Source organism: Nannocystis exedens, assembly GCF_002343915.1.
Lineage (GTDB): Bacteria > Myxococcota_A > Polyangia > Nannocystales > Nannocystaceae > Nannocystis > Nannocystis exedens.
This window is the reverse complement of sequence record NZ_NETK01000001.1, coordinates 3,394,489-3,452,159: the sequence shown is the minus strand read 5'-3', so window position 1 is coordinate 3,452,159 and position 57,671 is coordinate 3,394,489. Positions and strand designations below refer to the sequence as shown.

At 72.9% G+C, this 57,671-nt stretch carries 44 protein-coding genes and 1 tRNA gene (2 of these 45 only partly in view); 25 read left to right on the top strand and 20 right to left on the bottom strand.

Going from position 1 to position 57,671, the window contains the following annotated elements; all coding sequences use genetic code 11:
- Positions 1-338: the 5' end (the start) of a M61 family metallopeptidase gene (locus tag NAEX_RS13535; RefSeq protein WP_143140697.1), read on the bottom strand. 1,432 nt of this gene lie to the left of the window's left edge; the window shows 338 of its 1,770 coding nt (coding positions 1-338); it begins with the start codon at positions 336-338; its stop codon lies off the left edge, out of view.
- Positions 339-844: 506 nt separating this feature from the next.
- Between NAEX_RS13535 and NAEX_RS13530 the strand changes: the two genes are divergently transcribed.
- Positions 845-915 (top strand) — tRNA-Cys (locus NAEX_RS13530).
- A 144-nt stretch (positions 916-1,059) separates the two neighbouring features.
- Here NAEX_RS13530 and NAEX_RS13525 read toward each other — a convergent pair.
- The 4 genes from NAEX_RS13525 to NAEX_RS13510 form a co-directional block, all read right to left on the bottom strand.
- On the bottom strand, positions 1,060-1,371 hold the full coding sequence (locus tag NAEX_RS13525) for a hypothetical protein (protein ID WP_143140696.1): 312 nt from the start codon (positions 1,369-1,371) through the stop codon (positions 1,060-1,062).
- A gap of 383 nt (positions 1,372-1,754) precedes the next feature.
- Positions 1,755-4,778, bottom strand: coding sequence for a serine/threonine-protein kinase (locus NAEX_RS13520; RefSeq protein WP_096327917.1), 3,024 nt, complete (start codon positions 4,776-4,778; stop codon positions 1,755-1,757).
- A 175-nt stretch (positions 4,779-4,953) separates the two neighbouring features.
- On the bottom strand, positions 4,954-6,240 hold the full coding sequence (locus NAEX_RS13515) for a dicarboxylate/amino acid:cation symporter (RefSeq protein ID WP_170135695.1): 1,287 nt from the start codon (positions 6,238-6,240) through the stop codon (positions 4,954-4,956).
- Between the two features lie 124 nt (positions 6,241-6,364).
- Positions 6,365-8,347, bottom strand: a complete 1,983-nt coding sequence (locus NAEX_RS13510) for an IgGFc-binding protein (RefSeq protein ID WP_096327915.1) — start codon at positions 8,345-8,347, stop codon at positions 6,365-6,367.
- A 303-nt stretch (positions 8,348-8,650) separates the two neighbouring features.
- Here NAEX_RS13510 and NAEX_RS13505 point away from each other — a divergent pair, with 303 nt between their 5' ends.
- The 7 genes from NAEX_RS13505 (at position 8,651) to NAEX_RS13475 (ending at position 14,660) form a co-directional block, all read left to right on the top strand.
- The gene (locus NAEX_RS13505) at positions 8,651-9,202 is read left to right on the top strand and encodes a hypothetical protein (protein ID WP_143825574.1); all 552 of its coding nucleotides are present in this window, start codon (positions 8,651-8,653) and stop codon (positions 9,200-9,202) included.
- Positions 9,203-9,258: 56 nt separating this feature from the next.
- Complete coding sequence (locus tag NAEX_RS13500; RefSeq protein WP_096327913.1) at positions 9,259-10,047, top strand: VOC family protein; 789 nt, start codon at positions 9,259-9,261, stop codon at positions 10,045-10,047.
- 45 nt (positions 10,048-10,092) lie between these two features.
- Positions 10,093-10,809 (top strand): ABC transporter ATP-binding protein, encoded by a 717-nt coding sequence (locus NAEX_RS13495; protein ID WP_096327912.1) that lies wholly within the window; start codon positions 10,093-10,095, stop codon positions 10,807-10,809.
- Positions 10,806-12,182: an ABC transporter permease gene (locus tag NAEX_RS13490; RefSeq protein ID WP_096327911.1), complete on the top strand. Its 1,377-nt coding sequence runs from the start codon at positions 10,806-10,808 to the stop codon at positions 12,180-12,182. Before NAEX_RS13495 ends, NAEX_RS13490 begins: the two co-directional genes overlap by 4 nt.
- 128 nt (positions 12,183-12,310) lie before the next feature.
- Complete coding sequence (locus tag NAEX_RS13485; protein ID WP_096327910.1) at positions 12,311-13,321, top strand: hypothetical protein; 1,011 nt, start codon at positions 12,311-12,313, stop codon at positions 13,319-13,321.
- Positions 13,322-13,429: 108 nt separating this feature from the next.
- Positions 13,430-14,413 carry a hypothetical protein gene (locus NAEX_RS13480; protein ID WP_143140693.1) on the top strand — a complete coding sequence of 328 codons (984 nt, stop codon included), beginning with the start codon at positions 13,430-13,432 and terminating at the stop codon, positions 14,411-14,413.
- A gap of 1 nt (position 14,414) precedes the next feature.
- Positions 14,415-14,660 (top strand): hypothetical protein, encoded by a 246-nt coding sequence (locus NAEX_RS13475; RefSeq protein ID WP_096327908.1) that lies wholly within the window; start codon positions 14,415-14,417, stop codon positions 14,658-14,660.
- Positions 14,661-14,776: 116 nt separating this feature from the next.
- On the opposite strand, the gene NAEX_RS13470 is transcribed toward NAEX_RS13475, so the two are convergent.
- Positions 14,777-16,477 carry a glycerol-3-phosphate dehydrogenase/oxidase gene (locus NAEX_RS13470; protein WP_096327907.1) on the bottom strand — a complete coding sequence of 567 codons (1,701 nt, stop codon included), beginning with the start codon at positions 16,475-16,477 and terminating at the stop codon, positions 14,777-14,779.
- 45 nt (positions 16,478-16,522) lie between these two features.
- Here NAEX_RS13470 and NAEX_RS53785 point away from each other — a divergent pair, with 45 nt between their 5' ends.
- From NAEX_RS53785 to NAEX_RS13440, 6 genes are all read left to right on the top strand, one after another.
- Positions 16,523-18,187, top strand: a complete 1,665-nt coding sequence (locus tag NAEX_RS53785; RefSeq protein ID WP_096327906.1) for an FHA domain-containing protein — start codon at positions 16,523-16,525, stop codon at positions 18,185-18,187.
- A 207-nt stretch (positions 18,188-18,394) separates the two neighbouring features.
- Positions 18,395-20,701 carry a transketolase C-terminal domain-containing protein gene (locus tag NAEX_RS13460; RefSeq protein ID WP_170135694.1) on the top strand — a complete coding sequence of 769 codons (2,307 nt, stop codon included), beginning with the start codon at positions 18,395-18,397 and terminating at the stop codon, positions 20,699-20,701.
- Positions 20,701-21,555, top strand: a complete 855-nt coding sequence (locus tag NAEX_RS13455) for an MBL fold metallo-hydrolase (RefSeq protein ID WP_096327904.1) — start codon at positions 20,701-20,703, stop codon at positions 21,553-21,555. Before NAEX_RS13460 ends, NAEX_RS13455 begins: the two co-directional genes overlap by 1 nt.
- A 24-nt stretch (positions 21,556-21,579) precedes the next feature.
- Positions 21,580-22,866 (top strand): NAD(P)/FAD-dependent oxidoreductase, encoded by a 1,287-nt coding sequence (locus tag NAEX_RS13450; protein ID WP_096327903.1) that lies wholly within the window; start codon positions 21,580-21,582, stop codon positions 22,864-22,866.
- 130 nt (positions 22,867-22,996) lie between these two features.
- Positions 22,997-23,779: a hypothetical protein gene (locus tag NAEX_RS13445; RefSeq protein WP_096327902.1), complete on the top strand. Its 783-nt coding sequence runs from the start codon at positions 22,997-22,999 to the stop codon at positions 23,777-23,779.
- A gap of 426 nt (positions 23,780-24,205) precedes the next feature.
- Positions 24,206-25,381: a poly(ethylene terephthalate) hydrolase family protein gene (locus NAEX_RS13440; RefSeq protein WP_143140692.1), complete on the top strand. Its 1,176-nt coding sequence runs from the start codon at positions 24,206-24,208 to the stop codon at positions 25,379-25,381.
- Positions 25,382-25,470: 89 nt separating this feature from the next.
- On the opposite strand, the gene NAEX_RS13435 is transcribed toward NAEX_RS13440, so the two are convergent.
- The 4 genes from NAEX_RS13435 to NAEX_RS13420 form a co-directional block, all read right to left on the bottom strand.
- Positions 25,471-26,784: a TldD/PmbA family protein gene (locus NAEX_RS13435; RefSeq protein WP_096327900.1), complete on the bottom strand. Its 1,314-nt coding sequence runs from the start codon at positions 26,782-26,784 to the stop codon at positions 25,471-25,473.
- On the bottom strand, positions 26,777-28,330 hold the full coding sequence (locus NAEX_RS13430) for a TldD/PmbA family protein (RefSeq protein ID WP_096327899.1): 1,554 nt from the start codon (positions 28,328-28,330) through the stop codon (positions 26,777-26,779). Before NAEX_RS13430 ends, NAEX_RS13435 begins: the two co-directional genes overlap by 8 nt.
- Positions 28,331-28,420: 90 nt before the next feature.
- The gene (locus NAEX_RS13425; RefSeq protein ID WP_096327898.1) at positions 28,421-30,037 is read right to left on the bottom strand and encodes a DNA polymerase; all 1,617 of its coding nucleotides are present in this window, start codon (positions 30,035-30,037) and stop codon (positions 28,421-28,423) included.
- Positions 30,038-30,337: 300 nt separating this feature from the next.
- A complete protein-coding gene (locus NAEX_RS13420; protein ID WP_096327897.1) occupies positions 30,338-31,321 on the bottom strand; it encodes a peptidase associated/transthyretin-like domain-containing protein in 984 nt (327 codons plus the stop codon).
- A 282-nt stretch (positions 31,322-31,603) separates the two neighbouring features.
- Between NAEX_RS13420 and NAEX_RS13415 the strand changes: the two genes are divergently transcribed.
- Positions 31,604-32,071, top strand: coding sequence for an ATP-binding protein (locus NAEX_RS13415; protein WP_245913706.1), 468 nt, complete (start codon positions 31,604-31,606; stop codon positions 32,069-32,071).
- Between the two features lie 196 nt (positions 32,072-32,267).
- Positions 32,268-33,680, top strand: coding sequence for a KamA family radical SAM protein (locus NAEX_RS13410; protein ID WP_245913705.1), 1,413 nt, complete (start codon positions 32,268-32,270; stop codon positions 33,678-33,680).
- Positions 33,681-34,503: 823 nt separating this feature from the next.
- Here NAEX_RS13410 and NAEX_RS47790 read toward each other — a convergent pair.
- On the bottom strand, positions 34,504-34,731 hold the full coding sequence (locus tag NAEX_RS47790; protein WP_143140691.1) for a hypothetical protein: 228 nt from the start codon (positions 34,729-34,731) through the stop codon (positions 34,504-34,506).
- Between the two features lie 257 nt (positions 34,732-34,988).
- Between NAEX_RS47790 and NAEX_RS13400 the strand changes: the two genes are divergently transcribed.
- Positions 34,989-35,624, top strand: a complete 636-nt coding sequence (locus NAEX_RS13400; protein WP_170135693.1) for an RNA polymerase sigma factor — start codon at positions 34,989-34,991, stop codon at positions 35,622-35,624.
- Between the two features lie 37 nt (positions 35,625-35,661).
- Here NAEX_RS13400 and NAEX_RS13395 read toward each other — a convergent pair whose 3' ends face one another.
- Positions 35,662-39,339 carry a serine/threonine-protein kinase gene (locus tag NAEX_RS13395; protein WP_096327893.1) on the bottom strand — a complete coding sequence of 1,226 codons (3,678 nt, stop codon included), beginning with the start codon at positions 39,337-39,339 and terminating at the stop codon, positions 35,662-35,664.
- 95 nt (positions 39,340-39,434) lie between these two features.
- On the opposite strand from NAEX_RS13395, the gene NAEX_RS13390 reads away from it, so the two are divergent.
- From NAEX_RS13390 to NAEX_RS13380, 3 genes are read left to right on the top strand one after another with little or no spacing between them, the layout of a single operon-like run.
- Complete coding sequence (locus NAEX_RS13390) at positions 39,435-39,707, top strand: hypothetical protein (protein WP_211302407.1); 273 nt, start codon at positions 39,435-39,437, stop codon at positions 39,705-39,707.
- Positions 39,708-39,756: 49 nt separating this feature from the next.
- On the top strand, positions 39,757-40,689 hold the full coding sequence (locus tag NAEX_RS13385; protein WP_096327892.1) for an LIC_10091 family protein: 933 nt from the start codon (positions 39,757-39,759) through the stop codon (positions 40,687-40,689).
- 18 nt (positions 40,690-40,707) lie between these two features.
- On the top strand, positions 40,708-41,202 hold the full coding sequence (locus tag NAEX_RS13380) for an endonuclease V (protein WP_245913703.1): 495 nt from the start codon (positions 40,708-40,710) through the stop codon (positions 41,200-41,202).
- Positions 41,203-41,340: 138 nt separating this feature from the next.
- Here NAEX_RS13380 and NAEX_RS13375 read toward each other — a convergent pair whose 3' ends face one another.
- The 3 genes from NAEX_RS13375 to NAEX_RS13365 all read right to left on the bottom strand — a co-directional run bounded on the left by NAEX_RS13375 (position 41,341) and on the right by NAEX_RS13365 (position 43,948).
- Positions 41,341-41,868, bottom strand: a complete 528-nt coding sequence (locus NAEX_RS13375; RefSeq protein WP_096327891.1) for a Csp1 family four helix bundle copper storage protein — start codon at positions 41,866-41,868, stop codon at positions 41,341-41,343.
- Between the two features lie 354 nt (positions 41,869-42,222).
- The gene (locus NAEX_RS13370; protein WP_096327890.1) at positions 42,223-43,005 is read right to left on the bottom strand and encodes a crotonase/enoyl-CoA hydratase family protein; all 783 of its coding nucleotides are present in this window, start codon (positions 43,003-43,005) and stop codon (positions 42,223-42,225) included.
- 163 nt (positions 43,006-43,168) lie between these two features.
- The gene (locus tag NAEX_RS13365; RefSeq protein ID WP_096327889.1) at positions 43,169-43,948 is read right to left on the bottom strand and encodes an SDR family NAD(P)-dependent oxidoreductase; all 780 of its coding nucleotides are present in this window, start codon (positions 43,946-43,948) and stop codon (positions 43,169-43,171) included.
- 97 nt (positions 43,949-44,045) lie between these two features.
- Here NAEX_RS13365 and NAEX_RS53780 point away from each other — a divergent pair, with 97 nt between their 5' ends.
- Positions 44,046-44,177, top strand: coding sequence for a hypothetical protein (locus NAEX_RS53780; RefSeq protein WP_275937637.1), 132 nt, complete (start codon positions 44,046-44,048; stop codon positions 44,175-44,177).
- A gap of 124 nt (positions 44,178-44,301) precedes the next feature.
- On the opposite strand, the gene NAEX_RS13360 is transcribed toward NAEX_RS53780, so the two are convergent.
- The 5 genes from NAEX_RS13360 to NAEX_RS13340 all read right to left on the bottom strand — a co-directional run bounded on the left by NAEX_RS13360 (position 44,302) and on the right by NAEX_RS13340 (position 53,352).
- Complete coding sequence (locus NAEX_RS13360) at positions 44,302-45,282, bottom strand: penicillin-insensitive murein endopeptidase (RefSeq protein WP_170135692.1); 981 nt, start codon at positions 45,280-45,282, stop codon at positions 44,302-44,304.
- 270 nt (positions 45,283-45,552) lie between these two features.
- Entirely contained in the window at positions 45,553-47,169 is a 1,617-nt protein-coding gene (locus NAEX_RS13355) for a SulP family inorganic anion transporter (RefSeq protein ID WP_096327887.1), read from the bottom strand.
- 211 nt (positions 47,170-47,380) lie between these two features.
- Positions 47,381-48,730: an exodeoxyribonuclease VII large subunit gene (gene xseA, locus NAEX_RS13350; RefSeq protein ID WP_096327886.1), complete on the bottom strand. Its 1,350-nt coding sequence runs from the start codon at positions 48,728-48,730 to the stop codon at positions 47,381-47,383.
- Positions 48,731-48,771: 41 nt separating this feature from the next.
- Positions 48,772-50,016, bottom strand: coding sequence for a hypothetical protein (locus NAEX_RS52090; RefSeq protein ID WP_096327885.1), 1,245 nt, complete (start codon positions 50,014-50,016; stop codon positions 48,772-48,774).
- Between the two features lie 762 nt (positions 50,017-50,778).
- Entirely contained in the window at positions 50,779-53,352 is a 2,574-nt protein-coding gene (locus NAEX_RS13340; RefSeq protein WP_096327884.1) for a phospholipid carrier-dependent glycosyltransferase, read from the bottom strand.
- A 94-nt stretch (positions 53,353-53,446) separates the two neighbouring features.
- Between NAEX_RS13340 and NAEX_RS13335 the strand changes: the two genes are divergently transcribed.
- The 4 genes from NAEX_RS13335 to NAEX_RS13320 form a co-directional block, all read left to right on the top strand.
- Positions 53,447-55,474, top strand: coding sequence for a M61 family metallopeptidase (locus NAEX_RS13335; protein WP_096327883.1), 2,028 nt, complete (start codon positions 53,447-53,449; stop codon positions 55,472-55,474).
- Between the two features lie 62 nt (positions 55,475-55,536).
- Positions 55,537-56,202, top strand: a complete 666-nt coding sequence (locus NAEX_RS13330; RefSeq protein WP_096333601.1) for an Isoquinoline 1-oxidoreductase subunit — start codon at positions 55,537-55,539, stop codon at positions 56,200-56,202.
- Complete coding sequence (locus NAEX_RS13325; RefSeq protein ID WP_096327882.1) at positions 56,199-56,666, top strand: (2Fe-2S)-binding protein; 468 nt, start codon at positions 56,199-56,201, stop codon at positions 56,664-56,666. Before NAEX_RS13330 ends, NAEX_RS13325 begins: the two co-directional genes overlap by 4 nt.
- Positions 56,667-56,670: 4 nt before the next feature.
- A protein-coding gene (locus NAEX_RS13320) for a xanthine dehydrogenase family protein molybdopterin-binding subunit (RefSeq protein ID WP_096327881.1) crosses the window boundary here: on the top strand, positions 56,671-57,671 show its 5' portion. It continues 1,273 nt past the right edge of the window; 1,001 of the gene's 2,274 nt are visible here — the first part of the coding sequence; its start codon is at positions 56,671-56,673; the stop codon falls past the right edge of the window.

The window sequence follows — 57,671 nt, the reverse complement described above, 5'->3', positions numbered from 1 at the left end:
CGGCGGATGGAGGGATCGGCGTCGTCGGCGACGGTGGCGCCCTCGACGGTGAAGTCGCGGAGGAGGGTCCACAGCTCGCGCGCGGTGCCCCAGTGGTCGGGCAGCTTGAGGCGCGTGAGGCCGTCGGCGTCGCCGCGCAGGCGCACCTCGACCTGCAGGGCGACGAGGGCGTCCTGCTCGAACACCGGCGAGAGGGCGTAGGCGACGGGCTCGGGCGCAGGCGCAGGGGCGGCTGCAGGCTGCCGGTCGGGGGCGGGGGCAGGAGCCGGGCACGAAGCCGTGCAGGCGGCGGCGAGGGCGAGGAACGAGAGGCGAGCGAGCGAGCGCGGGCGAGGCAAGGCGGGACAGTAACGGGGCCGCGCGGGCGACTCAAGCGGTGAGGGACGCGGGTGGCTGCCGGTGCGGCGGGGGCGACGGGGTCGACATGGTGTTGTGATTGCCGTAGAGCGGGCCGCGCGGGGCTGCGGTGAAAATGCGTCGAGCGGACAATCGTAGGAGTTGACGCGCCGGCGAGTCGGTGGTACCTCATTCGCATCATGCCCGGTCCCGCCAACATCGCACCGTCGCCGCGCGCGCGCTTTCAGCCGCGGCTGGCGACGTCGCCGTGTTGTTGTCGGCCCTGAGGCGGCGGCTCGGTTCGAGCTGCAGGCACAATTCACCCCGCGAGGGGACTTCGGCCCGTGGGCCGGGTGGCGCGCCCCGTGGACGGCATGTCCGCGATTCGCCCCGCCCGTCGACTCGACGCATTCGCAGGTGCGCAGCGTCGATTCATCCATGGTCGCGTGATTCACATCAGCGCGTCTTCGCGGCTGGGTGCATTCGCGTATCGCCGAATCGAGCTTCAGGTCCCGTGTCCGAGTGGTCAGGTGCCCGCCTGCAAAGCGGGTCAGTCGGGTTCGAATCCCGACGGGACCTCTTGCGTGAGTCAGAGAAGTCGGTCCCGTGTCCGAGCGGCTCGTGCTGCCTGGCGTAGCTCGCCAGAATTTTCGAGACCGGCTTGGCGAGCTCGACATGTGGCCTAGGCGCGGCCCTGCGGTCGCCCATCGTTCGCGCGCCGACTCAATCCAGCATGTAGAAGATCAGCCCCAGCGCGACGAGCACCAGCCCGAGCGTAGGCAGGACAAGCAGGGCCCATGCCACGTCGCTCTCGATGAAGGCCGCGATGGCACCGAGGAGTGCCAGCGCGGTGAACAGGATGAACAGGCCGGTGATGAACACGCCGACTGCCGCCAGGCCGCCGTCTCCACCGCTGCTGTCGAGCACGGCCGACAGCGTGATCGAGCCGTGGACGAACACGAGCAAAACAGCCAGTGGAAGCACCTTCCTGGGGTACGGTGGCGGAGGGTCCGGCAGGCCCGAGGGGTTCATCAAGCGACTGAACCATAACACCCTCGCTCGCCGGCGCCACGAACGCGTTCCGCGGCCGCCGGCTCGCTCGATGCCGGCTACGGGAAGCCGGGTACCCCCCTCTCGGAAGCCCCCGCCAGCGTTTGAAAGCTTCCGGCAGAGGACAGCTCCGTCGGTGGCCGCTTGCAGAGCGGATCAGTCGGGTTCGAGCCTCGACGGGAATTGAAGGTTGGGCTGTCCCGCGTCGGAGCGGCGGGCGCAGGGCCTTCAGCCGCTTCATGGGAGTTTCACCGAAACAGCGAGAACGGCCCGGGCCACTTGCGCCGCAGGCGCCTCGTGCTCGGCCGCAAACGACTTCGCCGCCACGCTGACGGCAGCGGGCGGCGAGGTCGAGGCGGGAAAACCGCTCAGAGGGTGATTCCGTTGCCGGCGCAGGCGCTGTAGACGGCGCTGCGGCGAGCGCCGGTGAGCTGGTCGGCTGCGGATTTGGCGTTGTCGGCGTTGCCGGCCTTGCAGGCCGAGACGCCCATGAGCTCGATCGCCTCCTGCGTGCGCGCGAGGGTATTGGCCTGCTTGGCGAGGCTGTAGGCGAGCGGGTGGTTGCCCTGCTGCGCGGCCTGGCGAGCGCGCTCGAGGGCGTCCTTGGCCTTGGTCGCGTTGTCCTCGGCGGCGGGCTTGGGCGCGGGCGCGGGCGTGGGGCTGGTGGCGGCCGGCGTGGGCGCGGGGCCGGGGAGCGAGGTGCCGGCCTCGGCGGCCTTCTTGTAGGCCTCTTCCTGGGCCTTCTTGGCCTCCATGTGCTTGCGGACCTGATCGAACAGATCCTCCTCCTCCTCCTCGGGCTCGGCGGCCTTGGTGCGCTTCTTCTTCTTCTTCTTCGGCTCCTCGGCCTCGACGTCGGGCGGCGGGGGCTCGGGGTCAGGCGGCGGGGCGACGATCGGGACCGGATCGGGCGGCGGAGGCTCGACCTTGGTCGGGGTCGGCGGCGGCTCGGCCTTGACCTGCGGGGCGGGCTTCGGCTCGACCTTGGCCGGGGGCGGCGTGACGGAACGGTTGCCCTGCGGGGCGATCTCGGGCTCGGTCTGGATGTACGCGGCCGCGCCCGCGGCCAGCGCGGCGCCGAGGCCGACGATCGCCACCCACGGGGTCTTGCGCTTCGGCAGCTCGGCGATGATCGACTCGGTCGGCCGCAGCTCGGCGCTCGAGGTCAGGCGCTCGCCCGACTGCGACTGCCGCAGCGCGGCGGCCCGCAGCGCCTCGGGGTGCACGTCCGCGGCCGCGACCCGGCGGGCGCTGACCGAGGCGGTCGGCTGGATCTCCTCTGGCTGAGAGGACAGGGCCGAAGGGACAGCCACGATCTCGGCGGCCGGGGCTCGCGCGCGGGCCGAGTCGGCTGGCGCCGCAGCGCGAGCCGAGTCGGCGGGGGCGGGGGCGCGGAGCGAATCGGCCGGCACCGGGGCGCGCATCGACTCGCTCGCCGCGGCGCGGGCCGAGTCGCCGGGCGCCGGCATCCGCACGATCTCGGCGGGGCGCGGGGCCTCGGCGGGCCTGTCCGAAGGGGCAGGTGGGGGCGGCGCCGCGGCGACCACCGCGGGGGCCGGCTCCGGGGCGGGTGCCGGCGGGGGCGGCGGCTCGGCGGCGACGGGCGCAGGCGTGACGGGAGCGGCGGCGAGGGGCGCGGGAGCGACGGGCGCAGGAGCGACGGGCGCGGGGGCGACGGGCGCGGGGGCGACGGGCGCGGGGGCGACGGGCGCAGGCGTGACGGGCGCGGCAGCCGGGGGCGGTGGCGAGGCGGCGACCGCAGGCGCGGGGGCGACGGGCGCGGGGGCGGCGGGCGCAGGGGCGACGGGCTCGGCAGCGCCAGACGCAGCCGCGACGGACGCAGCCGCGACAGACGCAGCCGCGACCGGCGCAGCAGCGGGCGCGGCGGCGACGGCGGCGACGGCGGCCTGTTCAGCGGCCGCAGGCGCAGCGGCCGGCGGCGGCGGCTCAGCCGCGACGGGCTCGGGCGCGGATGCGGGGGGTGCGGGCGGAGGCGGGGGCGTCTCGGCAGCGGCGGCTTTCTCGGCTGTCCCTTCGGACATGGCCGGAGAGACAGGCGCCGCGGCGACCGGCTCGGACGGCCGGCGCGGCGAGGGGATCAGCGTCGGCACCGCGATCGACGGCGGGCGGCGCGGGCCGACCGGCGGCGGCGGGGCGATCGAGGTCGGCGGGGCTGGAGGCGGCGCCGGGGGGGTGGCGGGGGCGTCGATCAGCCCGCGCATCACCACCGACGGGGCGATCTTCGCCGGCGCGGCGTTGGGGCGCGGCGGCGACTCCTCGACCACGGCCCCTGCGGCGGCCGCCGAGCTGACCGGAGGGACAGGTGCGGACAGGTTGTCCGAAGAGACAGGTAGCGACGAGGCCAGCGGCTTGGCCGGGGCCGGCGGCGGCGGGGGCGGCGAGGGGGCCGGGGCCGGCTCGGCGGGCGCGGCGGCAGCGGTCGTCGCGGCGACGGTGGCCACCGGCGTGCCGGGCTCGTCGGCGGGGATGGCCGACAGCGCGGCGGCGAAGGCCTCCATGCTCGGGTGGCGATCGGCGGGCGACTTGGCCAGCGCCTTGAGCACGACCTCCTCGACCGCGGCCGGGATCTCGGCGTCGGGCGCGGCCTGCCGCAGCGGCGTGGGCGCGGCGTGGAGGTGCTGCGCGACCAGGCGGATCGGGTTGGTGTCGTTGAACGGCAGCTTCCCGGTCAAAAGCTCGTAGGCGATGATGCCGAGCGAGTAGACGTCGGTGCGGATGTCGATCGGCTCGCCGCAGCCCTGCTCGGGCGCGGCGTAGCGGGCCATCTGCGCCCCGACCTCGCCGGCGCCGGGGCCGAGGTTGGCGGCGATGTGCTCGAACACCGCCGTGCTCACGATCTTGATCGCCTCGTTCTTCGGCCGGTTGCGGACCGCGTAGCAGTGCTGCGCCTGCAGCGTGCCGAGGACGATGCCCCGCTCGTGCAGCGCCTGCAGCAGCTGGCTCAGGCGGATGAAGAGGTGGCGGGCGCGTGACCACGGCAGCCGCCCGCCTCGCTCGAGCATCGCCGACAGATGATCACCGTCGAGGAAGTCGGTGACGATGAAGAGCTCGCCCTCGAGGGTCATGCCGACGTCGAAGGCGTCGACGAGGTTGACCAGCGCGTCGGGCTGCTGCTGCTGGATCTTGACGTTGCGGTCGATGCGAGCGCGGATCCGCGAGACCAAGGCAGGGTTCTGCGCGAGGCTCGGGACGAGGATCCGGACCGCCACCGGGCGGTTCATCAAGAGGTCGTCGGCGCGGTAGACCGCGCCGGTCGAACCCTGACCGATGGATTGGGTGATCCGGTAGCGGTTGGCCAGCAGCACGCCGAGAAGCGCAGAACGAGGCTTCCACGCGGCGACATCGCCAGCCTGCTCGAGAAGGGGCGCCATGGAGCACTAACATACCGAGTTCTGTGGGCCCCGACGACTGGGCCTTGCACCCGACCTCGCGGTTTCGATGTGCGATCGAGCGCGCACCCTCCGGGCCGGCGCGGTCCAGGCCGACGCGAGCCGCGCGGGGGGGGGTGGGGGACAAGGGCCGCACCACCCCGGGTGCGAGGCAGGCTCACCTGTCCGTGGGAACAACTTTCGTCAGGTGGTCCGGGCTCCACAGGCCCTCGCTGCGGGCGACGAAGGCGGCGGCGACGTGGTCGCCGAGGACGTTCACGGCGGTGCGCGCCATGTCGAGGATCCGATCGATGCCGATGATGACGGCGATCCCCTCGCCAGGGACGCCGAACATCGTCAGCATGCCGACCAGGAGGGGGATCGATCCGCCCGGGACGGCGGCGGCGCCGACCGAGGTGAGCACCGCCAGGGCGATGACGACGGCCATCTGGCCGAGGCTGAGCGTCACCCCGAACACCTGGCACAGGAAGATCACCGTGATGCCCTCGAACAGGGCGGTGCCGTTCATGCACATGGTGGCGCCGAGCGGATAGACGAAGCCGCAGATCCGCGGCGGTATGCCGAGGTTTTGCTGGCCGACGAGGAGGTTGGTCGGCAGGGTGGCGCTGCTCGAGGAGGTCGAGAACGCGGTGACCAGGGCGGCGCGGATCCTGGAGAAGAAGACCCGCGGGCCGACGCCGACGAGGCCGCGGATCACGAGGCCCATGGTGCCGACGGCGTGCAGCGCGAGGGCGAACAGGACCAGGCCGACGTAGACGCCGAGCGGCGCCAGCAGGGCGAAGCCGAACAGGGCGGTGACGCCGAAGATCAGGCCGGCCACGCCGTACGGCGCGAGCTTCATGGCGATGTCGACGACGGCCGAGATGACGTCGGCGAGCGCCTCGAGGAAGCCGATCATCGTCTTCTGCCGGTCCTCGCGGATCAGGGTGATGCCGGCGCCGAACATCAGGCCGAAGAAGATCACGCCGAGCATGTCGCCGTCGACGGCCGACTTGAGCGGGTTGCGGGTGACGATGCCGACGAAGGTCTCGACGCCGAAGGAGGTCGGGGCGGGCGGCGGGCCGCTGGTGCGCGCGTATTGAGCGACGAGCTCGTCGCGCACCGCCGGCGAGACGTAGGCGCCGGGGTCGACGACGCTGACGAGGAAGAGGCCGAGAGCGGAGGCGAGCGCGGTGGTGGTGAGGAAGAAGGCGAGGGTCTTGATGCCCATGCGCCCGGCGCGGCGGATGTCGCCGACGCCGGCGACGCCGAGGGCGATCGAGGCGAACACCAGCGGCATCACCACCATCGACAACATGCGCAGGAAGACCTGCCCGATCGGTCCGGCGACGTACTTCAGCGCGAGCTGGACGACGGCATGGTCGGCGCCGAGCCCGAGGTTGGCGCCGAGGCCGAGGGCCGCGCCGACCGCGAGGCCGAGCAAGATCCGGGTGTGCAGCGGCATGTGGCGCGCATGGTAGGACATGCGGACCCATCCGCGCGCACACGGGCGCGATTCGTCGACGCGGGCGGCGGGAGAGCCGCCGCGGCGCGGGCGGGCGCGGGCCGGAGGCGGTCCCGCCGCGCGCTCAGCCCGGCGCGATCTCCTTCAGCGCCATGCCGCCCGGGTAGGCGTACGAGGCGCCCTGGGCCTCGCCGACGACGATGACGCCGAAGGTGGTGGTCTTGGCCGAGGCGGTGTTCGTGCCCGGCTTGCAGTCGGCCTCGCCGGGGTTGATGTTGACGACGGCGGTGAGGTACTGCGTGCCGGCGATCTGCTCCCAGTGGTCCTCGGGCACCAGGCCGCCGAGGCAGCCGAGCTCGACGTTGTTGTTCATGGCCTTGCGGACGAGGCGGACGTTGTCGTTGGCGTACGAGCTGTCGACCAGGAACACGTAGTCGCCGAGCCACTGCTCGGTCGGGACCATCAGGACCATCGACGGGTCGCCGGGGTTGCCGTCGGCCGGCACGCCGGGGGCCTCGGAGCCGTACATGTAGCCGGCGACGAGGATCGGGTTGTTGGCCTGGATGCGGAAGTCGCCGCTGGCGTTGAACTCGATGAAGCCGCCGGCGGGGATGGTCTGGGTCGCCTCTTCCAGGCCCTCGGGCTTGGGCGTGAAGGTGACGGTGGCGCCGGTCTCGCGCGCGAGCACCCGCCAGAACATGTCCTCGGTGCCGCGCGGGGGGCTGCGCAGGGCGACGTACTCGATGCCCCACGTGTCGACCGGGAAGATCTGCTCCTCGAGGTGGTCGCAGAAGGTGACCGTCTTGTTCGGCACCTGCCCGCACGAGTGGCCGCCGAACACCGCGACCGGCTTGTCGGCGACGATCTCCGAGCCGGTGGTGTCGCCGGCGATCGTCTGCAGCTGGACGTAGTCGTAGCGGTCGAGCGTGATCTCGGTGGCGACGCCCGCGAGCATCGCCGGCAGGCCGTTTTGACCGCCGGCGACGCTGACGGTCGGCTTGATCGAGATCGTGGTGTCGTCGGCGGTGGCGACCACGACCAGCGAGGAGCCGCTGCCGAGGCCCTCGCCCCACGCGAGGTGGAAGTAGCGGGTGCCGAGCGCGTGGGTCGGGAGCAGCAGCGAGGCGTCGGTGGTGAAGGCGAGCGCGCCGCCGAGCGGGTTGAACTGGGTGGCGACGATCGGCAGGTCGGAGACGACGCGGAAGGCCCGGCCGGGGGCGATGCCGGAGCCGGTGAAGCCGGCGTCGCCGGGGTAGAAGCCGGTCTGGTTGTTGCTGCTGCCCGACAGCAGGAAGGTCCGGACCTGGCGCGGGGCGATCACGCCGGTCAAGAGCTTTTGCTCGGCGCCGTTCTTGTTGCCGTCGAAGATCTCGACGTTGACCGACTCGGTGGCGCTCGGGTTGGAGACCGCGACGGCGTAGACGAAGGCGTCGCGCGGCGGGACGTTGGCCATGTCGACCGCCCAGAACTCGCAGCCCAGGCTCGACTGCCGCTTGGCCACCACGGCGCAGGCCGGCTGGCAGGCGCCCATGTCGGGGTCGCACAGCTCGTCGCCGTCGCACGGCTCGGGGGGGTCGAAGCCGGTGCCGTACTCGTTGCAGGTCTGGCGGGTGTTCTGGTCGGTGCAGGTGTGCTCGCCGGGGGTGCAGATGATGGCGCTGCAGCCCCCGGCCTCCGCGTCACACGCCTGGTCTTCGGGACATGTGATTTGCTTGGGCTCGAGGCAGTCGCAGGTCTCGAGCGTCATCGCGTCGATGCAGGTCGGCGGGGCGACGCAGTCGCACGGCTGGCACGACTTGGCGCCGCTCTCGCAGCCGAAGCCGGCGGGGCAGGGGTCGGGGACCCAGCTGCCGCCGGCGCAGATCTGGTGCTGCTCGCCGTCGCAGCGCTCGTCGGCGCCGTCGCAGCCGGACTCCGTGGTGGTCGGCTCGCTGGTCGGGCCGGCGGTGCTCGTGCTGGTCGAGGGGCCGGTGGTGTCGGTCGGGCTGCTGCCGCTGCTCGCGGTGGTGGCCGTCGTCTCGCTCTCGGTCTCGGCCGGGGTGCTCGGCCCCGGACAGCCGGCGAGGGCGAGGGCCAGGGTCGGACAGGCGAGCCGGCGTAAGATCATGGTCCGATGGTGCCGCGGGTCCCACGGCCCGACAAGATCCAGGCGGACGCCCCAAGGTCCGCGCATGCGCCCGGGATCGGCCCGAGCCCGCGTATGTCCTTGTGGACAGGCCCACCGGGGGCCGGCTAAATTGGCGAAGTGGCGGCCGGCAGGCGAGGACGGCGTTGCGCGGCGGGGGTCTTGCTGGCGGCCTGCGAGGTCGCGACGCCCAGCGACCACGTCTTGCCGCTCGACGAGGCGGGGCCCGAGCTCTCACCTTGTGTGCCGACGGAGGCTGCGTTTTTCCGCGCGGGGCTCGAGCCGATGCCGCGCGAGCCGAGCGCCGAGCTGAGGTGCGAGGTGCAGGCGATGCGCGGTGACCCGGGGTCTCGGGTCCTCGAGCTCGCGTGCGCCGAGGAGCCGGCGCGGCTGTACGTCGAGGCCGACCCGGCGCCGCCGGACGACGGGTTCGCGGCGGGCCAGGAGCTGCGGATCCGCTCGATCGTGGCGCCGGGCGAGGCGGTCAGCGACCCGGACGTGTGGTTGCGGGTCGAGGACGCGGGCGGGGCGCTGCTGCTGGCGGCGGCCGTCGGCGCGCGCGTCGATCCGCCGGAGGGCGGCGGGTGGGCCGCGCCGTTCGCGTGGCGCGAGGCGGCCAGCACCTGCATGGTCGAAGAGACAGCTTGCGGGGAGTCCCGGCGCGGCGCGCTGGACCTGCAGCTCTCGGGCGGCGCGCCGCTCCGCCTGTACGATGGGACATCTTCGGCCGCCGGGGACGAAGGGGCGTTTATGGCCTACGTCGAGGCGGCCCGGGCCGACCTGCCGGGGTCCGGATGTCCCCGGGAGTTCGTGTTCGGACTCATCGCGGCGCGCTGACGTCGCGGGGCGAAAACGCTTGGGCGGATCCGAGCCGGTTTGGTAGGTTGCCTGGGGTGACGGTCGTCGATCGCTACAAGCACGGGAGCTTCTGCTGGGCCGAGCTCGGCAGTCCGGAGCCCGCGGTGACGACGCGGTTCTACAGCGGGCTGTTCGACCTCGGGATCCACCACGGCAAGGGCTACACGATCCTGACCCGGCGCGGGCGCGACGTGGTCGCCATCCACCGCATGCGCGCCGACGAGGTCGAGCGCGGCGAGGTGCCGCAGTGGGTGCCGTTCGTCAACGTCGACGCGATCGACCGCGCGGTCGCGCGGGTCGAGCCGCGCGGCGGGCAGGTGATCGTGCCGCCGCGGGAGGTGTACGACTCGGGCCGCATGGCGGTGCTGACGGACCCGAGCGGGGCGCGGCTGGCGTTGTGGCAGGCGGTCCACCACGCCGGCGCCGGGCTCATCGACGAGCCGTCGACGATGTGCTGGTGGGAGCTCAACACGCGCGACGCGGACGAGGCCGGCGTCTTCTACAGCGACGTCATCGGTTGGCGGCGGGCCGAGCGGGCGGTGGAGTCGACGCGCTACACCGACTTCTTCGTCGGCGAGCGCAAGGTCGGCGGGATGCTGCAGATGACGGAGGCGTGGGGCTCGATGCCGTCGCACTGGATGACGTACTTCCGGGTCGAGGACTGCGACGAGAGCGCGGCACTCGCGGCGCGGCTCGGCGGCGCGATTGTGGTCGCGCCGAGCGACATCCCGCCGGTCGGCCGCTTCGCGGTGGTGAGCGACCCGCACGGGGGCATCTTCTCAATTGTCGCCTACGGCCAGGCGGGTCGCGGCCCCACGCCCTGAGCGGGGGTTGACCGCGATCGCCCGCAGCGAGTAGCGTCCACCGCGATGATCCGCGCCCGCGGCATCCGCAAGAGCTACCGCCTCGCCGGCGCGCGGTCGGGCGAGCTGCCGGTGCTCCGCGGCGTCGACTTCGACGTGGCCGACGGCGAGTTCGCGGCGGTGATCGGGCGCTCGGGCAGCGGCAAGAGCACGCTGCTGGCGCTGCTCGGCGGGCTCGACAGCGACTACTCCGGCGAGCTCCAGGTCGCGGGCAAGGAGCTGCGCACGCTGTCGGACGCCGAGCTCAGCGCCTACCGCAACACCACCATCGGCTTCGTGTTCCAGGCGTTCCACCTGCTCGATCACCTGAGCTGCGAGGACAACGTCGCCCTGCCGGCGCTGTTCCGCGTCAACGGCAAGGAGAGCAAGGACGCGCGGCTGGCCCGCGCGCGCGAGCTGATGGAGACGGTCGGCATCGCCGACAAGATCGGCACGCGGCCGGGCACGCTGTCGGGCGGGCAGAAGCAGCGGCTGGCGATCGCGCGGGCGCTCTACCACAAGCCACAGCTGCTGATCTGCGACGAGCCGACCGGCAACCTCGACAGCGCCTCGGCGGCCGCCATCATCGCGCTGTTCCGCAAGCTGCGCGACGAGTCGGGGGTGACGCTGACGATCGTGACGCACGACCCGACGATCGCGGCGGCCGCCGACCGGGTGATCGAGATCAAGGACGGCGTGGTCGAGCTGGTGCCGGGCCCCGGCGCCGAGGAGGTGCGACCGTGAGCAGCCTCGGTGCGATCGTCCGCGGCAACCTGCGCAACAACGCGGTCCACTTCGCGCTGGCGTCGGTCGGCGTGATCGTCGGCATCGCCGCGTTCGCGTTCTTTTTGGCCCTCGGCGCCGGCGTGCGCCAGGTCGTGCTCGGCAAGATCTTCCCGCTCGACCAGCTCGAGGTGATCGCCAAGTCGATGACGCTCGACGTCGGCCCCGTCAGCCTCGGGCTCGCCAGCGACGTGCTCGACGAGGCGGCGGCGCAGCAGCTGCGCGGGGTCCCGGGGGTGCGCGGGGTCTACCCGAAGATGAAGCTGACGGCCCCGGCGATCGGGCTCGGCGGCAAGGAGATCATCGGCAACGACATCCGCACCGAGCTGATCATCGACGGCGTCGACCCGGCGCTGGTGCAGGGCGAGTTCTCCGGCTCGGAGCAGTTCCGCGCGGTGCCCGAGCCGCCGGCGGCGCCGACGGCCTGCGCCGACGACTCGGCTTGCCCGAAGGACATGTACTGCGGGCGGCCGTACCAGGGCGGGCCGGGCAAGGTGTGCCGCGACTACGTGCCGGTGATCGCGTCGCCGCACATGCTCGAGATCTACAACGGCTCGCTGCGCCGGGCCTACAACCTGCCGCGGCTCAACCCGGACTTCCTGATCGGCGTGTCGCTCGAGATGCGGGTCGGGGCGTCGATGGTGCAGGCGGCCGAGAAGGACCAGCTGCTGTTCGAGCGGCTCAAGCTGGTCGGCTTCTCCGACAAGGCGGTGCCGCTGGGGGTGACGATGCCGCTGTCGCAGGTGGCGCGCTACAACGTCCACTTCGGCACGCCGGAGGCGGCGACCCGCTACCACTCGATCATCATCAAGATCGAGAGCAAGGACCAGGTCGCGGCGGTGGCCAAGGCGATCGAGGAGCTCGGCTTCGAGGTCACCGACGGCGGCGCCGAGCAGGCCGGCTTCCTCATCAGCGTGTTCGTGCTGGTGTTCAGCCTGCTGTCGACGATCATCGTCGGCATCGCCGCGGTCAACATCATGCACGTGTTCTTCATGCTGGTGTACGAGCGCCAGCGGGAGATCGGGATCATGCGCGCGGTCGGGGCCCGCCGCTCCGACATCCAGCGCATCATCCTCGGCGAGGCCGCGTGCGTCGGCCTGCTGGCGGGGGCGATCGGCGTCGGCCTGGCGTACGCGGCCAGCCGCGTGTTCGACTACATCTCGGCGCAGCACCTGCCCGACTTCCCCTACAAGCCCGAGACCTACTTCGCGTTCAGCGTCGACCTCGTGGCGCTGGCGCTCGGCTTCGCCGCCGGCTTCTGTGTCCTCGGCGCCTGGCTGCCGGCCCGCAGGGCCGCGCGCATGGACCCAGCGGCGGTCCTCACCGGCCGATGACGTGGCGCGCCGCGGCGTGGCGTCTCGCCACAGCGCGGCGGCGCGATGGCGCGCCGGGGTGCAAGGGCTTGGGATCGCTGGCGAAACCGGCCCGCGGCGGGTGGAATGTTCTCCGCTAGAGGGGCGGCATGACGCGCTTCGCCCCGCTGTTCGCCCTGTCCGCCGCCCTGGCCACCGGCTGTTTCTTCACCGACGAGGACACGCCCTTCATCGAGGCCGACGACGTCCGGCTCGAGCTGCCGGAGTCGATCGCGGCGCGCGAGGGTGGGCAGGTCCGCGGCGCCCTGCACATCGGCGTCGAGTCCACGGCCGACCATGTCAACCGCTGGGTGACCGTGCTGGTCGAGCACTGCGCGCGCGTGATCGCCTACCTCGACGACGTGCAGCCGAACGAGCGCGACGGCGACACCCGCATCTACGGGCCGTACGCCGACACCGAGGGCCGCGATCTGGCCTGGCTGGTCCGCGTCGAGACGATCGAGGACGGCTCGAACTACGAGATCTACGTCGGCGGCCGCGACGCCGAGACCCAGGCCGAGATGGCGCTGCTGCTGGCGGGCGACCTGCACAAGGACGACACCAAGCGCAGCGGCGGCTTCAAGATGGACTTCGACGTGGTCGAGAAGCACCCCGAGATGAAGGGGCCCGACGCCGACATGAGCGTGCTCGGCGGGCTGGTGGCCGTCTCCTTCGAGCGCGACGTCGAGACCGAGGAGAAGCGCATCGACCTCGACTTCCAGGCCGTCCGCTTCGAGTACCTCGGCTACCTCGACGACGACGTGTTCTACAGCGACGACAAGTACAGCTACACGCGCGACGCCGAGGGCGGGGGCAGCTTCGACCTGACGCTGTACGGCGAGTGGGACGACTACGGCTGGAGCGGGCCGGAGCGCGAGAAGGCCAGCGTGCAGGCGGCCTGGGACGGCGACGGCAACGGCCGGGCGCGCGGCAGCATCCTCGAGGTCGAGGGCGTCGGCGACTTGAAGCACGGCGATTTGTTTCTCGACGAGTGCCAGGGCAGCGACGGCTTCCTCACGTGGCGTTCGCTCAACGAGCCCTATGCGCTCGAAGCGCCCGGCTACGGCTTCGGCGACCCGAAGTCCTGCGTGATCCCGGCGAGCGCGCTCGACGGGCTCTGAGCGAGGGCGCCCGCGACCGGGCCGGAGTCGGCGTGGACGGCGAATTTTAGCCGATCTCGCGGCCCGGCCTGGTCCTTTTAAAAGGCGCAGTATACTGGCTCTACAGTCATGAGTGCGACGCGTCTGAAGAGTCTCGGCAAGCTGGTGGTCCTCATCGGCCTGCCCGTCGCCTTCGTCGTCGGCCTGTTCGGCGCCGGCGTCTACGTCGGGCACGGGCACCGGACGGCGATCCTCTCGTTCGAGCGCGACTGGCTCGGCCTCGACGTGACGGTCCCCGGCGAACCGGCCAAGCCCAGGTCCGAGACGGCCAAGCCGGAGCCGAAGCCCGAGCCGACGCCGACGACCACGCCGGAGCCGCCGAAGCCGGAGCCGCCGAAGCCGGAGCCGCCGAAGCCGGAGCCGACGACGAAGCCGGAGCCGAAGCCGGTCGAGACGCCGACGCCGAAGCCGGTCGAGGCGCCGCCGACGACCGCGGCCGCGCTCCCGGTGGCGGTCGCCGAGCCGGCGCCGCTGCCCCCCGAGCTGCAGGCCCGCCTCGCCGAGCCGCTCAAGATCCGCGTCAAGGTGGTGGTCGACAACGAGGTGTTCGACCGCCGCAGCGACTGGATCGACTACGCCGAGCGCCACGTCCGCTGGGCCTCGCAGGTGCTCCTCCGCGAGCTCGGCGTCGAGCTCGAGCTGCGCGGGGTGGTGGCCTGGCCGACGACCTGGTCTTCCGGACAGGAGGCGTTCGTCGTCCTCGGCGCGGTCGACACCGACGGCGCCGACCTGGTGATCGGCCTCGGCGGCCGCACGATCCGCACGCCGGTGCAGGCCGGCCCGACCACCGACAAGCGCCAGGCCAGCAGCGCGATCGCGTTCAGCTCCGACCCGACGTCGCCCGCGCCGCACCTGCGCAGCCTGCTGCGCGCGGTCACCCAGGCGATGGGCAGCGACCCGATCGCCGCCGACGCCGACCCGATCGCGTTCTCGGCCGAGGAGCGACGGATCCTGCTCGAGCGCAAGCACCTGCCCTTCATCCCCGAAATCGAGGACATGCCCCCGCCCGCGCCGCCGGCCGACGACACCGTCGCGCCCGAAGGAGACAACTGAGATGGCCGCCCCCGCCCGCGCCCCCCAAAACAGCCCCAAGCGGCAGGAACCCCCGGCCGGCCCGCCGGCCAAGCGCGAGGAAGAGGAGGCGCCGCCGTCCCGGCTGGCGTGGTTCATCGGCTGGGTCGGCGTGCCCGGCCTCGTGTTCGGCGGGATCTTCGGCGGCGGCGTGCTGGTCGGCGCCCACTACCCCGACGGCTGGATCGCCTGGGCCGTCACCGGCCTCGCCGGGCTGCTCGGCGGCTGAGCGCCGCTCGCCGGGCCCGTGACGGGCCCTGCGCGAAAGGACATGCTCGATCGAGCATGTCCTTCTGCGCAGGCTCGAAAGGACATGCTCGAACGGGCATGTCCTCAGGAGAAGCCTCAGCAGGGCGCGAGGATCCGGCCGGTCTCGACGCGCATCGCCTCGCGGTAGCGCTGCAGCTCGGCCTCGATGTCGGCGGCGCTGCCGCCCCGGGCGGTGACGAGGCGGGTGGCGACCTCGCGGGCGACGCTGGCGCCGAGGCCCTCGTCGGTGAGGGCGAGGGGGATCCGCCGGCGCATGATGTCCTCGAGGTGCACGGCGCCCTCGTGGGTGATGGCGTGCTCGACCTCCGCCCAGCAGTACGGCAGGTCGTGGATGATGCGGGCGCCGAGCCGCGGGTCGGCGTGGATCTGCGAGTACAGCTGGCGCGCGAGCGGGCCGTGCCGCTGGGCGAGATCGGCCAGGCGGGGGTCGTGCAGCTCCTCGGCCGAGAGCGGCAGGCCGGCCACCAGCGGGTGGCGATGGGTCTGGCAGCGACCGATCCCGGCCGGGAGCTGGCCGCGTTGCCGCAACCGGCGGACCACGCGGTCGACCGTCTCCTCGGCCATCGAGCGGTAGGTCGTCAGCTTGCCGCCGACCACGGCGATCACGCCCTCGGCGGTCTCGAGGATCCGGTGGGTGCGGGAGATCTCGGCCGTCGGGTCGCCGGACGCGGCATGCTCGTCGCGCACCAGCGGCCGCACCCCCGACCAGGCGCTGACGATGCGGTCCTGGCCGAGCACCGCGCGCGGCAAGACCTTGCCGATCAAGGCGAACAGCTCGCCGGTGTCGGCCGGGGTGACGCCGGAGGCGGCCGGGTCGCCGTCGTAGGCGGTGTCGGTGGTGCCGAGGTAGGTCCGCGGGCCCCACGGGACGACGAACAGGATCCGCCGCTCCTTCTGGGCCTGGACCACGAGGGGCTGGCGGACCGGGACGTCGGCGGCGCGCAGGACGAGGTGGATGCCGCGCGAGAGGGCCAGCAGGTGGGCCCCGGCGACCCCGAGCAGCCGCTCCGACGTCCACGGCCCGGCGGCGACGACGACGCTGCGCGCGCGCACGCGGAGGTCGCCGTCAAGTTCGACGACCTGGACTTCGCCCTCGCGGCGGATGGCGACCACGGGCGCGTAGGTGAGGACCTGCGCGCCGTGGCGGCGAGCGTCCTGCAAGGTGGCGAGGGTGAGGCGGGCGTCGTCGGTGACCGCGTCCTCGTAGGTGACCGCGCCACGGAGGCCCTCTTCGCGGAGCAGCGGCTCGAGCGCGCGGGCGGCGGCGGGGCGCAGCACGCGGTGGCCGTGGCTGCGGTAGAGGCTGAGAGCGTCGTAGAGCGACAGCCCGATCCGCAGCTTCCACAGCGGCAGGCGGTCGCCGCGGTAGGCGGGGAACAGGAAGCGCGCCGGCTGAACGATGTGCCCGGCGATCTTGTAGAGCAGCCGCCGCTCGCGCAGCGCCTCGTAGACGAGGCCGAGCTCGCCCTGCTCGAGGTAGCGGACGCCGCCGTGGATCAGTCGGCTCGAGCGCGAGGAGGTCCCGAAGGCCAGGTCGCGCGCTTCGACGACGAGGACTCGCAGGCCGCGGAGGGCGGCGTCGCGGGCGACCCCCGCGCCGGCGATCCCGGCCCCCACGACGACGAGGTCCCATTCGGGCTCGGCTCGGCCGCGCCCCTCGGCGTCGGCTCGCCGCAAGCGTTCCCAAAGCGAGCGGATCTCGGCCGGGCCCCACGGCGGCGGCGACTCTTGTACTGGCAGGACATCGGCGCGATGGTTGCGCCGCACGGCGGGCATTTGTGACACTCTGCCCAAGCCTACCGCGACCCCCCGGAGACCTCGATGGCCTCTTACACGCTCCACATCCAGTACGTCGACCGCCCAGCGGAGACCCGGACGATCACCCAGCCCAAAGTCCTCATCGGCCGAGACGCCGGTGACATCGTCCTCCACGACAGCCAGGTCTCGGGCCGCCACGCGGAGATCCTCTGGGACGGCGCGACCCTCCGCTTTACCGACCTCGGCTCGACCAACGGCAGCTTCCTGCTCCAGGGCCAGCGGGTCGCCAACCTCGAGCTGACCCCGGGCATCGCCCTCCGCGTCGGCAACTCGCTCATCACCGTGCAGAGCATCGACGGCCTCGGGTCGAGCGGCGCCGGCAAGGGCCGCACCGTGATCGCCGCCCCGGGCATGGTCCCCGGCTTCCCGGCGCCGATGAAGCCGGCCCCGGCGCGCCCGCCCGGCCCGGTGATGCCGGCCCCGCCGGCGCCCGCAAGCGGGCCCCAGCCGGGGAATTTTGCCTTTGCGCCGACCGCGCAGCACCCGGGGCCGCTGCTCCGGCCGGCGTCCGCGGGCCTCGCGCCGGGCGCTCCGGGCGGCTTCGCGGCCGCACCGCCGCAGCCGATGCCGGCGCCGATGGCCCCGCCGATGCCGGGAGGCGCCCCCGCGCCGTTCCCCGCGCCGACGCCGCCGGGCGGGTTCCCGGCCCAGGCGCCGACGGGCGGGTTCGGGGCGCCGCCGCAGTCCGGCGGGTTCCCGGCCCAGCCGCAGGCCGGCGGGTTCGGGGCGCCGCCGCAGTCCGGCGGGTTCCCGGCCCAGCCGCAGGCCGGCGGGTTCGGGGCGCCGCCGCAGTCCGGCGGGTTCCCGGCCCAGCCGCAGTCCGCGATCGCCACCCCGCCGCAGGCCGTGCCGACGCCGGTCTCGCAGCCCGTGCCGGCCGCCCCGCCAGGGCCGCCGGTGTTGGTGCCCGAGTCCGCCGTCCCCGACACGCCGCCGGCGGGCGAGCCCGCGGCCGTCGGCCCGGCGGGCGGCGACCTCGTCTCGCAGGTCAAGTTCATCCTCGGCGAGGGCTGGAAGGTGTTCCAGCCGGTCGCCGCGCCCGCGGTCGCGACCGTCGGCGCGGTGCTGATCCCGATCGGTCTGCTCGCGCAGCTCGGCCTGATGATCTTGCCGCTCAGCATCGCCGCGCTGCTGGCGACCTTGCTGTCGCTGGTGCAGCTCGCGGCGATGGTCATCCTCATGCCCGCGCTCGGCCGCTTCATGCTGAGCAGCTACCTGGGTCAGCCGATCTCGATCCAGGCGGCCGTGCAGGAGTCGATCGCCAGGGTCGCCGACGTCGCCGTCAACTGCTTCATCCCCGGCATCGTGTTCGGGGTGTTCGCGGCGCCGATTTATTACGTCGAGGACAAGAAGATCGGCGCGGTGATCGGGCGCAACTTCAACCTGCTCGGCAAGGAGCTGGTGCCGATCCTCGCCTCGGTGTTCGGCGCCGCCCTGGCGGTCGGCATCGGCATGACGATCGTCAGCATCATCTTCGGCTTCTTGCCGCTCGGCGGGATCTTGAGCAGCATCCTCGTCAACGGCGTGACCGCGTTCCTGGTCGCGTTCTTCTCGGCGCTGAGCGTGTGGCTGTACTTCTGGGTCCGGCGCAAGCACGAGGGCGGCGACCCCGAGAGCGAGGCGCGCGCGCGCCTCGGCGGGGCCGCGAGCGCCCTCCCGAGCGCGTGAGCCTGCGCGTCGCCGGCGTGACGGCGAGCTGAAGTGGCACCTGGCCTTTCCGCCAGGTGCCACTTCGTCTTCGCGCCTGCGGGCGGTCGAGTCGCACGACGCATGCGCCACGTCACGCGGTTCGTTCGCGCCCGCTGCGCTGCGACTTGGCGCTCGTCTGCGGTCGGTTTACCCCAGCGCCGTTCTCGCCTAGGCTTTGCCACGCGCATGGACATGCCGACGCTCAGCAAGAACCTCCGCTTCGATCTCCGCGACCTGCCGCGGTTCCCGAGCCTGACCCCGGAGCTGCTGCGGCTGGCCTATCAGGAGATGCTGATCGCCCGCTGCCACGTCGAGCGGGTGGTCCAGGAGTGCGCCAAGGGCACCATCAAGTTCGCGATCTGGGGCTCGGGCGAGGAGCTGCACGGGGCGGCGGAGGCGATCGCGTACGCCGAGGTCGTCAACCCGGAGGCGTTCGGCATCTGCGCCCATTACCGCTCGGCTGGTCTTTTGGCCATGTGGTCGCGGCTGCGCGGCTACCAGGACTTCCACCTCGACCACATGCGGCAGCAGCTGTGCAAGGCGACCGACCCGTGGACGGGCGGGCGGCTGATGACGGCGCACTTCAACGACCTGCGGTTCAACACCTTGCCGGTGCAGAGCGCGCTCGGCATGCAGTTCGGCAAGGCCGTCGGCTACGCCCAGGGGCTGCGGCGCAAGGGCCACGACGACGGGCTGGTGGTCGCGGTGGTCGGCGACGGCACCACCGCCGAGAGCGACATGCACGAGGGCATGACGGGCGCCTCGATCCTGCGCCTGCCGGTGCTGCTGACGATCACCGACAACAACGTCGCCATCAGCGTGCGGCCCGAGGACGGCCGCGGGATCCGCAGCTTCGAGCACTACGCCGCCGCGTTCGGCTTCGCCTACTTCGAGTGCGACGGCAACGACTTCCTCGGCTGCTACGAGACCGCCCGCGCGGCCGCGGAGTACTGCAAGGAGCAGCAGGCGCCGGCGCTGATGTGGGTCAAGAACCTGTCGCGCCTCAACAACCACAGCTCGGCGGCCGACTTCACGTTCGAGTTCGACAGCTACGACCCGCTGATCGACTTCGGCGAGGCGCTGGTGCAGGCGGGCGTGCTGGCGCCGCACGAGATCCTGCGCCGCAACGCGATCACCGAGGGCAAGGACTACTTCCGCCGCCACGACTGGGGCACGCTGGCCAAGGCGGCCGACGACTACGTGGTCGAGACGATGGCGATCTGCGCCACCGAGCCGGAGCCGACCTACGAGTCTGTCCTTTCGGACATCCGCGCGCCGTTCCCGGCGGTCGAGGAGGCGCCGCCGGAGAACCGGCCGACGGCGATCTCGATCAACGGCGCGATCCGCTCGGCGCTGCAGGCGATCCTCAAGGCCAACCCGATGTCGTGGGTGTACGGCCAGGACGTCGGCAAGAAGGGCGGCGTGATGGTCGCGACCAAGGGCCTGTACGAGCGCTTCCCCGACCAGGTCCGCGACGCGCCGATCAACGAGCCGCTGATCCTCGGCACCGCGTTCGGGTTCGCCCTGCACAAGGGCGCGACGGCGATCCCGGAGATCCAGTTCTCCGACTACTCGCTCAACACGCTGCACTGGCTGGTGCTGCTCGGCAACCAGCGCTGGCAGTCGGCGGGCACGGTCGACGTCAACGTCATCTTGCGCCTGCCGGTCGAGCCGCTGCACGGCGGGTCGGTCTACCACTCGATGTGCATGGAGGGCTTCTACGCCTCGATCCCGGGCATCACGATCGTCGCGCCGACGACCTCGCGCGACATGTACGGCCTGCTCCGCAGCGCGGCCGAGTACCCGGGGCCGGTGCTGGTGTTCGAGTCGAAGGGCCTCTACCGCATGACGCTGGGCGACGCGTTCCCCGGCGAGCCGACCGACCCCAAGGAGATCGCGGCGCTCAAGCGCAGCATCGGCTTCGGCGGCCACATCCCCGACCTGCCCGACGACTTCCGCGTGCCGCTCGGCAAGGCCGCGCTGCGCCGCCCGGGCAAGGACATCACGGTCGTCACCTGGGGCCGCTGCACCCTGTTCTGCGGCGAGGCGGTGCAGAAGCTCGCGGCCGAGGGCGTCGACGTCGAGCTCATCGACCTGCGCACGATCGTGCCCTACGACAGCGAGGCCGTGCTGGCCAGCGTGCGCAAGACCGGCCGCCTGCTGGTCGTCCACGAGGACCGCGTGTTCGCCAGCCTGGGCCGCGAGATCCAGGGGGCGGTGCAGGAGGCGATGGCCGGCGAGAACGTGATCACCCGCGTGCTCGGCCAGGACCCCAGCCCCGGCATCCCGTCGCCGATCGAGATCGAGGAGCAGATCGTGGTCAGCCCCGAGAAGGTCCACGCGGCTGTCCTCGAGGTCATGTCGATCCGCCGGGTCGCTCCTGCCCGGCCTGCGGCCGACTCTGCCGCGCCGGCCCGGCCCGCGCGCGGCGGCGCGGACGTGTTCGCGCGCCCGCAGATCTTGTGGACGCCGAGCCGTAACTCGGTCACCTGATGCACGAATTCGCGGTCCTCGACGAGCTCAAGGTCGGCGGCCTCACCTTGCGCGGGATCACCCGCGGCGGGGTCGAGACCTGTCTCATGGTACCTGAACTCGGGGTCATGTTCGACGTCGGCATGTGCCCGCCCGGCGCGCTCAAGTTCGACACGATCCTGGTCTCGCACGGGCACGCCGACCACCTCGGCGGGGTCGGCTACCTGGTGTCGCAGCGCCAGCTGATGCGCGCGCCGCCGCCGGCGATCCACGTGCCGCAGGAGGTCCACGAGCCGCTGACGCGGATCCTCCGCGGCTGGGCCGAAATCGAGGGCTTCGACCTGCAGTGGCAGCTGCACGGGCACGCGCCCGGCGAGCGCTTCTCCCTGGGGGGCGGGTTGGCCCGCGGGTGCGCGGCGCACTGCCTGCGGACGACCCACCGCGTGCCGTCGCTCGGGTGGATCGTCGAGCGCACGACCAGCCGCTTGAAGCCGGAGTACGTCGGCCTGCCGGGGCCGGAGATCGCCGCGTTGCGGCGGAGCGGCGCCGACGTGCTCGACGCCCACACCGAGCCGCTGATCTGCGTCACCGGCGACACGCAGATCGAGTTCTTCCAGCAGCACGAGCTGGTGCGCCGCTGCCGGGTGCTGGTCCATGAGGTCACGAGCTGGACCGCCGAGCGGGACGTCGCGCAGACGCGCCGGTGGGGCCACACGCACCTCGACGAGCTGGTCGCCGAGTCGGAGCGGTTCACCGGCGAGGCGCTGGTGCTGGTCCACCGCAGCATGCGCCACAGCCGGGCCGAGGCCGAGCGGCTGGCGCGCGAGCGGTTCCCCGCGGGGGTGCGCGACCGCGTGGTCGTGTTCGGTAACTGAATTGGGGGACAGGGAGTAAAGGACATGGCCGAAGGGACACATGACGACGCGGCGGCCGACGTCCTGATCCTCGGGGCCAGCTTCGCGGGGATCGAGCTGGTCCACCAGCTGCGCCGCAGCGCGCGCGGGCGGGGGCTGAAGATCACGGTGGTCGACCGCCAGGCCGAGCACCCGTACATCCCGCTGGTGCAGGAGCGGCTGGTCGGGCGCATCGACCCGGGCAAGGCGGTGCTGCCGACGCGGCGCTGCGTCGAGCAGAAGGCGGCCGCGCGCTACGTGGTCGGCGACGTCGTCGAGCTCGACCCCGACCGCAAGGAGGTCGTGCTGGCCTCGGGCCAGCGGCTGCGCGGGCGCTTCATCGTCGTCGCGCTCGGCTCCGTGCTGGCGCCGCCGGCCGGCATCGAGGGGGCGGAGCGGTTCGTCGACTACAAGTTCGAGGGCGAGTTCGCCTCCGCGGCCGACCGGCTGGCCGCCCTGCTGGGCCCGGACGGCGAGGCGACGCGGCGGGTGAGCAGCGGCGACGGGCCCTACCGCGAGGGCGAGGCCAGCGGCCCGGCCGGCGAGCGGCCGGAGATCGTCGTCGTCGGCGGCGGGATCTCCGGCGTCGAGCTCGCCGGCGAGCTCGCCCGCCTCGCGCGCGTGCGACCGGCCGGCTGGCGCGCGCCGAAGGTCACCCTGGTCCACTCGGGCGCGCGCCTGGTGCCGAACCTGTGCGAGCGCGCCGGTCGCAAGGCCGAGCGCCACCTGCGGGCCCAGGGCGTCGAGCTGCGGCTGAACACGCGGCTGACGCGCCTGGCCGCCGGGACAGCTTCGGTCCGGCCGGTCGGGCCCGGCGGGGACGCGACGGATGTCCCTTGCGACATGGCCTTCTGGTCCGGTGGCGTGCGGCCGGCGCCGGTGCTGGCGAAGCTGCCGCTGCCGCGCACCGCCGCCGGCTGGCTGGCGGTCGGGCCGACGCTGCAGTGCTTCGCCACGCCGAAGCCGACCCGGCCGGACATCTTCGCCATCGGCGACGCGGCGCGGGTGCAGAGCGCGACCGGCGAGTGGCCGACGATGCAGCGGGCGATCGAGTGCCTGTGGCAGGCGTGGCTGACCGCGGACAACCTGACGCGGCTGGCCCGCGAGGCGCCCGACTACCCGCACGGGGTGCCGCCGCTGCGCCCGCACAAGCTGCGCGAGGACTTTCCCCACGGGGTCAGCATCGGCGACAAGTCGCTGGTCGTGTACGGCCGGCTGGTGGTCGACTTCGCGGCCGTCAACATCTGGTTCCGCCGGTTCCTGATGCGGCAGTACATCCGCCGCTACAGCTGAGCGGTGTGGCGACGTGCTCTGTAGAGCATGTCCGAACGACCATGTAGCTGCGACGGGAGGGCGCCGCCGATCCGCGTCCGACGCGGAAGGCGAGCTTCGGTGGTACGGTCGCGGGATGGGAAGAGCGCTCGTGAGCCCGGAGATTCGCGCGGCGGCTGGCTGGCTGAGCCTCGCGCTGGCGTGCGCGCGCGCAGGCGAGCCCGCGCGCACCGAGGCGCCGCCGACCGAGGCGCGGCTGGAGAGGAAGACGGAGATCGTCGAGCCGGTCGGCGTCGATCCGTCGCTGCTGGTCAGCGCCGAGCTCACGCCGGGCGACGTCGAGGCGAAGTGCCACGCGCCCGAATACCTCGCGCGCTGCCTGCAGGCGCGCGCGCACCCGCAGGTGCGCTTCACCTGGACCCTCGTGTTCGACGAGTACCGGACGGACGAGCGCGGCGATCAGGTCGCGTACACCGAGGCCGAGCAGCTGGCGCGACGGCGGCGGGTGATGGACCGCTTGCAGGCCGACGGGGCGCGGGAGATCCACACCTACTCCAAGCTATGGAGTGTGCTGGTGGTGGCGACCCATCCGCAGGTGCGCGGGGCGATGGCGCTGCCGGAGGTCCGCATGGTCTCGGTGAGCTGCGCCGACGACGACCGCGAGTTCTGCGACTGCGGGCGCCTGCGGGTCGATCAGTGTCGGGCGCACGCGTTCTGCGGCGAGGTCCACGGGTATCCCCACTGCCGCGAGCCCCTGACCCTCGCGGGCTGCACGCGCGCCGAGGGGTGCACCGACTCGATGAGCCGGGCCCGCGACCCGCGCGGCGTGATGTGGCAGTTCCGCAGCGGCTGCTACCCCGACCAGCCGGGCTGGGAGCCGCTCGGCTCGGCGATCGATATGGTCACGGGCGAGCCGCGTTGCCCGGGCGGCTGATCGCGGCGCGGGAGTGACATGTCTTCGAGGGCATCATGAAACTCACCTGTCCATGAGAACAGGCTTGTTCGGCCATGCCCTCCGAGATATGCCACGCCGCAGGCGACTGCGCTCCGCCTGATGTGGCCCTCGCGACATGTTTTAAAAGGCATGGGCGATGGGGACCGGCGCGGTCAGCTGCGGCGCGCACGGCGGTGCGCGGGGGGAATCGGCGAATCTACGCGAAACTGCGAGCACGAGGGGTCGAGACCTCGCGCGCGCCGGCGATTGCGGTAAATGGCAGAAGGCGCGGCGCGAACGACGAATGCGGTGTCGCCCGGAGGCCGCGCCGCGGGGCCGCGATCCGGCGCTCTACCGGGGTTTTACGGCGGTTTCGTGAGCGTTGCACGATTGCTCGCAGTCGGCGGCGCCGCTAGACGTGGCCACATGCAGCGGTCTGCCCTCTTTCTCCTGGTCTTCACAATCGCGTGCAACGGCGGCGGGACGTCGTCGGGCACGGACTCCGACACCGCCTCGTCCACCGGGTCCGGTACCGGCGCCGGTACCGGCAGCACCACCGGGGACGACCCGACGACGAGCACCTCGACGTCGACGGGCACGAGTCAGGCCTCGACCACGACGAGCGACGGGCCGACCACCGCGAGCGGACCGACCTCGACCACGACGAGCACGACCGGCGTGGACACGACCGGCGTGGACACGACCGAGGGCACCACCGACGAGCCGGGCGACGCGATCTACGATCCCGCAGAGGACGGGCCGTGGCAGTTCGGCGAGCTCGCCGCGGAGCTCGACGTCGACGGCGAGGCGATCGGGGTGACCGCCTACTATCCGACGCAGGGGCCCGAGGGCGGGCCGTATCCGGTGGTGACGCTCGCCCACGGCTTCAACCTGCCGCCGACGCAGTACACGAGCTACGCCACCCGGCTCGCCTCGCACGGCTACGTCGTCCTCAACGTCGACCACGCCGGCTACATCTTCGGCGCCGTCGACCACGTCGCCAACGCCAACCAGGTGCTGGCCGCGCTCGACTGGGCGGCCGAGCATCCTGTCCTCGGGGACATCTCCGACGTCGACAACGTCGGCGCCACCGGTCACTCGCTGGGCGGCAAGATCTCCGTGCTCGCGGCCATGTACGACGCCCGCGTCAAGGCCTCGCTCACCCTCGACCCCGTCGACGGCGCCAACATGTGCCCGAACATGCAGGCGTGCCCCGACGTCAGCGGGATGCTGCCGATCGCCATCCCGCTCGGCTTCCTCGGCGAGACCCTCGACACCGCAGGCTTCATGGCCTGCGCGCCGGCGGCCGAGAATTTCACGACGTTCTACGCCGAGGCGAGCGCGCCGGCCCTGCAGGTCACCGTCCACGGCGCCAACCACATGAGCTTCCTCGACGACGTGGGGTCGTGCGGGATCACCTGCTCGTTCTGCCAGCAGCCCACGCTCGACAACGCGGTCGTCAATGACGTCGCGCGCGCCTACGTGGTCGCGTACTACGGGCGATGGCTGCGCGGCAACGCCGGCTACGACACCTACCTGACCGGCGCCGAGGCGCAGCAGCGCTACGTCGACATGGGGCTGGTGACGATCGCGGAGAAGTGACCTCCGGTCGCGACGAAGGGCGAGGCCGCGGCGCGGCTCGCCCTCGTCGCTGTCCCATGAGACCTGCCCGGAACGGCAGGTCCTTCGGGTCAGGTCCCGCTGAACTGCACGTCCTCGAACACGAGGGTCGGGGCGCGCAGGCTCGAGTACGGGTAGGGGTCGTCGCCGACGACGGCGAGCTTGGCGAACAGGGCGGCGAGGTTGCCGGTGACGTTCATCTCGCCGATCGGGGCGCCGATCTTGCCGCCCTTGATCTGGTGGCCGCGGAGGCCGAGCGAGAAGTCGCCGGTGGTCGGGTCGCTGTTGCCGCCGAGCCACGAGGTGACGTAGATGCCGTCCTGGACGTCGGCGATGAGGGCGGCCAGCGGCTTGTTGCCGAGGCCGAGCACGCGGTTGCTGGCCGAGCCGGTGGTCGGGGCCATGCCGAGCTTTTTGCCGTAATAGGTGTCGACGTAGTAGTTGCGGACCACGCCCGCCTCGATGAGCGGCATGCGCTTGGCCGAGATGCCCTCGCCGTCGAAGTGGCGCGAGCTCAGGCCGCGCGGCAGCAGCGGGTCGTCGGTGATCGTCAGCTTGTCGCCGAACACCTTCTGGCCCTGCTTGCCGGCCAGGTAGGAGCGGCCCTGCTGGATCGACGCGGCCGACAGCGGCGACAGGGCGCGCGAGATCAGCGAGACCGCGGCCTCGGGGTCGACGACCATCGTCGTGCGCACCGTCGGGCCCTTGGTGCTGCCGAGGCGGTCGATCGCCCGGCGCAGCGCCAGCGCGGCCACGGCCGCCGGCTCGGGCAGGCCGGACAGGAACCGGCCGACGGCGTGGGCCGAGCCCTCGGGGCGCTTGTCCTCGCCCTCGCGCACCGTCGCGGTGCAGGCGTAGCCGACGTAGCTGCCCTCCCAGGAGCCGTCGAAGCCGTTGCTGCTGGCGGCGGCGCCCTGCGACTCGCCGCTGAACAGGTTGCTCTCGGCCGAGATGACGCGCGCGTCGGAGTGGGCCTTGGCGTCCATCTCGGCGCACCAGGCCTCGCGCTGCTCGCGGGTCAGCTTGGCGACGGACGGGTCGACGCGCTCGAGGTCGGCGGTGGGGCGGTCCTTGAACAGCGCGGGGTCGGGGATCACGCGGTAGGGGTCGGGCTGGAGCACGCGGGTCAGCGCGACCGCCTCCTTGATGAAGCCGGCCAGGCGGTCGGGCCGCAGGTCGGTGGTGCTGTGCGACGAGTAGCGGCCGTCGACGTAGAGGCTGATGCCGAGGCCGCGGGAGGTGCTCTCTTCGACCTTCTCGACCTTGCCGTCACGGTAGACGAGGGACACCGAGCGGTCGCGCGAGACAGCGGCCCAGGCGTCCTGGGCGCCGGCCTTCTTGGCCAGCTCGATAGCGGTGCGGGCGCTCTGCTGCAGGTCAGACATTCTCGCCTCCGACGGTCATCTTCGAGACCAGGGTGGTGGGCAGGCCCTGCGACACGGGCACGCTCTGGCCGTCCTTGCCGCAGGTCCAGCCGCCGAAGTCGAGCTTGCAGTCGTTGGCCACCATGGTGACGTTGCGCAGCGCCTCGGGGCCGTTGCCGATGATGTTGATGTCCTTGATCGGGGCGGTGATCTTGCCGTCCTCGATCAGCCAGCCGTTCTTGATGTAGAAGGTGAAGTCGCCGGCGCCGATCTGGACCTGACCGTTGGTGAAGGTCTCGGCGATGATGCCCTTCTTGACCGAGGCGATGATCTCCTCGCGCGTGTGCGGGCCGTTCTCCATGTACGTGCTGCGCATGCGCGGCATCGGCGAGTGGCGGAACGACTCGCGCCGGCCCGAGCCGGTCGCCTTCACCTTGTAGTGCTTGGCGCTGATGCTGTCGTGCAGGTACGACGCCATCACGCCGTGGTCGACCAGCACCGTCTTCTCGACCGGGTTGCCCTCGTCGTCGACGTTGAGCGCGCCGCGCTCGCCCGGCTGGGTCGCGTCGTCGACGATCGTGACGAAGTCCGGCGCGACCTTCTTGCCGATCATGCTGGCGTAGATGCTGGTGTTCTTGCGGTTGAAGTCGGCCTCCATGCCGTGGCCGATCGCCTCGTGCAGGAGGATGCCGCTGGCGCCGGCCGCCAGCACCACCGGCATCTCGCCGGCCGGCGGGCGCTTGGCGTCGAACAGCACCATCGTGCGCGACACGGCCTCCTTGGCCAGGAACTCGAGCCGCTCGTCGGTGTACCAGTCGAAGCCGTGGCGCCCGGCCAGGTTGGCGCTGTTGCTCTGGGTGACGTCGCCCTTCTTGGCGGTCAGCATGCACCAAAGCCGCGTCATCGGCCGGACGTCGGTGTGGATGTTGCCGTGCATGTCGGCGATGAGCACGAGCTCCTCGCCGTCGGCCCAGCTGACCGTGACCTTGTGGATCGCCGGGTCGCCCTTGCGCGCGAGCGCGGCCAGCTGCTCGATGCGCGGCAGCTTCTGCACCGTCTGCACCTCAGCCCACGGCTGGCTCAAAGTGTAGAAGTTGGTCGAGCGCGAGCGCTGCTTGAACTCGACCGGGGCGTGCGCCGCGCCGCCGTGGGCGATGCCCGCCGCCGTGCGCGCGGCCGCCAGCATCGCCTCGAGCGAGAGGTCCTCGGTGAACGCGTAGCCGGTCTGGTCGCCGACCACCACCCGCAGGCCGACGCCCTGGTCGATCGAGGAGCTGGCGCGGCTGATGATGCCGTCCTCCATCGTGATCGAGTTGTCGCGGCTGTACTGGAAGTAGAGGTCGGCAGCGTCGGCGCCGCGCGCCGTCAGTTCGCTCATGACGCGCGCGATCGTGGGCTTGTCGACGGAGAACCACGCGAGGTGGTCGGCGAGGGGGGCTTGTTCACCGGGGATCATGGTGGTGCTCCCGGCCTTTGTGGTCCCTCGGCAGCCGCCGAGCAAGCCCGGGAGCCCGAGGCCGAGGGTCGATAGGGCCGCGAACGAGCGGCGAGAGAGGGTCTGGGACATGAAGGGCTCCGCGTGGTGCTGGGGTGCTTGGAAACAAAGAACGGGCGTGAGGTTTCGCGGCGATGAAAGGATGTGGCCGGTGGGCGTAAATCATTCGGCCCAGTGCCGCGCGACCCGGCTGTCGACGACGATCGGCACCGAAGTCACGACCTCGGCCATGGCCTCCTGCATCACCCGCTGGACCAGCGCCCGGGCCGCCTCGCCGTGCTCCTCGGGGACCTCGGCCAGGTATTCGTCGTGGACGCAGAGGATCCCCCGGCCCCCGAGCTCGGCGAGGGCCGGATGCAGGGCGATCATGGCCTTTTTGAAGCCCTCGGCGGCGGTGCCCTGGACGGGGATGTTGAGGGCGGCGTTGAAGCTGAACTTGCCGGCGGGGAAGCGCTTGCGCCGGCCGAGCGCGGTGCGGACGGTCAGGTCTTCGCGGGCGCTGCGGGGCTGCAGGGCCGAGACCTTGCGGTGCCAGGCGGCGATGCCGGGGAAGGTGGCGAAGAAGGCCTCGCGGGCGCGCTCGGCGGCGGCGAGGTCGAGGACGAGGCCGTAGTTGGCCTCGGCGTACTCCTGGAAGCGCCGCGCGCCCATGCCGAACAAGAACCCGAAGTTGACGGCCTTGGCGAGCTTGCGCTCGTGGGCGGTGACCTCGGCCTCGGGCTTGCGTGCGAGGGTCGCCGCGGTCGCGCGGTGCGGGTCGCGGCCGGCGTGGAACACGTCCCGCATGGCCGCGCACGGCGCCAGGTGGGCCGCCACGCGCAGCTCGATCTGCGCGTAGTCGGCGATCACCAGCACGTTGCCCGGCTCGGCGCGGAAGCACGAGCGCAGGCCCGGGGCGGTGTGCTCCGACGGGACCTGCTGCAGGTTGGGCTGGCTGCAGGCGAACCGGCCCGAGTCGGTCGCCAGCGGGTGCAGGTGCGGGCGCATGCGGCTGTCGTCGCCGAGGTGCTCGCGCGGCCAGTGGGCGTAGGTCGAGATCAACTTCTCGAGCTGGGCCCGGCGCTCCGGGGCCTCGGTGACCTGCAGCTCGGCGCGCCAGCCGTCGGCGATCGCGGTCCAGCGCGGGCCGTCGACGCCGACGCCGGCGGCCTCCATGGCGACCACCGCGGGCAGGAGCTTGCACTCGAGCTCGTAGGCCCGCGACAGGCCGTGGGCTCGCAGCTCGGGGGTGAGGACGCGGAGCAGCGCGGGCGCGGCGGCGGCGGCGGCGGCCACGACCTCGAGGCGCGACCAGGCCGGAAGGACCTGTCCCGAGAGCCATTCGCCGGGCAAGGCGGCGCCGAGGTGGCGCCGGCTCAGGGCGGCGATCTCGAGCTCGTCGTGGCGGGCGATCACCCCCTCGGCGAGGAGGGTGGCGGCGGTCCGCGTGCAGCCGACCCGCGCGACCGCCAGGCCGAGGCCGGCGAGGGCGGTGAGGTGGAACTGGGCGTCGGGGAAGACGACGTAGGGCGCGTGCGGGCCGGCGAGCACGGGCGCGAGCTGCCGCAGGTCGGACGGCGAGAAGCAGTTGCAGTGGACGACGAAGGTGCGGCCCTCGGCGGCGAGCGCGAGCAGGTCGACGCGGACGCGCCGCGGGTCGCTGGCGGACTCGCGCGGCAGGTCGGGGTGCGGCGCGGCGAGGACGACGGCGACGCCGAGCACCGGGCTGCCGACGAGCGAGTCGACGGCGCGGCGCAGGCCTGCGGCGTCGAGCACGTCCTCGCTGGCGATCGCGGTCACGGCCCGCCAGTGTAGCGCGAGCGAGGGCGCGCTTCGACGGTGAACGGGCTGCGGCGGCGCGAACGAAGATCGGGGCGGTCGGCGAGCGCGCGAGCGAGGTGCGAGCGCGCCGAGGTTCACGAGGTCGCCGCGGGGCGACGTGAGGACGCGACGGTGGACGCGATCTCGGCGCGTCGAGGTTGCGCGGGCGTCGGTGCGACGTGACGCAGCGAGTGGAGGACGCGAGGTCGTCGGAGTGACTCCGTCGCGTCACTCCTCGCGCGGGGCTCACGGCATCGGCGGGGGCATGCCGCCGCCGCCCTAAGTCTGGCAGGACGGCTGGTCGAGCGACGCGCGGATGGCGATCACCTTCGACGCGAGCATGGCGCCGTCGGGCATGCGGGCGACGGTGAGGAGGTAGTTGGTCTTGTCGTCCTCGCCGCCGATGATGTTGTCGGTCTCGTTGGTGGTGTCGGGCTGGCCGAACTCGCTGTACTCGGGGTGGTCGGCGAAGATCTCGGCGTTGAGGTCGTCGCTGAAGAACAGCTGCGAGGTGGCGTACAGCGCGTCGTCGAGGTACACGCGGAAGTGGATGTGGATCGCGCGGCCGCCGTACCAGCCGGGGAAGCAGGTGTCGAAGTCGACGCGGCCGTCGCTGCCGGTCGTCTGCGTGCCGCGGAAGTAGAGGTGGTTCTCGGCGTCGGGGTCGTCGCCGTAGCAGAACGCCCCGCTCGGCGTCACGCCCGAGTACACGCCCGTGCGCTGGGTGTGCCAGATCTCCACCTTCGCGTTCGCCAGCGGCTCGCACGTGTCCGCCGCGACGATCCGCAGCGCGAGGCGGACCGGCAGGCCGGACCAACCCTCGCTCACGTCCTGGCGCTCGATCGCGTCGGCCGTGCAGGGGCCCGCGGTGGTCTCGCACATCAGCGCGCACTCCGTGACGCCGCCGGCGAACGGGTCGGGGTAGCAGTGCTTCATCGTCATCGCCGCGGTGCCGCCGGTCGCCCACGCGGTCGCGTCGCCGCAGGCGGCGCCGGTGGTGGCGCCGGTCGGGTCGTCGCCGGTGGTGCTGTTGTCGGTGGTCTCGGCGCCGGTGGTGAGGCCGCTCGTGGAGGTCGGACCGGTGGTCGAGTCGGTGGTGCCCGTCGTGGTGGTGGCGTCGCCGTCGGTGGTGCCGGTGGTGGTGTCGGTGTCGCCGCTGCTGGAGTCTCCGCAGGCGGCCAGGACCGCCGCTGCTGCGCCGCCGAGGGCGCCGAGCGCGAATTCGCGCCGGGTGGGACGTCGAAGGATGGATGGCGCTGTCATGGTGCTTGCTCCCTCGTCGAGGATCGTAGGCGAGGGATCTTAAGCAAATGTTGCAGGTCGCGGGTGAACACCAAGCGGAGTCGTGCAGGCGGCTCACGCGGGGCGGCGTTGCGCGCGGCGGGCGGATCGAGAACCACAGAGGCGTGGCGGAGCGCGTGCTGATCATCGAGGACGATCGCGAGCTGGGGCGGCAGATCGTGATGCACCTGCGCCGGGCGGGCGACGATCCGACCTGGTGGACGGAGGGGCGGACGAGCGCGCCCGAGGGCGCGGCCCGTCGTCGTGCTGGTGCTGTTCGACGCGGTCGCCCGCCACCGCGCGGCCGAGGAGGCGCTGTCCGGCTACGCGCAGGTCGAGCTCGACGGCGCGGTGCCCGAGTCGCCGCTGCGGGTCGACGCCGATGTCACATTGCTCGAGCAGGCGGTCGGCAACGTCGTCTACAACGCGATCCGTCACAACCGTGCGGGCGGGCACGTGGCGGTGCTGCTCGAAGGTCTCGCCGGCGACAGGTTCCGCTTGCGGGTGGTCGACGACGGCCCGGGTGTGCCCGCGGACGAGCTGGCGCGGCTGGTCGAACGCGGGTTTCGCAGCGACGCCGCGCAGGCGGGCGCCGGACGGACAGGGGCTCGGGCTGCACATCGCGGCCCGCGTCGCCGCGCTGCACGGGCTCGAGCTGGTGTTCGACAGTTCGGCGGGCGGCGGGCTGCAGGTCGATTTCATCGGCCCTCGCATATGCGCAGAGGTTGCTGATTCCACGCAGTAGGCGCACTTGTGAGCTAGATCCCGGCGTGTGCGCCGTTGCGCTTGTGGACAGGTGTGCGGGGCCCTCGCGCGTGGCGAAGCTCGCAGCGATGGCCGCGAGTTGGGCGCGATTGCGGCGAAGATCCGCGCCTCTGTGCCCCCGAGCGGGGTTTTCGACTACACCTTGTCGGCTATGGAGAGCAGCGTGACGAGCCCGATCAAATTGCCCGTGGTGACGACCACCACGGCGGCTCCCGGCGGCGAGCCGGTGCCGGCCCTCAAACCGCCGGTCGACCCGGCCTCGCTCGTCCACCGGCAGCTCCTCGGCGGCGATTTTTGGCGCAAGATCCCCGCGTATCGCGACATCGACGAGGCCACGTTCCTCGACCACAAGTGGCAGGCCAAGCACACCATCACGCGGCCCGACAAGCTGCTCGAGGCGGTGCAAGAGCTGGTCTCGCCGGAGTTCATCGCCGACGTGCGCGACGGGTTCCACCGCTCGCCGATGAGCCTGCGGGTGTCGCCGTATCTGCTGAGCCTCATCGACTGGTCCAATCCGGTCGCCGACCCGCTGCGTCGGCAGTTCATCCCGATGGGCTCGCGGCTGCTGCCCGACCACCCCAAGCTCGACCTCGACTCGCTGCACGAGCAGGCCGACGCGCCGGTGCCGGGGCTGACCCACCGCTACCCCGACAAGGCGCTGTTCCTGGCGCTCGACACCTGCCCGGTGTACTGCCGGTTCTGCACCCGCAGCTACGCGGTCGGCATCGACACCGACCAGGTCGAGAAGGTGCACCTGCGGCCGACGCAGGACCGCTGGGAGCGGGCCTTCGCGTACGTGGCGTCGCGGCCGGAGCTCGAGGACATCGTCATCAGCGGCGGCGACGCGTACAACCTGCGGGCCGAGCACATCGAGGCGATCGGCAACCGGCTGCTGGACATGCCCAACATCCGGCGCATGCGCTTCGCGACCAAGGGCCCGGCCGTGATGCCGCAGAAGATCCTCACCGACGACGCGTGGTTCTCGGCGCTGGTCGGCGTGGTCGAGCGCGGGCGCAAGCTGCACAAAGAGGTGGTGCTGCACACGCACTTCAACCACCCGTCGGAGCTGACCGAGATCACCCAGCGGGCGATGAACCGGCTGTTCTCGGCCGGCGTGTTCGTGCGCAACCAGTCGGTGCTGCAGCGCGGCGTCAACGACACGCCCGAGGCGATGCGCCTGCTGATCAAGCGCATGAGCTACCTGAACGTCCACGCGTACTACGTGTACGTGCACGATCTGGTGAAGGGCGTCGAGGACCTGCGCACCACCGTCGATACGGCGATCGAGCTCGAGAAGCAGGTCCGCGGCCTGACGGCCGGCTTCAACACGCCGACGTTCGTGGTCGACGCGCCCGGCGGCGGCGGCAAGCGCGACTGCCACTCGTTCGAGCACTACAACCGCGAGACGGGCATCAGCGTGTACCGCAGCCCCAACGTCAACGCGGACGCGCACTACCTGTACTTCGACCCGATCCACCTGCTCCCCGAGGCCGGCCAGAAGCGCTGGGCCGACCCCGCGGAGCACGACGTGATGGTGCGCGAGGCGATCGCGGCGGCGCGGGACCGCCGGCGCTGAGACGGCGAGGTGAGCCATGCCGCGGTCACGGCCGCGGCATGCGCTCGCGAAATGAGGCGGCGGCGGCATCGAGTGGTTCGCGGGCATGGACTCGCGAATGCGGCGAGGTCGGGGCGACGGGCGGGCGATGCTGTTTCGCGGTGCTGCTTACCGGCAGCGATCGGATGCTTCGAGGGCCGTGGGAACCGTCGCATCGCTACGGCTGGTTCGACCTCGAAGACAGGGGGCCGCGACACGACCGGCATCTCGGGCGCCGAATCGAGGGAGCCGTTCGTGCCGACGCCCGGCCGTCGTTTCGGCGAGGCGAGCGCCGTGAGATCGGACGCGCGAGCTCCCTGAAATGGGGCCTCGCCGGCGCGAGCGTCACGGGGCCTGCGGGCGCGTCGGTGAGGCGCGGCCGCGTGTTGCTCACGGAATGGGACCTCGAGGGCGCGAGCGTCACGGGAGCCTGCGGGCGCGTCGGTGAGGCGCGGCCGCGTGTTGCTCACGGAAGGGGACCTCGAGGGCGCGAGCGTCACGGGAGCCTGCGGGCGCGTCCGTGAGGCGCGGCGTGATGCTCACTGGCACGGGGGCCACGCCGGCGGCACGAGCCTGGGGGCGCGCCCGTGAGGCCTGGCCGGGAGATGCTCCAAAATGGTGCCCCCGCCGGCGCTCGCGTCGCGGGCACGTCCGTGGGGCGCTGCGGCGCGAGGCTCACTGGAGCGGGGCGCGGAGGTTTCACTGCGCGCTGCGACGCGGCGCGATGCGACAGGACGTCGCACGCGAGGTCCTCTGCAGGCGTGCGCAGCGGCGGGGCTCCGCAGACGCGGCGGTCGGGAGTCGCTCAGGGGGACTCGGGATCGCCCGGAACTTCGCGGAAGAGGCGGTCGCGCAGGCGATGCTGGATCTGGCGGGCGCGGACGCCCGAAAAGTGGTTCGCGTGGCGACGGAAGAGCTGGCGCAGCGGGTCGACCTCGGGCGGGGGCGAGGTCCGTGACGACAGCTCCGGTGCAGACACCTCGCGCGGAGGTGTGGTGTCTGCATGGGTGCGCGTGGGCTTGATGGGGGGCATGACGGCCGTCCTGTCGTTGCCTTATGTAGTGATGGCCACGCCCATAAGGATCTGTCTTTCTGAAAATAATCGCGTTCACGCGCTGTAACGGCGCGGACATCTGCAGGTCCAGCGGGCTCTAGCGGGGTTCACGCGTGACCGTTCTGCCATGGCCTTCCGGCCATGTCGATGGTTTGCACAGGGGGCTTTTGCGGGCCTGCGCCTGCAGGTTCCTCGGATGTGGCACGCGGGTCGACGAGGCGGCTACGATGCGTGCAGTGGACGACGAGCGCGAGCTGCTGAGGCGGTGGCGAGAGGGAGACCTCACGGCCGGCAATGCGTTGTTCGAACGCCACTTCGACGGGCTGTACCGCTTCTTCGCCGGCAAGGTGTCGCGCGACGTCGAAGACCTGATCCAGCAGACGATGCTCGCGTGCGTCGAGGGGCGCGACCGGATCGCCGGCGAGTCGACGAGCAGCGTGCGGGCGTACCTCTTCGGCACCGCTCGCAACGTGCTCTACGCGCATTACCGCAGGCACCTGCACGAGCGCTTCGACGCGGTCCACACGTCGCTCGAAGACCTCGGACCGAGCCCGAGCCGGCTGGTCGACGAGGCGGTGGCGGCCCGCCTGCTGGCCGCGGCGCTGCGGCGGATCCCCCTCGACCTGCAGATCTTGCTCGAGCTCCACTACTGGGAGCACATGAGCCACAGCGAGCTGGCCGCGGCCCTCGGGGTGACGCTCGGATCGGTCAAGGGCAAGCTCCAGGCCGCCAAGGCGCAGCTGCGCCGCCACATGGCCGACCTCGCGGCCGGCGACGCGCTCGCCGAGCTGCCGGCGGTCGACCTCGACCTCGACCGGTGGGTCGCCGCGCTGCCGAGCCTGGCCTGGGAAGTGCAAGAAGACAGGTCGTGAAGGACATGGCCTCGTGAGCATGTTCTGATGAACATGTCTATCGTGACAGGTGATAGAGGGCAGGTGCGACGGTCGCGGCCCAGCGGCTCGGGTCGCGCACGCCGCAGCGGGTGAGGGCCAGCTCGGCGGCCGCGGGGGGGCGGCCGAGCAGGAGGTCGTGGCCGTGGCGGACGGCGGCGGCGAGGGCGGGCATGTTGCCGCCGGTGAAGCGGTCGGCGGCGCGCTGCAGCAGGTCGGCGGCCGGGCGGCGGCGGAGCGCGGCGATCTGGGCGCGGATCAGGTCCTCGGCGGCGTGGGCCAGCTCGATGCGCTCGCGGGCGAGGGCCGCGGCGTCGGCGGCGGCGGCCCTGATCAAGCGGTGCTGGCCGGCGCGAGCGGCGGCCAGGGCCGCGCCGGCGCGCAGGCGGTGGGCGTCGATCCGCGGGATCTGCATGCGCATCAGCTGCGAGCGGACGAGCGCGGGCCAGGCCCGCTCGACCCGCGCCCAGGCGTCGCGGCCGCGGCCGTCGTAGAGGTCGCAGTCGACCTCGACCCCGAGCGCGAGCCAGTGCTGGAACGAGAAGCCCTCGTATGGCCACAAGGACAGGGCCTTGCGGACAGCCGCGCGCGCGCGCGCGGGCTCGCCGGCGGCCAGGGCGGCGTGGGCGGTGTAGAGGATCGCGACCACGAGGGCGAAGCGGTCGCCGATGTCCTCGGCCTCGTGCTGCCACGACTCGGCGCGGGCGCGCAGCGCGGCGAAGTCGCCGAGCATGAGGTGGGCGTGCATCGCCATGGCGTGGGCGATCGCCCGCTCCCAGTGGACGTCGACGCAGCGGGCGCGCAGGAGGTCGGCGCCGGTCTCGACGCCGCTGAGGGCGCGGCGCCACTGGCCGTTGTTGAGGGCGGCGACGCCGGTGAGGATCGTGGTGAGGCCGGTGAGGTGGGGGTCGGACAGGCGGGTGGCGAGGCCGCGGGCGAGGGCCAGCTCGCGGGCGGCGGCGCTGGCCCGGCGCGGGTCGGGGGCGTTGATGTCGACGATCGTGAGGTAGGCGGCGGCGCGGGCGATCCGCCGCGGCTCGCCGCTGGCGAGGGCGAGGCGGAGGCCCTGGGCCGAGATCGCGGCGGCGCGGATCGGGTCGATGAAGCCGAGGCCCTTGCCGGCGGACCAGCAGAGATCGATGCGCAGGCGCAGCTCGGCGGGGACGTCGGCGGCGGCGACCGGCTCGCGCGCGGCCCGGCGGCGGGCGATCGCCAGGCGCGCGAGCTCGCCGACCAGGCGCAAGGCGGTGCCGGCCGAGGTGGCCGGGAACGGCAGGCCGAGCTCGTGCGCCAGCGGGCCGAGCACGCGCAGGCCGGCGTCGACGCGGCCGGACACGAGGTATTGCTCGACGGCGCGGCCGCGCAGCTCGAGCTCCTGCAGGCGGTCCGGGGCCAGCGCGGCGGCGGTGAGGTAGACGGGGGCGGCCTCGGCGCAGCGGCCGGCGTGGACCAGCGCGTCGGCGCGGGCGAGCGTGTACTTGAGGACATGTTCCGGCGGATATGTCCCCCAGGACAGGGCGCTCTCGTACAGGGCGGCGGCCCGGGCGAACGCGAGGGCGGCGGCGGCCCGCTCGGCGGCGCGGAGGGCCCAGCGGCTGGCCTGGGGCAGGTCGTCGGCGCCGTGGAAGTGGAGCACGAGCTCGTCGGGGTCGGGGTCGGGGCCGGCCGCGAGGGCGAGGGCGAGGGCGCGGTGATGGGCGCGGCGGTCGTCGGCGCCGAGGCGGTGCAGCACGACCTCGCGCACGCGGTCGTGGTAGGTCTCGACGCTGTCGCCCTCGCCGCACGGGCGGACCAGCCGGCGCGCGCCGAGGACCGCCAGCGCGGCGCCGTCGAGCACCCGCGCGGCGGCGGCCCCGAGCTCGCGGGGCAGGGCGAGGTCGCGGCGCAACGGGCGGCCGGCGACGGCCAGGCGCTCGAGCGCGAGCCGCTCGCCCGGCTCGAGCGCGGCGACCTCGGCCTGCAGCGCGCCGTCGAGCGAGGTCGCGACCCCCTCGGCGCTGCCGCCCAGGCGCTGCGCCATGGCCTCGATGAACAGCGGGCTGCCCTGCGACTCGCGGGCGATCGCGGCGGCCAGGCGCTGGCGCAGGCCGGGGTCGTCGCCGCGACCGGGCCCTTCGGCCAGGATGGTGGCGGCCATGCGCTCGGCCTCGGCGGGCCCGAGCGGGGCGAGCTCGACCTCGTGGATCTCGCAGGCCAGGGGGGCGGCGTCGAGCTCGGCGAAGAACGGCGAGCCGGGCCGGGCGTCGCTGCGCACGCTGGCGGCGACGACGACCGGCGGCGGGTCGGGCGGGGCCAGCAGCTCGCCGAGCAGCCGCGCGGAGTCGGCGTCGCCCCACTGGAGGTCGTCGATCGCCAGCACGAGCGGCCGCGCGCCCGCGAGCTCGCCGAGCAGCCGCCGCAGCGCCGCGACCGCCCGCCGCCGGGTCTCGCGCGGGGCGGCTCCGGCCGGCTCGCCCCCGCCGACGGCGCCGACCACCCGGTGCAGCGCCGGGAACACGCGCCGGAGATCGGCTGCCTCTTCGGATATGCACGTAAAGACATGTTTTGGAGAACATGTCTCGAGGTGCTGGGCGAGCGCCTCGACCACCCCGTCGAGCGCCTTGTAGGGGACCGACTCGCCGGCGTAGCAGCGGCCGTGGAGGACCAGGGCGCCGCGGCGGTCGCGGAGGTCGGCGGCGACGCGGGCCAGCAGCGCCGACTTGCCGGCGCCCGAGGGGCCGACCAGCAGCAGCAGCGCCGGGGGCCGCTCCAGGGCGCTGCTGCAGGCGGCCAGCTCGCCCGCGCGGCCGACGAACACCGGCGAGGGCGGGGGCGGAGCGTCGAGGCCGAGGCGCAGCAGCAGGTCGCGCCCGCTCGGGCGGGCGCTCGGGTTCTCGGCCAGGAGGTCGCGGCAGAGCCCCTGCAAGTCGCCCGGGACGCCGTCGAGCGGGGTCGGGCCCGGCGGGACGCGCGGGCGCCGGCCGGCGAGCGCCTCGTAGAGCATCACGCCGACGGCGAACCAGTCGCTGGCCGGCGACGGCGGGCCGCCGGCCAGCAGCTCGGGGGCGAGGTAGCCGGCGGTCCCGGCCAGGCCCTCGTGACCGCCGTCGGCCAGCCGCGCGAGCCCGAAATCGACGATCTTGAGCTTGCCCTCGCGGGTGACGAGCACGTTCGACGGCTTGAGGTCGCGGTGCAGCAGGCCGGCGCGGTGCAGGGCGTAGACGCCGGAGGCGAGCTGGCCCAGCGCGGCGCGGATGACGGCCTCGGGGGCCCGCTCGCCGCCCGGGCGCAGGTGCGCCAGCCAGCTGTCCCCGGGGACATATTCCATGGCGATGTACCACTCGCAGCGCGCCTGATCGAGGGCCAGCTCGTAGACGGCGACGAGGTTGGCGTGGCCGACGTCGACGACGTTGCGGAACTCTTTCTTGAGCCGGGCGATCGCCGCGGGGTCGGGCCTCCGCAGCGTCTTGAGCGCGACCTGCTGGCCGCCGGGGCCTCGGCCCTCGTGGACCACGCCCATCGCGCCGTGCCCGATCTCTCGCAGCACCGTGTAGGGCCCGAGCGGCGGGACCTCCACGGCCGCGCCGAACAGCTGGGCCGCCAGGCGGGCGCGCGTGTGCTCCGCGGGCGCCTCGCGCGGCCGCGGAGGCACGGCCGCGGCGAATTGCGCCGCGAAGGAGTCGCCGTCGGGGGCGTCCGCCGGAGCATCCTTGTGCACGGGGGGTCCCGCGAGATTGCCAAAGCCGAGCGGGCGCGACAATGGCCCAGTCCCCCTGGTCGGGGTTCCCGGGCTATGTCACCATCGCTTTCGCCATGGCGATCAGCAACATGATGCGGGGTGAAGTCGAGGGCGGCTACGAATCCGAAGGCGACCCCAACAGCGAGGCCTACTGGACCGAGCGCGGGATGAAGCGCCCCCAGGTGGTGTGGGAGCGCCTCACCGCGAGCAACAACATCGAGACCTATCGGACCCGCGTGCCCGGCGGCTGGCTGGTGCTGATCTGCCAGGAGTACCGCGACACCGGCGGCGCGCTCTTCTACCCCGATCCGGCGCACCGCTGGGACGGCACCGGCTTCCACGGCTGAGCGCCTCGCAGCCGGGGAATCGCCGCGCGCGCCGGGGCGTAGAGCCGGGGTGCGTCGCCTCCTCCCGGCCGTGTTCGCCCTCGCGCTGCTGCCCGCCGGGGCGCGCGCCGACCCCGATGGCTTCGCGGCGGCGGCCCGGTCGCTCGCCGCCGACGTCGACACCGGGCCGCTGACGAACGGGCTGCACTACTTCGCCTCCAACGAGCGCGACCTCGACCTCGTCGCCGACGCGGTGCAGGACCTCGGCGAGGTCGTGGTCGCGGTGGCGGCCGACCCCGGCTACATCCTCGCGGCCTGGGCCGACGCCCGCGCGCTGGTGCTGATCGACCTCGATCCCGCGATCGTGGCGCTGCACCGGATCTACGCCGCGTTCTTCGCCGCCGCGCCGGGGCCGGCCGAGTTCTCGCGGCTGTGGACGCCCGCGGGCGAGGCCGAGGCGCTGGCGCTGGTCGAGGCCGCCGGCGGCGCGGCGCTGGTCGAGACGTTCGTCGCCGCGCGCCCGGCGGTGGCCCGCCGCTTCGCCGAGCTCGAACGCCACATGGCGAGCAAGGGCCGCGCATGGCTGCTGTCGGACCCGCGGCTGTACGCCCGCGTGGCCGGGCTGGTGCGCGCGGGCCGGGTGATCGCGCTGCGCGGCGACTTCACCCGCGCCGGTACGGTCCGCGCGGTCGGGGAGGCGCTGCGGGCCGCGGACCTGCGCGTCGGCCTCTTGTACCTGTCGAACATCGAGCAGTACTTCCTGTACACGCCCGAGTTCCGCGCGAACGTGCAGGGGCTGCCGCTCGCGGGCGGGCAGGTGCTGCGCACGCTGCCGGGCCGGCCTGCCGGCTTCGAGTACATCCTGCAGCAGGGCGCCGACTTCCAGGCGTGGGCGCAGAACCCGAAAGTGCGCTCGGTCTACCGGATCCGCGGCTTCAAGAAAGGGGAGCACCTGGTCAGCCGGCGCGTCCACGTGGTCGACCCCTCGCGCGCGCGGCCGTGAGCTGGTATCGACGGGGGGGTGGCGATCGCCGCGCTCGACGTCGATTACCGCCCGGACGCGGCGGTGACCGCTTGCGTGCTCTTCGAGACATGGTCCGAAGAACATGTCCTTTCGAGCTTCACGGTGACGGGCCCGCCCGCCGCCGAGTACGCGCCCGGGGCGTTCTACACGCGCGAGCTGCCGTGCCTGCTGGCGGCCCTGGCCCGCTGCCCGGCGCGGCCGGCGACGATCGTGGTCGACGGCCACGTGTGGCTCGGGCCCGACCGGCCCGGCCTGGGCGTCCACCTGTACCGCGCGCTCGGCGAGGCGGCCCCCGTGGTCGGGGTGGCCAAGAACCCGTTCCGCGGGGCGCCGGCCCGCGAGGTGCTGCGCGGCGACAGCCGCCGGCCGCTGTTCGTCACCGCCATCGGCATGCGCGCCGACGAGGCGGCCGCGCACGTGCGAACGATGCACGGACCGCACCGGGTGCCGACGCTGCTGCGGCTGGTCGATCAATTGTGCCGCCGGGCGTGAGCCGAAGGCCAGGCAGCGTCCGTGCCATCGCGCGATGAGCCTGCGGCTGATGATTGTGCCTCCGTCGCGCGGAGTGCGATGAGCGGTTGCGGGGGGCTCTGATAGATGCACGACTTCGGAGGCCGCGGCCCCGGCACTTCAACCGATGAGGGTCCGGTAGCGGGTGATGGCAGCCTTGCACGACTCGGCGCAGGCCTTACAGGCCGGGTGCTTGGCCTCGTGCTTGCGACACTCGGCCTCGCAGCGCTCGCCCGCCGCCAGCGCGACGCGAGCCTGGGCGGCGAGCTGCTCGGCGGGCCCGGCCGCGAGGGCCAGCAAGGCCCGGGTGACGGCCAGCATCTCGTAGGCCGAGCGGGCGCAGGCGGCCATGCTGGTGTCGCCCTGGCCGAGCAGCACGAAGCAGTGCTGGACGCAGACCTCGCCCGTCTTGAGGCAGTCGGCCGCGACCGCGAGGGTGGCGTCGTCACCCGCGTGATGGCCGGCGTGACCGGCATGACCGGCGTGCGGGTCGGCGGCCGGGGTGGTCGAGGGCGCCGGAGCCGGGGGCGGCGTGGTGGTCTTGCCCGGCGTCTTGGCCGGCGGCGGCGGCAGCTCGTCGGGCGCGCTGCTGCACGCGGTGGTGGCGAGGACGGCAGGGGGCCCGAGGACGAATTCGCGGCGTTGCATGCGAGCGCGACTATATGGGCGATCGCGCGGTGGCGGCAATGCGCGCCGGGAACGACGGGCCGGCGCGGCCGGGAAACTCCGTTAGACGGACGGGATCGCGGCGGTCGGCGGGAACGAGCGGCCGAGGTCCGAGGGGGGCCGAGAGCGCAGCGAACAAGATGGTTTAAAAAACATGTCCTGATGAACATGTGGATGAATCGGCCGCCGCGCGCGGCGGCAGGCGAGGACGCAGGTCGGGCGACGAAGCGGTCGGGGGAACCTGGGCGCGTGACCGGGACGAGGAGCAGGTCGCGTCGTGGCGGCCGTCGCCGGCGAAGCGGTCGGGCCTGCGTGGGCGCCAGTTTAGGACGAGGCTCAGGTCGCGCCGTGACGGCCGGCGCCGGCGGCGAAGCGGCGGGCGCCGGCGATCGACTCGCGGGCGATCACGTCGGCGCCGCCGCGGCCCTCGGCGAGCAGGGCTTCCTCGAGGGACATGTCCCATTGACCATAGGCCGAGCGGCGGTCGACCTGCAGGCACTCCTGCGGGAAGGCGGCGATCTCGGCGGCCAGGGCCTCGGCGGCGGCGCGGGCCCGGCCGGGCGGGACGAGGCGGTTGACGAGGCCGATCGCCAGCGCCTCGTCGGCCTGGACCGGCCGGCCGGTGAGGATCAGATCGAGCGCGCGGCCCATGCCGACCAACCGCGGCAGGCGCACGGTGCCGCCGTCGATCAGCGGGACGCCGAAGCGGCGGCAGAACACGCCGAACACGGCGTCGTCGTCGGCCACCCGCAGGTCGCACCACAGCGCGAGCTCGAGGCCGCCGGCGACCGCGTAACCGCTGACGGCGGCGATCACCGGCTTGCGCAAGAGCAGCCGCGTCGGCCCCATCGGCGCCGGCCGCCCGAGCGGGTCGGCCGGCGCGTCGAGGTGGAGCTGGTTGCTCGCCTCGCCGCTGGCGAGGGCCTTGAGGTCGGCGCCGCCGCAGAAGTGCCCGCCCTCGCCCCACAACACGGCCACGCGCGCGTCAGGGTCGGCGTCGAAGTCGCGGAAGGCCCGCTCGAGCGCGGCGGCGGTCGGACCGTCGACCGCGTTGCGCCGCTCGGGGCGGGCGAGGATGACGGTGGTGACGGGGCCGCTGCGCTCGGTTCGGACGGACATGCCGCGAGGATAGACGAGAACGCGGCGAGCGGGGGACGACGCGCCGGGACGGCCGAGCGCTGCTCATGGACATGTCCGCGAGGACATGGGGCCTCGGGCGCGTGGACCGCGGCAGGGGCGGGAGAGCTGCTTTTCGGGACATGTCCGCGGGGACAGCTCGATGTCACCACGCCGCGGCGATGGTGACGCCGCCGTCGGCGACGAGGACCTGGCCGGTGATGAACGAGCCGGCGGGGGAGCACAGCAAGGCGGCGAGCGGGGCGATGTCGTCAGGGTCGCCGATCCGCCCGAGCGGGGTGCGGCGCTCGACCATCTGCTTGAGGTCGGGGTTCTGCCACAGGGCGCGGGCGAAGTCGGTCTTGACGAGGCCGGGGGCGATGGCGTTGACGCGGACGTTGTGCGGGCCGTACTCGACGGCGAGGCTGCGCACGAGCTGCATGTCGGCGGCCTTGGACATGTTGTAGGCGCCGATCAGCGGGTCGCCGCGCAGGCCGCCGATGCTCGAGATCATGAGGATCGCGCCGTCGCGCCGCTCGATCATCCCGGGGGCCACGCGCTTGGCCAGCCACAGGTTGGACAGCACGTTGTTGTGCATGATCTTGTGGAAGACCTCGTCGGCGAGGCCGTCGAGCGAGCCGAAGTAGGGGTTGGTGGCGGCGTTGCAGACCAGGATGTCGACCTTGCCCCACTCGGCCAGGGTGCGGTCGACGAGCGCGTCGACCTGGGCCTTCTCCGAGATGTTGCAGGGGACCGCGATCGCCTGCCCGCCGGCGCCGCGGATCGCCTCGGCGACCTCGTCGCACGGGGTCGGCTTGCGGCTCGAGATGACCACGCGCGCGCCGGCCCGGGCCAGGTGCTCGGCGATCGCCCGCCCGATCCCGCGGCTCGAACCGGTGACGATCGCTACCTTGTCGCTGAGGTCGATGATGGGCTTCCCGAACATGGCGCGGCCCAGCGTCGCAAACGTCCGGCCGCGCGGGCAAGCCGCCGGGGCGTGAGGTCGGGCCGCGTAGGATCGGCCGGGCGCCTACTCGTTCGCGGTGCCGCTGTTCAACGGCCTCCTGCGTCGACAGGCCGGCCTGGACGCGAAGCCGCCTCGCGCGGCCAAGCGCAGCGCGAAGCGGGGCAAGCGGGCCGGGCGTCAGGAGGTGGCGGTCGGGACATGTCCGTGAGGACATGCTCTGAATCGTCGCCGCCACCCGCGGTGACCGCCCGCCGAGCGCCATTGCAGCGGCGCAGCCGGGCAGCGAGGAGCAGCGCGCAAGGGGCCGCCCCTCGAAGCAAGGATTACGACGATCACTTGCTGCGGGCGCGGCAGCGGCGGTTGCCCTCTTCGCAGAGGAAGCGGACGTGCATGTGGTTCGAGTGGCCGCGCCAGTGCTGGATCTTCGCGTGCGGGCTCTCGGGCGTCTTCGGGTACTCGAACAGGGCGGCGAGCTGCTCCGGCGGGAGGTGCTTCTGGGCCTCCTTGTGCAGCAGCTTCTGCAGCTTCTTGGCGATGTAGATCGTCTGGACCTGGCCGGTCTCGAGCAGCTCCTGGACCAGGGCCCAGTTCTTCTCGGCGTCGAAGTTGCGGACGTTCATGTACTTCCAGCGGTGCTCGCCGTCGTCGATGCCGCGGAAGATGTAGCCGATGTCAATGTCGCGGCCCGAGCGGTGCGAGCGGTGCGGGGGCACGCGGCCGCCGGTGCGCCGCGCGAGCTCGCCGACGCGGATCTTCGGGCCGTCCGGGTAGCGCTCGCCGAAGTCCTCGAAGGCCTCGACCAATGCGTGGATCGTGTTGACGGTGCCGTAGGTGCGGGGCCGGTGGGTGCGCAGGCGCCAACCTGGCCCTTCGGGCAGGGGCATGCCGTTGCGCAGCTTGCCGCGGTTGGGCGAGCCGATCGACAGCGGCGGGTGCTCGGGGTCGTGGCGGTAGACCAGCAGCTTGGTGCCCTCGCTGACCGGAGCCTCCGGATCCAGCGCCGGGTTGAGCTCGCTGAGCTGTGCGGCCTTGATGCCCCAGGCGATGGCGAGCGCGTCGAGCGACATGTTCTCGTGCGCGGTCCAGAACACCTCGCGCAGCCGCTCGTCCGCGAGCGCGACGGGTGTGTCCTCGATCTCGGACGGGTCGCCGGCGATCGCGGGGGCCTCGGGCCCCGAATGTGCATTCGCAGGGTCCGCGGAATCCGCCGTGACCGGAATCGCGAGTGGGATATCGTCGGCCGGGGCGCGCGCCGGTGGGATTGTCGATGCGGGGAGATCGGCCCCCGCGGCGAGCACCGATTGCACCGGCATCGGCGCATTCTCTTTCGCCGGTACGGCGACGCAAGTGACGAGACCGAGGCCTGCGCCGAGCGCGGCAAACAGCGTCAAGCGCTGCGCCGGGGTCCGTGGAGAGAGCTTATCCGCTGCGTCACGCATCGATGGGTCTCCCTGCAGATCCCCGCAGAGGCTGCTGCGGGGAGTTGGCAGTCTATGGAGGAAGCGTCGGGGGGCGCAACCCCTCGGCGAGACGCAAATCAAGTTTTCGGCGGACGGCGCGCCCGCCGATCGGCGAAATCGAGTTCAGGCCGGCCGAGTTCGCGCAGCGAGCGTATTGCCCGACACGGGCTTGTGGCCTTCGAGACCCACGACTGTCAGTTCACGTCCCTCGTGTTCCATGTCGCGCGCGAGCTCGTGCAGACGCTCCATCACGGTGTGGTCGACGAGCCGCGTGGCATGCAGGTCGACGACGATGTCGCGCGGCGCCGGCACGCGATCGATGGCGCGTTTGAGGCCGATGTAGTTGCTGAAGATCGCGGCCTTGCGAGCGGTGATGCGAGTCGTGTTCGCGCCGTCGTCGCGGACCTCGAGGTCGGGCTTGAACAGCGCGCTCAGCGGGGCGCCGCGGGCGATGTGCAGCAGCAGCTTGGTGAAGATGCCGGCGAAGATGCCGAGCAGCAGGTCCTCGCCGACGGTGACGGCGATGGTGACGAGGAACACCAGCAGCTGGTCCTTGCCGACCTGCGCGGTGTGGACGAACTCGCGCGGGTGCGCCAGGCGGAAGCCGGTGAACACCAGCATCGCCGCCAGCGCGGCCTTGGGGATCATGTGGATGAGCCCGGGCGCGAGGACGACGAAGCCGAGCAGGAAGGCGCCGTGGAAGAAGTTGGCCCAGCGGGTCTTGGCGCCGTTGTTGATGTTGGCCGAGGAGCGCACGATCTCCGAGATCATCGGCAGGCCGCCGATCATGCCGGCCGCGGTGTTGCCGACGCCGACGGCCAGGAGGTCGCGGTTGAAGTCCGACTTGCGCTTGTAAGGATCGAGGGTGTCGACCGCCTTGGCGCTGGCCACCGACTCGATGCTGCCGACCAGCGCGAAGGCGATGATCCACTTGATCGAGGTCCAGCTGGCGAGCAGCGAGAAGTCGGGGAAGGTGACCATCCCGAGCAAATTGTCGAGCCGGTTGACCAGCATGGTCGGCGCGAGGTGATACTCGTGGCCGGCGAAGCGGTAGTTGTGCTCGTGGTCGAGGTCGAAGTAGATGCCGAGCGGGATGCTGAGCAGCAGCACGACCAGCGGCGCGGGGATCTTGCGCACCAGCGGGTGCCGCAGGCGCGGCATGATGACGAGGATCGCCAGGCTCAGCAGGCCGATGAGCGCGATCTCGGGGTTGTTGTCGATGAACCGCTGCGGCAGCTCGGCGAGCTGGCCGAGCGGCGTCTTGGCCGTCGGGTCGACGCCGACCATGACGTGCATCTGCTTCGAGGCGATGATGATGCCGATCGCGGCCAACATGCCGTGGACCGCCGCCGACGGGAAGAAGTCGGCCATGACGCCGGCGCGGATCAGGCCGAAGACGATCTGGATGACGCCGGCGGCGACGATTACCGCGAGGGCGTACTGATAGCCGAGCGTCGGCGGGACGCCCCGGCTCAGCTCCTCGATGCAGCCCAGCGCGATGACGATGAGACCCGCGGCCGGCCCCTTGATCGTGACCCTCGCGCCCATGAACAAACTGACGACCAGGCCGCCGATGATCGCCGTGAAAATGCCGGCGACCGGCGGGAACCCGCTGGCCATCGAGATCCCCAGCGACAACGGGAGCGCGATCAAAAAGACGAGGAAGCCGGCCACCAGGTCCGACTGCAGGTTCTGACGCAGGCCGGCGAGCCCGTCGGCGGGGACGTTGCGGTTGCTCATTGCGAGACCTCGGAAGCTGTCCTTGGAGCCATGTCCCACAAGACAGACGGCGCGGTACGCCGTTCGTCCGGGGACCCGAGGCTCAGCCTAGTCGAGAGGAGAAGCGCGGTTCAAGAGAGCGGAGACAGGCTTCATCCGCGGGGGCCGAGCGACGGCCAGCAATTCGCGGCCTGAAGGCCGCAACGGGCGAAAGTTCATGAACCGCGCTTCATCATGAAGGTTCTTTCACCGGTTCGACAGCGGTGACCTGCGCCGCGAAGGCCCCGCGCGCGAGCTCCACGCGGACGGGGTCGCCGGCGGCGACCTGGGCGACGTCGGTGACGACGCCCGCGTCCGTGCTGACGACGGCGAAGCCGCGCTGCAGCACGGCGAGCGGGCTGAGGGCGTTCAGCGCCGCGGCCGCGCGAGCGAGGCGCAGGCGCGCAGGCTGAGCGAGCACGCGGGCGCGCTCACGCAGGGCGAGCTCGGCGGCGAGGAGGCGGCGACGGGCGCGGTCGAGCCGTTGGCGCGGGTGCTGGGCGAGCAGCCGCGCGTGCAGGGCGGCGAGCAGGCGGCGATCGCGGGCGAGGCGGGCGCGCGGGTGCTGGTTGCCGAGGCGCGCGAGCAGGGCGTCGAGGCGGCGTCGGGGGGCGAGGACCAGGCGATGGCCGGCGGCGGCGAGGCGACGGGTGAGCAGCTCGAGGCGGCCGCGCTCGTCGAGGACGCGGCGCTTGGTGGCGAGGACGAGGCGGCGCTCGACGTGATGGAGGCGCGAGAGGTAGCCGTCGCGGTCGGGGACCACCAGCTCGGCGGCGTGCGACGGGGTGGCGGCGCGGAGGTCGGCGACGAAGTCGCAGATCGTGATGTCGACCTCGTGCCCGACGGCGGACACGACGGGCACCGGGCAGGCGGCCACGGCCCGCGCGAGGCCCTCGTCGTTGAAGGCCCACAGGTCCTCCTGGGCCCCGCCGCCGCGGCCGAGGATGATCACGTCGACGCCCGGCCGCCGCTGCAGCCGCAGCAGCGCGCGCACCAGGCTGAAGGCGGCGTCCTCGCCCTGCACCTGCGCGGGGGAGAGGAGGATCCGCACCGGGCAGCGCCGCCGCGCGACCTTGAGGATGTCGTGGATCGCGGCGCCGCTGGCCGAGGTGACGACGCCGACGACCCGCGGCCACGCGGGCACCGGCCGCTTGCGCTCGCGCGCGAACAGGCCCTCGGCCGCCAGCTTGGCCTTGAGCTGCTCGAGCTGCTGCATGCGGGCGCCGAGCCCGGCCGGCTCGGCGCGCTCGGCGTACAGCTGGAACTTGCCCTGCGCGGCGTAGATGCCGAGGCGGCCGTAGACGCGGAACATCTGGCCGTCGGCCAGGCGATGGCGCAGGCGCGCGAGGGCGCTGCGCCACATCGCCACCGGCAGGACGGCGTGGCTGTCGCGCAGCGTGAAGTAGGCGTGGCCGCTGTTGACGAGCCGCAGGTTGGTGATCTCGCCCTCGACCCACAGCGGCGGGAACTGCTGCTCGATGCTGCGGTGGGCGCGGTTGACCAGCTCGCTGACGGCGAAGACGTGCGGGGCGACGGGGGCCATGCGCGGACGAGGCTAGCAGAGCCCCGTCCGCGCGGGCGGCGTCACACGCAGTCGTCGCCGTCGGTGCCCGGGTCGCACAGGTCGGGCTCGTCGCACACGCCGTCGTTCTTCCACTGGCACTCGCCGCAGTCGTCCCAGTCGGTGCCCTCGGGGCACTCGCCGCCCTGGTCGACCTCCTCGCACACGCCGTTGTTCGGGGTGGCGCAGCAGTCGGCCGCGTCGCTGCCCGGCTCGCACAGGTTCGGCTCGTCGCACTCGCCGTCGTTGGTCCACGGGCACACGCCGCAGTCGTACGGGTCCGAACCGACGGGGCATTCGCCGCCCTCCGAGGGCTCCTCGCACACGCCGTTCTTCGGGGTGGCGCAGCAGTCGTCGCCGTCGCTGCCGACGGGGCAGTCACCCGGCTCGTCGCAGGTGCCGTCGTTGGCGGTCGGACACACGCCGCAGTCGTACGGGTCGGTGCCGTCAGGGCACTGACCGCCCTGCGACATCTCCTCGCACACGCCGTTCTGCGGGGTGGCGCAGCAGTCGTTGGTGTCGGTGCCCTCGGGGCAGTAAGTGCCCTCGTCGCACTCGCCGTCGTCGGGCCAGGCACAGTAGCCGCAGTCCCAGTGGTCGGAGCCCTTGGAGCAGGTGCCGCCGGGGAAGTCGTGCTCCTCGCAGACGCCGTTCAGCTTGGTGGCGCAGCAGTCGAACGGATCGGTGCCCTCGGCGCACGCGCCACCCTCGTCGCACTCGCCGTCGCCCTCCCAATTGCACAGACCGGTGACGTCGGGACACTCGCCCAGGAAGCACGGCGCGCCGCTGTTGCAGGCGCCGTTGAGGCAGACACACAGCGCCTCGCCCGGGGTACAGGCGGGCTCGCCGGTGGTGTCGGTGGTGGTGTCGGTGGTGGTGTCGGTGGTGGTGTCGGTCGTCGTGTCGGTGGTGGTGTCGGTCGTCGTGCCGGTGGTCGTCGAATCAGTCGACGTGGTGCTCGGATCGGTCGCGGTGCCCGGGTCGGTGGTCGAGGTGGTGGTGCCGGTGATCGGATCGGTGGTCGAGGTGGTGGTCGTCGAGGTGACCGGATCGGTGGTCGACGTGGAGGTCGGATCGTCGGTGGTGGTGCTCGTCGGCTTGTCGGTCGTCGTCGGCGGCGTGCCGGTCGAGGTGTCGGTGCCGGTCGAGGTGTCCGTGCCGGTGCTCGGCTCGGTGGTCAGCGTCTCGGTGCCCGCCGACGGGTCGGAACAGCCCGAGCTCGCAAGCAGGAGGAACAGCGCAGGAGAGGTGAAGCGTCGTATCCGCATGGCCGGAAGCTATCACGCGATATCGCGCGATGACCATGCGAATAGAGCGCAGGGTGAGCCTGGGGCGTCCTCGGTGACTACCCGAGATGTGCCGACTCGCCGGGTACCCGACAGGTCGGTGGTACATGGCGCAAGCAATACGTCATAGGTTCGATGGGACATGTCCCCCAGGACCGGCGCCCGAGCGCGCGGAGCTGGTGATGTATCGCCGGCGCCGCGCGGCGACGCTGCTGCAGGCCGGGCAACTGCTGCGCTTCGGGCTGGTGAACACGAACCGCGTGACGCAGTCCTGGAGCCGGCACGTGAGCGAGAGGTCCTGCGCGGCGGGGCGATTCACCTGGGGCGCGCGAGCGCGTCTCACCCGGGGTCGACGGGCCGCGCAGGGTGTGGGCCGCCATGACCGTGGCGGGCGCTGCCGCCGAGATCGATCGCGGGCCGCCGTGGTCCACGCGCTCGCGCGCGACGCTCGGAGGCCGCGGTTTTGTCGGCCCCGCTGAACCACCGCCGCGCGGAGCAGGCCGGGGCGGTCCGCCGGCTGCACCTGCGCCTCGCGCGACGGGCTCGCCGCGCCGAGGACCACATGGTCTTTCGGACATGTCACGAGCGGACGTGGTCGAGGATGGACATGGCTGCATGCCCCTATATCCATTCCGCCGCAGCCCCGCGAGCAGACCGGCAGACGCCGAGAATGGCGGGTTCGTGGCGGCGGGCGGCGGGCTGCCCTGAAAGACGTGACACCGGACGTGCGGCAGAGCGCGGCGGTCACCAGACCTGCAGCTCGCCGACGACCGCGAACTCGTGCGGGCCGGCGAACACGCGCACCCCGTGCTCGCCGGTCTCGCCCTCGGGGACCGTGATCTTATAATTGGCGCTCTCGGTCCGGCGCATGCCGATCACCACCTCGTGCGGGCCGGGCACGATCTCGAGCGTCGGCACGTGGACGCGGAAGCGGTGCAGCAGGTAGTCGCCGGGGCGCCAGTACTGCGGCGGGTAGATGTTCTCGACCAGGTCGTGCGGCATCGGGTTGACGCGCGACAGCCGGCCCTGCTGCAGGCGCACGGTGATCTTGCTGCCGCTCGGCATGGCCTTGAGCGGGCGCAGGACCACGCGCAGCTCGACGTCGCGGCCGCGCACGACCGGCTCGTCCCACTCCCACGCGATCACCTCGACGAGGTCGTCGAAGCGCAGCAGCGTCTGGTGGGCCAGCGCCGGCGGCTCGTCGAACAGGACCCGGCGGATCGGGTTCACGTCGGTCTCGCCGGGCGGCAGGGTGTTGGCGACCAGCAGGACGTCGCGGTTGCTGGCGTCGAGGACGTACAGCGGGAAGCCGGCCGCGCGGGCGGTCTGGTGCAGGGCGGCCAGCTCGCTGGTGCGGATCAGCGCCGCCGCGGGGGTCGGCTGCTTCAGCGCGGTGGCGAGCGCGTCGCGGGTGGCGAGCGGGACCCGCCGGTCGGCCGCGGGCCCGTAGAGGTCGAGGCCGGGGTCGGTGACCCGGTGGACGCCGATCGTCGGCGGCAGCGCGCCGGCCTCGGCCCACGCGGCCCAGCGCGACAGCGGGCGCAGCAGCGAGAACTGCTCGCTGGTCCGCGGCAGCAGGTCGCGGCCGTAGCTCCACGCCTGGCGGCCGAGGCAGGCGACCATGACCGCGGCCGGCAGCCAGGGCGGGAGGCGGGTCCGCAGCAGGTATAGCCTTCGGGACATGCGCGAAGCGCCCTGTCCTCCGGGACCTGGCGCGGAGAACATGGCTGAAAGCACCAGCGCGACCGCGGCCCCGCCGGCGAGGCCGGCCAGCAGGTCGGCGGCGCCGAGGTCGGCGGCGGGGTAGTTGTGCTCGCCGCGCGCGGGCACGAGGGCGGCGCCGATCCGGCTCGGGGTGCGGCGGGCGTCCTTGGCGAAGATCCAGCAGCCGGCGAGGGCGAGCACGAGGGCGAGCCGCCGCGCCGCCGCGGGGGTGCGCGGGGAGACGAGGCGGGCGAAGGCGGCCGCGGCGAGGACGGCCGCCGGCGCCGTCAGGGGCACGGCCCGCGCGCCGTACAGCAGCGAGGAGGCGCTGACCAGCGCGAGCCCGACGGCGAACCACAGCGCCGGCCAGCGCGCCCGCCCGGGCTGCAGCAGGCCGAGCAGCACCAGCGGCAGCCACGGGAACAGCTGGTAGCCGCAGTCCTCGAGCGCGGCGTGGAAGCCCCGCACGTGCGGCCGCTCGCGCAGCGCGAGGTCCTTGGCCGCGCCGAGCGCGGGGATGTAGCCGTCCCCCTGGTGGTACGCCAGCCACCCGGCCACCCCGGCGGCCGCCAGCGCCCCGGCGACCAGCACCAGCCGCAGCGGGCGCTGCAGGGCGGATGGCGGCGGGGACAGGTCCCTTGGGGCAGGTGAGACCCGCGCGGCGGAGGCGAGGGCGAAGGCTGGCGCAGGGGACGGGTCCGAAGAGGCAGGTGACGGGAGGTCGGGGGAGGAGGACGGGCCGGCTGGCGCGGAGGACAGGTCGGGGGAGCCGGCGGGCGGGGAGGCCGGCGCGGAGGCGGAGCCGGCGGAGGCCGCCGGCGCGGAGAGGTCGGCGGAGGCGGCGGGCGGGGAGGCCGGCGCGGAGGCGGAGCCGGCGGAGGCCGCCGGCGCGGAGAGGTCGGCGGAGGCGGCGGGCGAGGGCGCCGACGAGCCTGCTCCTTCGGGCATGCTCCCTGCGCCATGTCCCGAAGACAACGCCCTTTCGGACATGCGCGAAGGGGCAGGTCCCCACAGCGCCGCCGCGGCCAGCGGCAGGACCACGCCGAGCCACAGCCCCGAGGCGGTGGCGGCGAGGGCGAGGGCGGCGGCGCCGGCGGCGGCGAGGGCGAGGCCGCGGGCGAGGCGGGGGCTGGCGAGGGCGGCGGCGAGGAGCAGCGCGGCGGCGGTGGAGGTCAGCTCGCCGACGGGGTCGCCGACGGCGAGGCGGCCCTGGGTGAGCGACAGCGGGAAGGCGAGGGCGAAGGCGCCGGCGAGCAGGGCGATCGTGGCGGAGAAGCCGAGCGCGCGGGCGAGGCCGGCGGCGAGCGCGACGAGGAGGCAGGTGGCGATCGCGCCGGGCAGGCGGATAGCCGCCGGGTCGCCGGTGAGCGCGAGCGCCTGCGTCCGCAGGGCGTCGGGCAGCCACGGGCTGCGCTCCAGGCCCGAGAGCGCGGCGCCGAGGGCCGCCTGGGCGCGCTGCAGCGCCCCGATCTCGCCTTGCGACCACAAGCCGTGCGCGCCGTGACCGGGGACCAGCACCAGCGCCGCGACGGCGCCGGCGACCAGCCCGAGCGGCCACGGGCCGGGGCCGGCTTCGGGGCGCGCGGGTCGGCGCTCGGGCGGGGCGAGGGACAAGGCGCCGGAGTGTACTCGTTTTCTCCGCGGCTCCACGGCCAGCAGACGCCCCGCCGCGGGCGCCCCCGGGTGTATTTCGAGTATCCTCCGGCCCATGCTGTCTCGCTTGCTCTCGAAGCGCCGGTTCGCCGCGGCGCTGGCGCTCGGTCTCTTGCTGGTCGACCCGGCGACCACGTCGGCGGCCCCGGGGGCCGAGGCGGCGGCCAAGAAGCTCGACGCGTTCGTCTACAAGGTCGCGATGGACGACCCGCACCGCCACGAATTCCAGGTCGAGCTCAGCTTCTCCGACCTGCCCGGCGAGGTCACCGACCTGCAGCTGCCGCGCTGGAACCCGGGCGCCTATCGGGTCACCGAGGCCCACCGCAACGTCCGCGGCATGGTCGCCGAGACGGCAGGCGGCAAGCCGATCCCCGTCGTCAAGGTCGACGAGATCACCTGGCGCGTGACCCACGGCGGCCAGCCGTTCAAGGTCCGCTACCGCGTCTACCGCGGCAGCTACAGCGGCATCGGCGGCGCCTTCCTCGACGACGAGTTCGGCTTCTTCAACGGCGTGTACCTGTTCCCCTACGCCGTCGGCCACAAGGACCGCCCGATCGAGCTGCGCGTCGAGGGCCTCCCGGGCGCGCAGGTGGTGTGTGCGCTGCCGCGCGCGGGCAGCGGCGGCAAGGCGTTCAAGGCCAACGACTACGACATGCTGGTCGACGCGCCGGTCCACGTCGGCAAGGTCGACACCATCAACTTCAAGGCCGGCAAGGTCCAGTTCCACGTCGCCCTGCAGGGCATCGGCAACTACAGCGACAAGAAGCTCGCCGCCGATCTGACCAAGATCGCCGACACCACCTACGCGATCTTCGGCGGCGAGGAGGGCGTGCCGTTCACCGACTACACGTACATCCTGCACCTGCGGCCCGGCGGTCGCAGCGGGCTCGAGCACCGCAACTCGACCGCGATCGGGCTCGAGCCGTGGATCTTCGGCGACCCCGCGGCCTACCGCAAATTCCTCAACACCGCGGCCCACGAGTTCTTCCACGCCTGGAACGTCAAGCGCATCCGCCCCGGCGTGCTCGGCCCGTTCGCCTACGAGCGCGAGGTCCACACCAGCATGCTGTGGTTCTCGGAGGGCTTCACCAGCTACTACGCGTGGGTGATCCTGGCCCGCGCCGGCCTGGCCAGCGAGGCCGAGGCGATGGAGGCGCTCGGCGAGCAGATCAAGCGCCTGCAGGAGTCGCCGGGGCGCAAGCTGATGACGGTCGAGCAGGCCTCGTGGGAGGCCTGGCTGCGGCCCGACGACGGCAGCAACAGCTACGTCGACTACTACAACAAGGGCATGCTGATCGCCCTCGCGCTCGACCTCGAGCTGCGGCGGATCTCCGGCGGCCAGCGCAGCCTCGACACCGTCATGCGCGAGCTCTACGGCCGCTGGAAGAACACCGGCGCCGGCATCTCGCCGACCGAGCTCGAGGCGACCTTCGTCGCCGCCGGCGGGGGCGCGGGCGCCGAGATCAGCGAGCTGTTCCGCAAGTACGTCCACGGCTTCGACGAGATCGAGTTCGGCAAGCACCTGCGCCTGGCCGGCTACAAGGTGGACATGGTCCAAGAGACAGGTGGCGACCTCGAGCTGGTGTTCGCCGAGCAGAGCGACAAGGGCGCGCTGATCGAGCTGGTGCGCCAGGGCGGCGCCGGCGACAAGGCCGGGCTGGCCAACGGCGACGTGCTGGTCGCCATCGACGGCCTCAAGATCGCCGGCGCGGCCGAGGCCAAGCGGCAGATCAAGGCGATGGCGGGCAACTCGCGCCACACGCTGACGATCCAGCGCGGGGCGCGGATGATCGAGCGCACCGCGGTGCCCTCGACCGGCGGACCGGTCACCTACAAGATCGCCCTCGACCCGGGCGCCACCTACGAACAGATGGTCTTGCGCCAGGCCTGGCTCGGCTACACCGCGCCGGCCCCGGCGAGCGGTAACAGCACCCTGCGCGACGCGGCGCTCAAGCTGTTCAACCAGGACCCGACCCTCGGCGCCGAGCCCGAGGACGGCTCGGTGGTGGTGGTGCCGGCGGGCGGCAAGAAGAAGACGAAGAAGCCGGCGGCGAAGAAGCCGGCCAAGCCGCCCGCCAAGTGACGGCCGCCCGCGGCGAGCTCGCCGGTTGCGCGGGCGGCAAGTTCGATCACACCCCTGGGGCGATGCGCCTTCACGCATGCCTCGTGCCCTGCGCGTGCCTGGCGGCGGCGCTCGTCGCCTGTCGCCGCGCGCCGGAGCCGGAGGAGCAGCAGCAGCAGGCGCAGGCACCGGTGACCATCGCGCCGGCCGAGCCCGGTCGGCTGCTTCCGCCGGAGCAGTTCGACGCGATCACCAATCCGCTCGACCGCTCGCGGGCGATGTTCGCGGAGGCGGCGAAGGTGATGCTCCACCCGCGCTGCACCAACTGTCATCCGGCCGGCGACACCCCGCTGCAGGGCGACGACGCCCGGATCCACGACCCGCCGGTGGTGCGCGGTCCGGCCGACGAGGGCGTGCCGGGGCTTTTGTGCACGTCGTGTCATCAGGACGCCAACCTCGAGCTGGCCCGCGTGCCGGGCGCGCCGAAGTGGCACCTGGCGCCGATCGAGATGGCGTGGGTCGGGCTCACCCCGGCCGCGCTGTGCGAGCAGATCAAAGATCCGCAGCGCAACGGCGGCAAGACGCTGGCGCAGATCGTCGAGCACTCGGCGCACGACGAGCTGGTCGCGTGGGGCTGGGAGCCCGGCCACGGGCGCGCGCCGGCCCCGGGCACGCAGGCGCAATTCGGGGCGCTGATGGCCGCGTGGGTCGCCGACGGCGCGGCCTGCCCGGTCGCGGAGGGGCCATGACGATCACCTTGCACGTCAACGGGAAGCCGCACGTCCTCGACATCGACCCGCAGATGCCCCTGCTGTGGGCGCTGCGCGACCACGTCGGCCTCACCGGCACCAAGTACGGCTGCGGCCAGGCGCTGTGCGGCGCGTGCGTGGTCCACCTCGACGGCGAGGCGGTGCGCTCGTGCGTGACGCCGGTGCGCCGGGCCGATGGCCGCGCGGTGACGACGATCGAGGGCCTCTCGCCCGACGGCTCGCACCCGCTGCAAAAAGCGTGGGTCGAGCTGGCGGTGCCGCAGTGCGGCTTCTGCCAGGCCGGCCAGATCATGACCGCGGCGGCGCTGCTGGCCAAGAACCCGAGCCCGTCCGACGAGGACATCGACACCTCGCTGGCGGGCAACCTGTGCCGCTGCGGGACGTATCTGCGGATCCGCACCGCCGTCAAGCAAGCGGCAGCGGCCGGCGGCAAGGAGAAGTGAGGCGATGTCCCGGCCGCCGATCCGCCTGCTCCGCCGCAGCTTCATCGCCGGCCTCGGCGGCGCGCTCACCGGGCTCGCGCTCGGCTCGTTCGCCCGCGCCGCGCCGACGCTGCCGTCGCCGGTCGACCCGGCGGCCAAGGCGGCCGCCGCGGCCGACGGCGCGGGGCTGCGGCCCAACCTGTTCGTCCACGTCACGCCGAGCGGCGCGGTCCAGATCGTGTGCGCCCGCTCGGAGATGGGGCAGGGCGTGCGCAGCTCGTTGCCGGTGCTGATCGCCGACGAGCTCGGCGCCGACATGGGCAGGGTCGAGGTCGTGCAGGCCCCCGGCGACGCGGCCTACGGCGACCAGAACACCGACGGCTCGCACAGCGTGCGCGGCTTCTACGACGCGCTGCGCAAGCTCGGGGCGTGCGCGCGGATGATGCTGATCGCGGCCGCGGCCAGGCAGTGGAGGGTCGCGCCGGCGACCTGCGTGGCCCACGACCACGCCGTCCACCACGAGGCCAGCGGGCGCTCGCTCGGGTTCGGCGAGCTGGCGATCGCGGCCGCGAAGCTGCCTGTCCCGAAGAACATTTTACTGCGGCCCAAGGCCGAGCTGCTGCACGTCGGCAAGGAGCTGCCGCTGCTCGACGGCCCGGCGATGGTCGACGGCAGCGCGATCTACGGGGCGGACGTCCTGATCCCCGGGATGCGGACGGCGGTGATCGCCCGCCCGCCGGTGGTCGGCGGCCGGGCCACGGCGCACGACCCCATCAAGGCGCTGGCGGTGCCCGGCGTGCGCGCGGTCGTGCCGCTGCCGGCGCCCACGCCCCCGTTCGCGTTCCAGCCGCTCGGCGGGATCGCGGTGGTGGCCGACGACACCTGGTCGGCGCTGCGAGGGCGCGCCCAGCTCGAGATCATCTGGGCCCCCGGCGACAACGGCGAGTACGACTCGGAGGACTACCGCAAGACGCTGCTCGCCGCCGTCGGCCTGCCCGGCGTCGTCGTCCGCGAGGTCGGCGACGT

Excerpts from the sequence above, each read along its gene's own strand:
- NAEX_RS13520 (WP_096327917.1), bottom strand. The coding sequence starts at position 4,778 with ATGGCGCCCCTTCTCGAGCAGGCTGGCGATGTCGCCGCGTGGAAGCCT.
- NAEX_RS13515 (WP_170135695.1), bottom strand. The coding sequence starts at position 6,240 with ATGCCGCTGCACACCCGGATCTTGCTCGGCCTCGCGGTCGGCGCGGCC.
- NAEX_RS13510 (WP_096327915.1), bottom strand. The coding sequence starts at position 8,347 with ATGATCTTACGCCGGCTCGCCTGTCCGACCCTGGCCCTCGCCCTCGCC.
- NAEX_RS13505 (WP_143825574.1), top strand. The coding sequence starts at position 8,651 with ATGCCGCGCGAGCCGAGCGCCGAGCTGAGGTGCGAGGTGCAGGCGATG.
- NAEX_RS13495 (WP_096327912.1), top strand. The coding sequence starts at position 10,093 with ATGATCCGCGCCCGCGGCATCCGCAAGAGCTACCGCCTCGCCGGCGCG.
- NAEX_RS13485 (WP_096327910.1), top strand. The coding sequence starts at position 12,311 with ATGACGCGCTTCGCCCCGCTGTTCGCCCTGTCCGCCGCCCTGGCCACC.
- NAEX_RS13480 (WP_143140693.1), top strand. The coding sequence starts at position 13,430 with ATGAGTGCGACGCGTCTGAAGAGTCTCGGCAAGCTGGTGGTCCTCATC.
- NAEX_RS13475 (WP_096327908.1), top strand. The coding sequence starts at position 14,415 with ATGGCCGCCCCCGCCCGCGCCCCCCAAAACAGCCCCAAGCGGCAGGAA.
- NAEX_RS13470 (WP_096327907.1), bottom strand. The coding sequence starts at position 16,477 with ATGCCCGCCGTGCGGCGCAACCATCGCGCCGATGTCCTGCCAGTACAA.
- NAEX_RS53785 (WP_096327906.1), top strand. The coding sequence starts at position 16,523 with ATGGCCTCTTACACGCTCCACATCCAGTACGTCGACCGCCCAGCGGAG.
- NAEX_RS13460 (WP_170135694.1), top strand. The coding sequence starts at position 18,395 with ATGGACATGCCGACGCTCAGCAAGAACCTCCGCTTCGATCTCCGCGAC.
- NAEX_RS13455 (WP_096327904.1), top strand. The coding sequence starts at position 20,701 with ATGCACGAATTCGCGGTCCTCGACGAGCTCAAGGTCGGCGGCCTCACC.
- NAEX_RS13450 (WP_096327903.1), top strand. The coding sequence starts at position 21,580 with ATGGCCGAAGGGACACATGACGACGCGGCGGCCGACGTCCTGATCCTC.
- NAEX_RS13440 (WP_143140692.1), top strand. The coding sequence starts at position 24,206 with ATGCAGCGGTCTGCCCTCTTTCTCCTGGTCTTCACAATCGCGTGCAAC.
- NAEX_RS13435 (WP_096327900.1), bottom strand. The coding sequence starts at position 26,784 with ATGTCTGACCTGCAGCAGAGCGCCCGCACCGCTATCGAGCTGGCCAAG.
- NAEX_RS13430 (WP_096327899.1), bottom strand. The coding sequence starts at position 28,330 with ATGTCCCAGACCCTCTCTCGCCGCTCGTTCGCGGCCCTATCGACCCTC.
- NAEX_RS13420 (WP_096327897.1), bottom strand. The coding sequence starts at position 31,321 with ATGACAGCGCCATCCATCCTTCGACGTCCCACCCGGCGCGAATTCGCG.
- NAEX_RS47790 (WP_143140691.1), bottom strand. The coding sequence starts at position 34,731 with ATGCCCCCCATCAAGCCCACGCGCACCCATGCAGACACCACACCTCCG.
- NAEX_RS13390 (WP_211302407.1), top strand. The coding sequence starts at position 39,435 with ATGGCGATCAGCAACATGATGCGGGGTGAAGTCGAGGGCGGCTACGAA.
- NAEX_RS13375 (WP_096327891.1), bottom strand. The coding sequence starts at position 41,868 with ATGCAACGCCGCGAATTCGTCCTCGGGCCCCCTGCCGTCCTCGCCACC.
- NAEX_RS13370 (WP_096327890.1), bottom strand. The coding sequence starts at position 43,005 with ATGTCCGTCCGAACCGAGCGCAGCGGCCCCGTCACCACCGTCATCCTC.
- NAEX_RS13365 (WP_096327889.1), bottom strand. The coding sequence starts at position 43,948 with ATGTTCGGGAAGCCCATCATCGACCTCAGCGACAAGGTAGCGATCGTC.
- NAEX_RS13360 (WP_170135692.1), bottom strand. The coding sequence starts at position 45,282 with ATGCCGGTGCAATCGGTGCTCGCCGCGGGGGCCGATCTCCCCGCATCG.
- NAEX_RS13355 (WP_096327887.1), bottom strand. The coding sequence starts at position 47,169 with ATGAGCAACCGCAACGTCCCCGCCGACGGGCTCGCCGGCCTGCGTCAG.
- xseA (WP_096327886.1), bottom strand. The coding sequence starts at position 48,730 with ATGGCCCCCGTCGCCCCGCACGTCTTCGCCGTCAGCGAGCTGGTCAAC.
- NAEX_RS52090 (WP_096327885.1), bottom strand. The coding sequence starts at position 50,016 with ATGCGGATACGACGCTTCACCTCTCCTGCGCTGTTCCTCCTGCTTGCG.
- NAEX_RS13335 (WP_096327883.1), top strand. The coding sequence starts at position 53,447 with ATGCTGTCTCGCTTGCTCTCGAAGCGCCGGTTCGCCGCGGCGCTGGCG.
- NAEX_RS13330 (WP_096333601.1), top strand. The coding sequence starts at position 55,537 with ATGCGCCTTCACGCATGCCTCGTGCCCTGCGCGTGCCTGGCGGCGGCG.
- NAEX_RS13325 (WP_096327882.1), top strand. The coding sequence starts at position 56,199 with ATGACGATCACCTTGCACGTCAACGGGAAGCCGCACGTCCTCGACATC.